Consider the following 57,671-nt stretch of genomic DNA (forward strand, 5'->3'; position numbering starts at 1 on the left):
GGACAGTCGAGGAATCCTTCCAGACCGGCAAAGGCCTCACCGGGCTCGACCAGCACCAGGTCCGACGCTGGACCTCCTGGCACCGCTGGACGGCCATGGCGATGCTCGCCCACGCCTTCCTCGCCGTTGTCGCTTCCACCGAACGAAACCCCGAGTCCACGACCGCCGGGTGGATCTCGCTGACCTGCAACGAAATCCACCACCTGTTCACCACACTCATCAGCCGACCCGCTCTCGATGCCGCGCACCGGATCCGCTGCTCAAGCTGGCGCAGACGCCACCAATACCGCGCCCAGCAAAGCCACTACCAGCGACAAACAACCCACGAACCATGACCATCACGAACTACGACTGGAGTACTAGGCACAAAGGAACGAGGATCCGGTGGTCAACCTGTGCCGCGGTGTCGAGAAGGTGCACGACTTCCGAAGTCTGCGAACTCAATCGCGTGTTAGCACCGTACGTGCCGGCAGGTGATTCACCTTCCGTTGGCGGCGCCCGCCGACGCGGCAACCGATGAGTTTCGGCTTCACCCTGCAAGGCCGCTGTCCAACGCCCGTCCAGCTCGATGCTTCGCGACGCTCCGGCGATGCGGCAATGCCCGATCCCTGCTGACCATTGGTTCCTTTTCGCGTGCGTCCGGTCTGCTGCGGCATGATGTTTCCGGTTCTGCCGATTTGGCACCAGGCAATGCGGCCGGTCGTCTTCCGGCAATCAACCGGCAATTGGTAGCGTTGACCTGCGACGATGCGAACACCGCAACCGAGGGGAGGCTGACGATGGCAGAACGACGTCAAGGCCTGATCGCCGCGCGCAAAGCAGCAGGCCACACCCAAGAAACCCTCGCCGAAGCCATCGAGGTCTACCCAAAGTCAGTCCGCAACTGGGAACGCGGCGAGGCCACACCAACCCTGCACAACCAACTGCGCCTGGCGCCCGCCCTCAACCTCACCTTCCAAGAACTCCGCCGACTGGTCGACACCACCCCAGCGTCCACGTCTAGCCATGGTCGGCATGACGCAACCACGAAAAACGCTGCCGCAGAGAGTGTCCTCCACGCGCAAATACCACGCCTACGGCGTGTTCTTGATACCCGAGATATCCCGCCAGATGGCCGCACTCGAACACTCGATGATCTTCAGTCGATCGTACAGTCCATCGTGGAGCGGCGCTTACAATCCGACTACACAAATCTTTCCCTGCAGCTTCCGGAATTACTCCCTGAACTACATCGCGCGATCTTGTCAGCGCCGACAAACTCCAAACACCAGTATGCCCGCCTGCTCGCTTTTACGTATCGGGCAGCCGATGCGATCGCCGACAAATTCGGATACTACGATCTATCAGCTCGATATATTGACTCACTCAGAGAAGTCTCAATTCTGTCTGAAGACGATCTTCTCGTTGGAGCGAGTTCGTATGTACGCGGCGAGATCTTCTTCGCGTCCGAAGACCTCGAAGCCGGTAGACGCATGCTTGAGCGTGCCGCGAACGACGTCCATGTCGGACAGTCCGAAACGGCTGCCGCAACCTACGGGACTCTGCACATGCGTGCAGCCGTCATGGCCGCACGCGCGGGAAACGCACGCCAAGCACGTGACCACATCGAGGAAGCTCAGCAGGTGGCGCGCCTGACAAATGAAGGCATTCATCTTGGAACCGCGTTCGGTGTGGCCTCTGTTCGCATCCATGACCTGTCTCTCGACGTCGAGATCGGCGACGCTGGCAACGCCCTGCGCCTTGCCAGCGGCTGGTCTCCCCCGCTCACCATGCCAGCGGAGCGTCGCTCACACTTCTATATCGAACTGGGACGCGCCTTCTGCCTCGCCGACCAGCCCGAACGGGTACTTAGTACTCCAGCCGGACTTCGTGATGTCGCTGGTGGGCTGCCCGTAGACAGGTGCGGCCACCAGTTGATCATGGTCGGTTGTGTGGACTAACCCTGATCGGCTGGTGGCCGCGGGTCCCAGCGTAAACCCTGACCGGTGGGCGGTGATGTTCGAGGAGATGATCAGCCGGATCGCCGGCCGGTTCACCCGCGTCGAACCCCGCCGACGTGCACGAACACTGCTGCTCGGGTTGCTGTCGGACCTGCCGGACAAGAACTGCTGGACCATCTCCGAACACGCCGGCGACGACACCCCCGACGAGGTACGGACAGCAACCACGCGTCCTCACAGCCCTCTGAGCTGCAGCTTTCCGCCACACTGAAGATCAACCGGCTCCGTCGAGACCGCGGTGGGGCCGCGTCATGAACAGCTTTCGCCGGGACCTCTCCCTTTGGATTCAGTGCGGCTGTACCGCCTTGGTCGCCCTTGGGGCGGCCTACGCCTCCTACGTCCATGGACGTCAGTTCGCGCTCCGGTTCGGCGCCGACACGATGACCGCCTCTATTTGGCCGCTCATCGTCGACGGCCTCCTCACCACCGCGACCGTCGAACTCTGGAAACCAAGCCGCGATGGCTCCAGCCGGTGGCCAGCCTGGTCGGCGTTCATCTTCGGCATCTCGCTATCCCTCTGCGCGAACATCGCCTCGGCACCCGTGACCAGTGCGTTCGGAGTCGCAGTCGCCGCCTGCCCACCCCTTGCCCTGCTACTCGCCGTCGAGCTTCTCAACCGCGCCCTCAAACGCCACCGCGTCGAACCCACCGACCAAACGCCTGCTTCGGCGAACCTTGACGCCGCGTCGCAAGTGCCGAACGAAGCCGACAAAGCTGCCCCGGTTGATCTCCCTGCTGCGGCGCCGGACAGGTCGCACCAACAATCGAAGCCGACCGCCGAGGCGCTGATGTGGAGCCACTATCTTTCTGAACACGCTCAGGGGCGGACACCGTCCGGGGCCGAACTGGACCGCATCGCCGGAACCCACAACTACGGTCGCCGGATTCTCAGAAAATGGCGCAAAGAAGGAATCCTCCTTCAGACGCCGCTGTCCGAACGTGAACCCGACCGGCCGGACGAAACGCCGAGACTGCACACGACAACGCACAGAACAACCGACCTGGTGCTTACCCATCCGATGAAAACCGCTTGCTCGGAAAGTACCGCCGACCTGGCACAAGTCGGCACGTTCAGGTGACGATCCGGTCAAGCCTGTAACCCCAGTGCGATCGGTCTCGATCACTCAGCGAAGCACGACGAAACGTCGCCGGACGGCGATGCGACCTGGGAGGTTTCTTGGCAGGGCTGATCGCGGTTCTGGTGATCGCGTTCCTGGGCGTGCTGGCGCTCATCATCGTGCTGACCTGGAAGGCTCTCCAGCCCTCGGCCACCAGAACAGTGCGCACCCCGCCCGCGCCTCGTCGACCGGCTCCCCTTGCGCCGGTCCCGAATCATCGCCCGACCCCCAGCCACGTCGTACAGCCGTCACCTATCCGCTCGCAGCCTTATTCCGCGCCGCAACCGGCTGTCACACCGCCTCACGGGAACCGGTCGATCTCTGCCCCGCCACCCCCGCAACGACGACAGGCGGCAGGCGGTCACGGTTGGGTTCCGCGTGGTCAGGACATCACGGTCGCGGGCCTGACCGTGCAGGGCGGAATGCTTTACGTAGGCGTCGGAATGCCGGACGCGGCCGGTATCGGCGTCGAACCCGCCTTGATCGATCCGACTTTGCCGGTCGACACACGTGATCTGGACTGGCAGGGCCAGTCGATGGACTACTGGCCCTGTTACAGCGACATCTCGCCGAAGGCTCGCGGCGCCTATCTGTCGTGGCTGGCCGGTGGCCGCGCGAATCCGAACGCCTACATCGGCTATGTGTTCCTGTACTTCTATGGGCTGGAACGCCGGCTGCTCACGAAGATCCCCGAACTCGACAACAGCGGCACCGAACGCGCGATCCTGGTCGCCGAGGTCCGACGGCTGCTGCAAATCTACAGCGGTAACCGATCCTTCAAAGGATATGCCGAAGGTCTGCTCGAAGCAGCCACCCTTCTCGATCCGGCGGTGCGCTATGACCGCGCGGCGCCGCCGGTCACCGAATGGAGCCATGAACTGCCGATCGATCTGAAGATCGGGTTGGCGCAACTGGCGGTCGAAGGGCGTGCGGTTCCCGCGGATTGGGCACTTTCGTGGTACGCGCACCATCCCGACACTTACCTGCGCACACCCGCCGTTCGATGCCCGAACGAGTTCCTCGAGCTTTTCACGAAGCGGTATCGCGCGAAGTTCGGTGACGGCTTGGTCGTGAAACCGAACAAGCCGCGCCTCTCGGTGAGCTACTACGCCGCCAGCATCGGCTTCCACGGACATGTCGACCTGGAGAACACAGCGCTCCCGGACATCAGCCGACTGACCGGCCCGATCGCCAAACTCCGCGACATCGTCGAAGCCGTGACCAGCGATCTGGAGGCATACAGCCGCTATCTCGGCCGCCATCCGGATGGCGCGGGCTCACCGGCGGCAATCGCCCTGCTCCCTGACGGAGTCACGCACAGGCCCAGTCCTGAGACCGATGCGCTGTGGTCATGGGCGGCGCAGTGCATCGGCGGTGACAGCCGCGGAGTCATCTCGGCACAGGAGCTGATCTCCCGGTGGCCGACGAAGACCGGAAAACTGACCAAAGCCGATTCCGTCGCCATCGCCCAGCTGCTCGAACACCGTGGTCTCGGCATCGAACCCGACGTCCGGTTCGGCGGAAGCACACCGACTCCGACCTCGTCCATTGTTCTCTTCCGCCGCGCGGAGCGACCGGTCAGCGCGCCTGGCGTCGAGTACGCGGCCGCACTCGCGATCATCAACCTCGGCATGCTCGTCGCCACAGCGGATGGGACAGTCAGCGAGCCCGAGCGTCGCGCTCTGCGCGAGCTGGCGATCGACGAACTCGATCTCAGCGAAGACGAACAACTCCGGCTCGACGCACACGCGGCACTGGTCCTGACGAAGCCACCTACGCCTGCTGTCTTGCGCCGCCGGCTGGAATCCCTGTCGACCTCCCGGAGGGCCACGGTGGGGCGGTTGCTGACCACCATCGCGGCCGCCGACGGGCAGGTCACCCCGGACGAGATCCGCACGCTCGAGCGCCTCTTCACCACCCTTGGTCTCGATCCAGGCGACGTGTACGGGTCGCTTCATGCGGCTGCGACCGACGACTTGACCCGCGCTGAAATCCCTGGCAAGAAAAAGGCGGGCTTACGGATTCCGCCGTCTCCGGCGAGCCGTCAGGACTCGGCGACACTGACACTGGATCCGAAACGATTGGCACGTACCAGGGCCGAGTCGGTGCTGGTGGCAGCCGAGTTGGCCGAGATCTTCGCCGACGACGAGCCCGTCTCGCCTCCGTCCCCTCCCCGTAGCGACGAGGCCGTCGTCGACGGCCTCGATGACGCGCACACGCGGTTGTTCCACCTCCTCGTCGCGCGCGACACGTGGAGCCGCGCCGACCTCGACGAGCTCGCCGCCGAGGTCGGCCTCATGCCCGACGGTGCGCTGGAAGCCCTCAACGAAGCAGCGTATGACCGCACCGGCGAGCCCTTGTGTGAAGGCTCGGATCCCCTCGACATCAACCAGGACATTGTGAAGGACATGCTCGGATGACGACGCCCGCCCAGAAGGCCGTTCGCCTGCGCCCCCGTGATCGGGACGCGATCATCTCGTCGCTGCGGTCCGGGGTCGTGCCTCGCGCCGGGTTCCAGCACATCCAAGTGGGGCGCGCGGCCGAGGTCTCGGCGATGAGCCAGGAGATCACGAGGATCGCAGACGGGGGCTCCGCTGTCCGGTTCGTGATCGGCGAATACGGTGCCGGCAAGACGTTCTTTCTCAACCTGGTCCGCTCCATCGCGGCCGAACGAAAGCTCGTCACGACCTCCGCCGATCTCACTCCCGATAGGCGCCTGCACGCCAGCGGCGGTCAGGCCCGCTCGCTGTACGCCGAGTTGATGCGCAACATCGCCACCCGCTCGACTCCGGACGGCAACGCCCTTCCCAGCATCGTGGAAAGGTTCGTGACTTCGGCGATCCAGGAAGCCACTAGCGCCGGCATATCGCCTGCCACCTGCATCGCCGACCGTCTCGAAAAGCTGTCCGAAAGCGTCGGAGGCTACGACTTCGCACAAGTGATCGGCGCCTACTGGAAAGGCCACGACACTGGCAACGAACAGCTGAAGGCCGACGCTATCCGCTGGTTACGCGGCGAATTCACCACGCGGACGGACGCGCGCGCCGCGCTCGGAGTGCGCAGCATCATCGACGACTCCAACTTCTACGACCAGCTGAAGCTCGTCGCCAGGTTCGTCCGGCTGGCCGGTTTCTCCGGGCTGCTTGTCTGCCTCGACGAGATGGTCAACCTCTACAAGCTCGCGCATACAGGCGCCCGTAAGTCGAACTACGAGCAGGTCCTGCGCATCGTCAACGACTGCCTCCAAGGCAACGTCGAAGCTCTCGGCTTCTGCTTCGGCGGCACACCGGAGATGCTGATGGACACCCGGCGAGGGCTCTACAGCTACGAAGCTCTCCGCAGCCGCCTCGCGGAGAACAACTTCGCCGTCGGCGGCCTGGTCGACTACTCCGGTCCGGTCCTTCGGCTGGCGAACCTGACCCCGGAAGACATGCACGTCCTGCTGGAACGCCTGCGCCACGTCTACGCCGCCGGGGATCCGGCCGCGTACCTCGTCCCGGACGAGGCGCTGGGAGCGTTCATGCAACACTGCGCCGGAAGGATCGGCGACGCCTATTTCCGGACTCCCCGCAACACCATCAAGGAGTTCGTGAACCTCCTGGCCGTGCTCGACCAGAACCCCGGCGCCGACTGGCGGCAGCTCCTCGGGAACGTCTCGATCGACACCGAGGCCAACCCAGACCTGGAGCCGCTCCCCAACGAGCTCAGCGCGCAGAATGTGGACGGTACGGATGAACTCACCAGTCTCCGCATCTGAGGCGGCCAACTTCGGCCTGCTACATCGGAAGGTGCAACGCTGGGTCTGGCAGCAGGGGTGGGACGAGCTTCGCGATATCCAGGACGCCGCCATCCCCACGATCCTGGCCGGTGACACCGACGTCCTGATCGGAGCCGCGACCGCGGCGGGCAAGACCGAGGCCGCGTTTCTCCCCATCTGCTCGAAACTCGCCGAGCATGACGGCCCGGGCATTCAGGCGCTGTACGTCGGTCCGCTCAAAGCCCTGATCAACGACCAGTTCCGGCGCACGGAAGAGCTGTGCGAAGTGCTGGAGATCCCGACCCATCGCTGGCATGGAGACGTCGCCGGGACACGCAAGAAAGCATTGCTGGATGCTCCATCCGGGATCCTGCTCATCACCCCGGAATCCCTCGAAGCGATGTTCGTTCTTCGCGGCACACAAGTCCCACGGCTCTTCGCGACGTTGCAGTACGTCGTCGTAGACGAGCTGCACTCGTTCCTTGGTAGCGAGCGCGGAGCGCAGTTGCTCTCCCAACTCCACCGCCTCGAACTCGCCGTCAAGCGACGAATCCCGCGGATCGGACTCTCGGCGACCTTGGGAGACATGTCGCTGGCCGCCGACCAGCTTCGCCCCGATCACGGAGACCAGGTCAAGATCCTCGAATCGGCGCTGAGCGGCCAGGAACTTCGCCTTCAGCTGCGCAGCTATATCGACGAGCGACCGGGCACCGAGAAGACCGATGACGATGACACCGCGGTCCACGGGATCGCGGACCACTTGTTCGCCAACCTGCGCGGCAAGACCAATCTGGTGTTCGCCAACGCGCGCTCACGCGTCGAACTCTACGCGGCCGAGCTCGCCGACCGCAGTGTCCGCGCCCGTGTGTCCAACGAGTTCCACGCCCATCACGGAAACCTTTCCAAGGAGCTCCGCGAAGACGTCGAGTCGATGCTCAAGGACCCGACGAGGCCGACCACTGCCGTCTGTACGACGACGCTGGAGATGGGGATCGACATCGGTGCCATCGCCCAAGTCGCGCAGATCGGCCCGCCTCCGTCGGTTGCCTCCTTGCGGCAACGGCTCGGGCGCTCCGGCCGTCGTGACGAACCCGCGATCCTGCGGGCGTACTGCGCCACCGTCGCAATCGACGCCGGGACCCTTCTCCTCGACCGTCTCCAGTTGCCGTTAATGCAGACGATCGCCTCAATCGATCTGCTGCTCGACCGCTGGTGCGAGCCACCGGAGGCGTCCCGGCTTCATCTGTCGACCTTGATTCAGCAACTGCTGTCCTTGATCGCCCAGCACGGCGGTGCTCGACCGGCCGAGGCATACGCAGTGCTCTGTGGCCGCGGCAGCCCATTCTCGGCGGTCACCACGGCGCAGTTCGCTGAACTGCTCCGCGCCTTGGGCGCCAAGGACGTGCTCGCCCAGGCCGGCGATGGCACCCTGTTGCTCGGCGGGCTCGGCGAAGCGGCCGTCAATCATTACACGTTCTACGCCGCTTTCCAGACTCCCGAGGAGTACCGACTCGTCCACAGTGGCCGGCAGCTCGGCACCATGCCGATCGACTTCCCCCTCTACGAAGGCCTGCGGCTCGTCTTCGCTGGCCAACGCTGGCGGGTCAGTGCCGTCCATGAGGACGACAAGGTCGTCCAGTTGGTTCCGGCCGCCGGAGGCAAGCCGCCACACCTCGGCGACGCCGGTGGTTCGGTGCACCGTGCGGTACGCGGCAGGATGCGAGATCTCCTGGAAGGCGACCGAATTCCCACATACCTGGACCGCCAGTCCGGAGATCTACTGGAGCAAGCTCGCCGGTTCTACGCCACTCTCGGGCATGATCGAGCCTCCATCATCACTGATGGCCCGGACACGCTCCTACTCCCCTGGGCAGGCGACCGCGAGCTGCACACGCTCGCGGCGATCCTCAACGCGACCAGGATGGAAGCGGCTGTCGACAGTGCCGCACTGCGGCTCGTCGGCGTACCACGCGCGGCGGCCTTATCCGCGCTGGACAAGATAGCCGCGGGGCGGACGCCGGACCCGGAACAATTGGCTCGCAAGGTCAAGGGCAAGGCGACCGAAAAGTTCGATGGCTGGTTGAGTGAAGAGCTCCTCTGCGATCAATTCGCGTCCGCGTCGCTGGACTACGCGGGCGCCGTTGCAGCTGCCCGGCGCTTGACACAAGCCGCGACGTCGGCGGATGCGATCTGAGGGCGCCGGCGACTGTGCTGGCCTGAGCATCGAGGCGGGACCCGTAGTAGCTGCAGACGTTGCCCAGGGTGCATTTTGCGAAATATCGGCGATCGCCAGATTTGAGTTCTTCTACTACCCCGCGCGAGCGGGGTTGGCCCGTCGCCAGCGGGTACACCGGCTACGGCTTCGAGTCGTCCTCGCGCAGCGGGGTTGGTCCGAGCGTGACTGCGCCGAGTACCGGAATGTTCAGATCGTCCCCGCGCAGGCGGGGTTGCCCCCTTCGGCGCCCAGGTCTTGAACCCGCTGGTTCAGTCGTCCCCGTGCGAGCGGGGTTGGTCACGACCACGTGTTCGCGGTCGTGTTCACCCGGCCGTTGTCCCCGCGCGAGTGGGGGCTGGTCCCAAGTGCTCCCCGCGGACCGCTGGCCGTATTGCGTTCTCCCCGCGCGAGCGAGGCTGGTCCGTCAGTCCGGACGGACGTTCCCCGCCATGGTGTTGAAGCGACGTTAGCAGGCGCCGCGACCGCGCAGATGCATGCCACCCTGACGGCGATATCACCCGTTGCCCGGGCAGACCTTCCCGCCCTTCGAGCCACTTCCATCACTCCCGGCTCTCCTGGGAGTGCAGTTGGCTATTACCGACTGCGGCGACGCAGATACCCCGGGGTGTTGACCCGCCGTCGCTGGAACTTGGCAATCGTCTCGAACACCACTCTCACTAAACTCGAAGACCACCATCCTGATGGTGCCGACACCGAACGTGTCGTCGTGCAAGCGCTCGTGCGCACCGCGCAGCAGCGCAGGGTCCTTTTGCTGGCAAAAAGCAAACTCATCTGACGGCAGCCCGCCGCTTCCTGCTTAGTGATCTACACCACGAGTATCACGAAATGCGGCTGAAGTAGTAGGCCCTGCAGCGCGTACGCACATCTCGGACTGTGGTCGCCGACGGAGAGCCGGCAGGCGGACATCCGCGGTGGTGGCCACCGGACAGCGGCCACCACCGCGGATGTCACGGCCTGACCGTCATACGGCCCGGCCGCCCACCGAAATGGACGACGGTCGCGGCCGGGGCGGGGTGGTCGTCGAACGTCCGGGACGCCGTCCCTGACGTGGCGGCCAAGACGGTTTCCGCCCATCCCCGCACGGGCGGCACACCGGTTTGAAACGGCGAATTCGCTGCATGATGCACTCCTTGATCTTCTCTTTCCTGTTTCCCGAGAAGGCGACAAGACGAATCCTTCTCGAGGCCCGGTCATCTTCACAGGCTCTCCGAAAGCGGTTTTCGGCACGGTCGTGGGCCGAGCGTGGGTCGAGCGTGGGTCGGCACAGTGGCCAAGGAACGCGGAACGGTGAGAGGATCCAGCGACCGGCCAAGCGCGACTCGCCGCCGAAATAACCCCGTCGATTGTCAAGAGGAATTGATGGAAATCAACCTTTTGGGCCCTCTCGTTGTCCGTGTGGACGGCAAGGAAGTCGATATCACCTCGGCGCGAGCGAAGGCCCTGCTCGCCGTGCTCGTCGTCACCCCGAACCAGAAAATGCATCATGGCGCGATCGTCACCAGGCTGTGGCCTCATGAACGGGCTCCCTACGACCGTGTCCGGGACGTGACGAGAGACTTCGGCAAGCCCTTGAGAGGGCTGTTGCAAGCTTCGAATCCCAACCGGCACTGCTCGATCACGCTCACCGATTGGACGGTCGACTACCTTCGCTTCACGACCGGGGTCACCGAAGCAAAGCGTTTCGAAGGCCTCGCGCGCATGAAGGTGTTGCAGAAATCTCTTGACGAGTGGCGGGGCGCACCGCTCGCGGATTCCGACCTCGAGAAGTTCGGCCTGAGCGAAGAACGACAGACCATGGACGACCGGCGGCTGAGTGCGACCTTGGATCTTCTCGACACGATGCGCGCCTGCGGGGAAATCCGAAGTTTCCGAATTTCCGTTTACGATGCTCTCTCACGGTGGCCTCACGATGTACGGCTGTTGACCCTCGTCTCCGATGTCTTCGCGGAGGACTCTTCCGGGGCGTACGCAGGTGCTTTTCTCGCCGATCACATCCGCGAGCACGGCGACCCGGAAGGCAAGCTCGCCGGAATCCGGGCTCGGTTCACCCCGGGCATGATCGGCGGTCCGCCGCAGGTCAAGGCGCGCGGGCAGCTTCCCCGGCATCGTCAGCGGCTTTTCGGACGCGGGCGCGAGCGTCAGTTCTTGTCGGAAACGCTCGTGGACGCCGAAGCCGAAGGCAGCCGGATCGTGATGGTGTCGGGTATGGCCGGCGTGGGCAAGAGCAGCCTCGTGTGCAGGTGGGCGGCGGAGAACGAAGACAAGTTCCCGGGAGGCGTACTGTACGTCGACCTCAACGGTTTCGGCGCCGTTCAGCCGGAGGCGCCTGCGCAGGTCTTGGCAAGGATGCTGAAGGACCTCGACGTCGAGCCAGCGGTGACCACGATCGACGGCTTGATCACGGCTTTCCGCTCCGAGACCGCGGGCCGGTCGATCCTGGTCGTACTGGACAACGCCCGGGACTCCGCGCAAGCCAGACCCTTGCTTCCGGGCACCGGATGTCCCGTGGTCATCACGAGCCGGTCCCGGTTGGAGAGCCTGATCACCAGGGAGGGCGCACATCCGCTCACCATTCATCCGCTGGACCGGCCCGAAGCGGTCGCGATGCTGGCGGATTCCCTCGGTGAAACCAGGATGCGTCAAGCGGGCCATCTCGTCGACGAGATCGCCGGGCTCGTCGGCGGGCTTCCGCTGGCGCTGGCGGTGGTCGCCGCGAGGGTGGCGGCGCGCCCGGCCGAGGCCGTCCGCTCGATCCGGAACGACCTGACGGAAACCAAGACCCGGCTCGACGCACTGTCCTATCCGGGCGACACGGGCCTCGACGTGCGAGTCGCGTTGTCGTACTCCCACAAGGGTCTGAGCGACCGGGTGGTAACCATGTGGGTCCTGCTCGCCCTACATCCGGGGCCGACGATCAGTCTGGCGGCGGCCGTGGACATGGCAGGCCGTTCCTGCTCGCGCGAAGTCGAAGCACTCGTTGCGGCGCACCTGGTGGAAGAGCCGGTCCACGAGCGGTACGCGATGCACGACCTCATCCGCGACTACGGCGCCGAACTGGCATCTCAGCTGCCTCAGGGGCGTGCGGAGGAAGCCGTCACGGCCTCGTTCGAGTTCCTCCTCCAGCACGTCTGGGCCCGTGACCGGGCACTCGTTCCGGGACGCGAACTGCCGATTCGAGTACCGGTCTCCGGTGCCGTGGAAGTCCCGCAAACGGCGGAGGAGGCGATGTCCTGGCTCGACGATGAGTATCCGACGATCACCGCCGCGCTTCGCAAGGCCGCCACGATGGGAGCGCCCCGGTACACCTGGCTCCTGGCGATGGCGCTGCTGACCTATCAGTGGCGCCGGAGCAGATTCGCCGACGCCGAGCGTTATCTGCACGCGGCGGCTGACGCGGCCGCGCAGGTCGCGAGCCTGCCTGATCAGGCGATGGTCTACCGCATGCTCGCGGGCTCGCGCTGGAACATGAAGAAGTACGGATTGGCCGAGAGCGCGCAACGGCGCGCGGCCGGTCTGAGCGAGCGAGCCGGTGACCTCCGGGGTGTCGCTTACGGCCACGTCGGCATGGCCGCCTTGTACCTGGACCAGGGCGGAAGCCGGCGGGCCGGCGACGAGTACGGCCGAGCTCGCGTGCTGTTCCAGCAGCAGGGCGACGACCTCGGTGAGGCGGACGCGCTCAGCGGCCTGGCACAAGTCGCCCTCGCCGAGGGTGATCACGATCGGGCGATCAAGACCTGTAGCGCCGCCTGCGACCGCTACGAATCGTCCGGCGATGTGAACGGTCAGGCGGCCGTGCTGGCGATCCTCGGCGAGGTCCACGAGAGCCGGGGCGATCGGTCCCTGGCGGCCGCGACCTATGACCTCGCGATTTCGCATTACCGGGCCATGACCCGCCACAGCCACGAAGCCCGGACGCTCGAACGCCTCGCAGGCGTCCTTCAGCTCGACGGCCGCGCTGAAGAAAGCGACCAGGCGCTGACCCGTGCCAGGTCCTTGTATCGCCATATCGACGACAAGACGGGACTCGCGAGGGTCGAAGAGTCGCTGGCCAATCCTTGGGGCGTGTTTCGATGTCTGGCCAACCAAAAGGCCAGTACCGGGTCAGGCTCACGTCCCGGCGTGGGCGGCGTCTCCGCCCCTGGCAACAGCCGCTCCAGTTCCTTGACGATCTCGTCCGTGCCTTGCGGCCGATCGCCGGGTTCCCACGCGATCATGCTCAGTCCCACCGAGCGGAGTACCGGGTGGAGGGCTTCGAGCGCCGGGCCGAGCCCGTCCGGAAACGACGGCCCCGCCACCGGCTTCTCCCCTGTCCTGCATTCATAAGGAAGATTCATGACCGCCAGCCTGAACAGCAGACACCCCAACGAAAACACATCCGAGGCGACGGACGCCACTCCCTCCAGCGCGACCTCGGGAGCGGCGTATCCGGTCGTCCCCGCCGGGCCTGTCTCCTCCCCCAGACGCACCGCGCTGCCGAGATCGATGAGCCAGATCCCGCCGTCGGGGTCGATCAGGGTGTTCTCCGCCTTGATGTCCCGGTGGATCAGACCCCGCGCATGCAGTCCCCCGACGGTTTCGCAGAGCTGGGCGACGATCGCGGCCGTCCTCACCGACGAGACCGCCCCTTCGCGCTCGATGACGGTCACGAGATCACGACCGCCGGTGTCCGGCATGACGAAGTACCGGCGCTTGAGGTACTCACCGCCTTGCAGCGCCCGGACCAGGCCGGGTACGTCGGCCAGACCCTCCGCGATGGCGATCTCGTCGAGGAACTCATCGCCGTACACCTGGTAGGCACCGGTGCTTTCCCAAAATCGGGGCTGCTGGATCTTGAGCGCGAAAAGCTCTCCGGTTCCGAAGTCCCGGACCCGGTAGACCTCGCCCGAGTTTCCCCCGCCGAGCGATTCCAGAACCACATACCGGTCATCGACCACCGCACCCGGATGAAACATCCCGGGATGTTCTCACGGAAGAGGAAGAAATGACGCAATGGCATCCCCCTGCCGGGGTGTCGGGCGATTCCGGCCTGATCAAGGTGTCGGTCGGGATGCTCGGCCCCGCCCGGTACCGCTGCCCGGCACGGGACGCGCTGAACGCACGTCCACGCTATCGAGCCGACACTCCGGTGCTCCGCAAGCCGGAGAAACTGGAATCCTTCGCGAACGGGCCGTTCATGGACGCCCTGGATCTCATCGAACACCAGGGGCTCGGCACCGAAGACGCGCTCAGGAAGGTCACCCAGCGTCCGATGCACGATTCGGTGCGGCGCTGGACCGAGCACGCCGTCACCGGATACCGGAAGGCCTTTCCGCCCGATGGCGAGGAGGGACTGCTCCCTTCGCGAGGAAGGTGGGTGTATCAAAGCGTTCTCTCCCAGCCCGATCCGCGCGGCGCCCGGCAATACCGGATCACCGTCTGGGGCCGGTGCTACCGGACGCCGGACGGAAGGCTCCGCGAGGTCCGCTTGCCGTCGAACCGCCTGGACGGCCGGGTGAGGACGGACGCCGAGATCGCGGTCGCGGCGCTGGTCCTGGCCTCCGGCGGCCCGGAAGGACCGCCGGAGCACATCAGGATCCGGCAGTTCGGGATGCTGGAAGGCCGGTCGGCCACCTTGTTCGACGGTTCACGGCGCGCCGCGCTCGACCTCTACGCCGTCGCCGGCCGGGCAGCACTCACCCAACTCGTCGACGCGGGCGAACCGATCGTGTATCGACCGGGCTCGTCGTGCGCCGACTGCCCCTTCTCGGCGATCTGCCCGGAACTGCCCCGAACACCTGGTCTGCTGGGCGTCCGGAACCGGAAGCGGCCGCGGCGAAGCTGGTCCGCCACCTCGGCGCGCAACCACGCCGTCTGTCCTGCCAAGGATTATGGTCGCAGACAACGCCTTCCGGTGGCTCAAGACGTCGAACGCGGACCGGCGGCGGAGCGCGGGCGTGCGGTCCACCGGTACCTGGAGCGCCGCCACGACGAGGCAGTCGAACCCTGCGACACCCGGATTCCCGAGGACTGGGTACCGCCGGGGTTCGACCTGACTCCGGAAGACCAGGCGCTCGGCCTCCTTCTCCTGCGCCATCACTCGGTGGTGTGCCCGGTACATCTCACGCATGACCGGAGCGATCTTCGAGTCGAACCTGACCTCGTCTACGAGGACCCAGATGCCGACACGGTCGTCCTGGCCAAGCCGGATCTGCTCTACCACGACGGACACACGTGGGTCTGGCGTGAGGTGAAGACCTCGGCATCCGGGCGCCGGGGGACGCGTCCTTGGCTGGAGCGCTATCCGCAGCTGGCCCTCGCGACCCTTCTCGCCGCACATGACGAGTACGGGCTGGGGATCGGCCGGGTCGAACTCGAGATCCTCCGGCCCGCGGGCGCGGACCTGTACACGCTCGACCCGCTGACTCCCGCGATCCGTCGCCAGGCCGAAACGGTGATAAGCGAATCGTTCGGCCGCTGGCAGGACGACGACCACTTCCTTCCGACGCCGGGACGGCACTGCGGCGACTGCGAGACGGCTCGCTGGTGCCCGGCACGCGAAACGACCGGAGGCGCGGAATGACGGACACGGCGAAGTTGCTCGCCCACCTGGCGCGGGGCGTGCACGCACTGTCCTGTCACGACGGTTCGGGATCGATGGTTCCGCCTTATCCCGGTGAGACCCAGTACGCGCTCGACTCGATCGTCCTCGAATGCCTGTTCGCCGGGCGGACACCGCCGGCGGGCGTGCCCGAACTGATCCAGTGGTGCACGGACCTGACCTCGCGAAGATGGCCGTTCTCGTTCGGGGAGCGACACTCCGCCCCTCCCCTGGTGTCCCCTGTCCACCGGACCCGGACCCGTGCCTGTGCGGAGCTGGCGGGGTTGGCAGCGGTCGCCGCCGAACTCATGACGGAGCTGACGTCCGACGCCTCGGCCGCGGAAGCGGCCGCACGGCGCCGGTTCGTCCGGTCCCACGCAGTCGTGGGACCGGACACCCATCGCAGGCTCCTGATGGACGATCCTGACGCCGCGACGGCGTACAGGTTCGTGAAAGACCTGTACCGGCCACCACCTGCCGAATGGGTCTTTCGCGGAAAGATCGCGGTCTGCGAGTGTGGTCTGCTCGCGCTGCCGGACACCCCGGACGAACGTTTCACGGCGTGGTGCGAGCGCGAGACCTGCCACCCTGGCAAACCGGTCAAGCACCGTCTTCCTGTCACCCGGACGCTCGTGCTCGACCCGTCGCTCAGGCTCTTCGTGTCGCTCCCCGCGAAGGCGGAGGAACGGTTTCATCGTGACCTTGCGACGACGGCGCTTCCCGGAACCGGAATCCCGGTGGTCCGGTTCTACGACCGGGTCGTGCCTTCCGCGCTCGCCCACGACGCCGTTTCGGACCGGGTGGACATCGCGGTCGTCCCCGATGACTCCGCGATGGCGCTGCCGGAACGACGCGAGGCTTTTCGCGCCGCTCTCCCGCCGGAAGCGCGCATCGTCATCAGCACCGAAAGCGAGTTACTCACCAATGTGGCCGCGGGCCGAAAGGAATTCTGATGCGTGAACCCGAGGCGGTACTGGAAACGGTCCTCGCACGGCTCGAAGAGAAAAAGCTGCGACCGGATCAGGCGGCTCTGTTGTGTGACGTGGAGGTGGGCTTGCGGCTGCACGAACTGGTCAACCCCGACGAACCGGTGGGCGGAGCATGGACGTTGTTCTGCGGGATCCCCTACGTACGGGGGCGGGGGCTCGTCACCGGCGGGAACGCGGCCACCATGCTCCGGTCCGCGCGCTTCACACTGTGGACGCTGCGCAGGCGATCGGGCTGGCACGACGCGCTGACCGCCTATCAGGAGTTCGACCGGAAAGTCCGGGCCTTCGACGTCCCCGACCCGTCCGCCCGGATCGTCCGGTTACCGACGGAGGGAATCGCCGACGATCGATTCACCTTCTACGATAAGTTGCTCAGCACGGCGCCACCGTTCACGACCCGACCGATTTCCCTTGCAGGACAAGGGTTACACCGATTTCAGGCCGGACGGACGATGCTGCGAGTCGAACTTCCCGACACACAAGGAATCCCCGAGCCGGCGAGACACGACATCCAGCTCCCGCCCGCCGGCGACGGAAGAGCGATCCCGGTCGTCTGGCGGAACCTGATCGCCACCGCCGAAGCCATGGACCGCATCGAGTTCCACGACTGGGCGGGTCGCCTGCGGTCGGTCCGGCTCCGGAAACGGGGAAAGGCGGGCTTCCATCCTTCGGGACGGTTCACCGTCGCGGGAATCGAGCACTTGCTCGGCATTGTGGGAGCGGGAAAGAGCACCTTGCGCGACGTACTCACAGTGCATCTTGCCCGCCGCGGCCGCCGGGTCACCGTCGTGGTCGGAGACATCGCCGAAACCCTGGAACTGGTCAGGCTCTACAACCTGTACACCGGCGGTCTGGCCGCCCCGATCCTGGGAGCGTCGGGCAAGGAACGGCACACCCGGCGGATGCACCGGCGGCTCGCCGGACGCGGCATGCCGAACCTGCTCGCCCATGACGGCTCCGCGTTCGACCACCTCAGCAGTTCATGCGCGGTGAACCCGCTCTGCGGTGACCACCGCGACGTACTCGATTTCAACCAGGCACCGTGCACCCGATTCCAGCGCCCGACGGTCCGGCCCTGGGCCAAGCACGAATGGTCTTCGGTACCGCTGGTCTGTCCGTTCTGGGCGGCCTGCCCCCGGCACCGCGGCGCGCACGAGCTCGTCGACGCCACCATTTGGGTATCGACACCGGCGGGTCTGGTGGACGCCTCGATCCCGCGGCCGCAGAACTCCGAACGAATCCGCTACCTCGAGGCCGCTTGCCGCCGCAGCGACCTGATCATCGTCGACGAGGCGGACCGGGTGCAGATGCAGCTCGACAGAATGTTCGCCCCCGCGGTCACGCTGATCGGCGGTTCGGGGCGAAGCTCGCTGCTCGACGACCTGAACACCCACAAGATCCGCGAACTGTCCGAAGGAGCCCGAACCCAGTTGTCCGATCGCGACGTCGAAGACTGGACGGCGGCGGTCAACACGATCACGGCGGCGACCGACCGCCTGTACGCGATGCTGGTCGCTCGGCGGGCGCTCCGGGATTGGGTGCACACCGGCTACTTCAGCGCGTGGACACTCCAGCTCCGGCTGATCGAGGAGCGCTACCCCCACGACGATCCGTCCACGAAGGAGGCACGTCAGGAACTGATGGACGAACTGGAGGTCTTTCGCTACAACCCGTTCGGGGATCGCGCCAGGAAGGCCGTCCCGGAGCTGACCGTGCTAGTCAACGAGTTACTCACCACCGGACGCCAGTCCGCGACCCGGCTCAAGCTTCGCTCACAACTGGTGAAGTTGTTCGACCTCGTACCGAAGCTGGCCGACCTGCAGCAGTCCTACGACGCGGAACAGAAGCAACCGAAGCGCGCGAAACGCGGGCACAAGCCGGCCCCACATCCCGACGACTGGCTGGACGAGAAGTGCCACCAATTCGAATTCACCCTGCTCCTGTCGGCGCTGGAGCCGAAGCTCGCGGCGATGAACGCGATGTGGCCGCGGGTGGAATCGGTCCTGAAGCTCGCCTTCAACGACATGTACCAACGCCCGGCCGACTACGGTCCATTCGTCCCGGAAGCGCCGATGGGCAACGTGCTGGGCTTCCAGTTCATCATCGACGGGCCGCCGCGGCACGGTGTGCAAAGTGGTGAGCTCCGGTATTTCCGATGCAGCGGGATCGGCCGGGAACTGCTCCGCGCGCTCCCTGGCATCCCTGAGGTGGACGGCCGCCAGAGGACCAATGTCCTCCTGATGTCGGGGAGCAGCTGGGCAGGCAGCTCCAGCCGTTATCACGTGCCGGTTCCGGTCGGCGCCATCCTGCTCCCTCACCCGGCTCACGCCCGCGCCGTCGTCGACGGAACGGAGATGCGCTTCGAATTCCTCCGCGGCGGCGACGCGGGTCCCCTGAAGCTGTCCGGTGCTGGCTTGGACGAGCGGCCGGACATCCTCCGCCGTATGGCGGTCCGGCTCGGTGAGCAGGACCACGACGGCAGCATCCTGGAGCGTGAACTCCGCGTCCTGCCGGATCCACGGCGACGCGTCCTGCTTCTGGTGGGCAGCTACGAAGAAGCCGCGCTGGTGGCCGACACCCTCCACACCCTGCGCCCTCGGTGGACCGGAGCCGTGCTGCGGCTGGTGTCCGACGACGACGCCGACATCGGACCGGAACTCGCGGACACCGAACGGCACGCGCCCGTCCTGCGCCGCGGCGACGTCGGCTCCCTCCGCCACACCACTGCCGAGATCCTCGTGGCGCCCCTACTGGCGGTCGAACGCGGTCACAACATCCTCAACTTCGACAGCGTGGCCGCCCTGGGCACGGTCTACTTCCTGGCCAGGCCGAACCCCCGGCCCGACGACCTGGGGCTCGCGGTGCACACGGTCAACGACTGGCTTGTCCGGTACGCCGACAGCCCGGAGTTCGCCCAGCGAATGCGCGCCGCCGCCGACATCGAGGAGGGTGCCCTCGCAATCCGCAAGGAGGCACGGCGACACTGGTACCGAGCTCTCGTCAGATCACTGGGCTGGAGCAACCTCGGCAAGGACCGGGACACCGTGACCTGGGATCTGCTGGTCCTCATCTGGCAGGTGATCGGCCGCCTGGTGCGCGGCGGAGTGCACGCCCGAGTCGTCTTCGTCGACGCCGCGTTCGCACCGGAAACCGCTGCGGGAAAGCCGGCGGCCGAGACCCGCGAGACCAGTTTGCTGCACAACATCCATGCCGTCCTGACGCCGTATCTGCACCCGGGATCGACCGAATCGGCTCACGACCGCTACATCGTCAACGCGCTTTATCGACCTCTCTGGGCGGCGCTGGACCGTTGCCTCGACAATAAGGACCTGAAATGCACTCCGTGATCACCCCCTGCGCATACGAACCCGACCCCGGCACCGGTCCGTGGATCGAGGAATTCCAGGTGATGACGTTCGCCGATCAATGGCGCACCGAGCTGACGGACCTGTTCGCGCTCGGCTGGCGAAGCCGTGACCCGTTCGCCGGGCTGCCGGTCCGGAAACTCGACAATCTGCTGCGCGCGGTGGCCCCGGGCATTCTCGCGACCGGCCGCGGTGCCTCCGCCGACCCGTCCGTGCCATGGCTCTATGCCAGAGAACAGCTCCCGGACGACGTCGTCATGCCCGCCTTCTTGAGCTGGGTGACCATGCTCCGGCCGGAGAACGAGCACCGGGCGGCGACCCGCCGCGTGTTCGACGCGATCCGGACCACGAAGCCGGAATGGCGGAAGTGCCCGGTCGAGTTGTCCGGAACCGACGTTTCACCGGGCGGGACCGCCTTGCCACATCAGCGGCTTTACGCGCTTCTGCCGGAGCTGCTGGCTCTTCGCCTGGCCGCCCGCCCCTTCCGCTCGGAGGGGGCGGGCGTCGACCAGTGGTTCCGCGTGGTGCGGCGCGAACAGGGAGCCGAACTGGTCACCTGGCCGCCTCTGCCGTATCGGAAGAACGGCCTGGATCACCACTACTCGGCGCTGCTGCAGATCACCGTGCACAACGTCCCGTTCACCCCGTCGTTCCGGGTCCACGTGTCCTCGGGAATCCGGCGATGGTCGACCCGCACGCCGATCTGGACCCCGCGCGGCCGCGGCGTCACGGTTCTGTTCGATCTCCCCTTTCCCTGGCAGGAAGACTCCGAAGCCCGCCGGACCCGGCTGATCGGCAACGTCATGAAGTTCTCACCGCAGGATGGCCGGTACACGTGGCGAGGACAAAGCTCAGTGGAGATCATCGGCGAGTTGGACATCGTCCAGCGCTATCCGAAGCCCGAGGAGATCATCGCCTCACCCCGAGACTGGTTGCGGGGGCAAGGCAAGGTCGCAGCAGGGGTCGTGCACAGCACCGCCATGGGCAGGCACCAGATCGGCACCGGCCTGATGCCCGGCGAGCGCGCACATCTCGATGCCTGGGTCGCGGACGGGCTACGACCGTGGTTCCGGCGGACGTCTCCACTCGAACGCGTGTCCAGGATCAGCAAACCGGTGCTGCTTCCCAAAGTCCCGAAGACGGACACCGCCCGCCGGGCCCAAGTCGATTCACAGGCGGTGTGCGCCCGGCGCGCCGCGCTGCGGGCCGCGCTGGCCGGAAAACCCCTGACCATCGAAATCGTCACTCTCTACCCGGAGACCCAGGAGCACCTCGTCCATCAGCTGGCCGTCCTGCTCGGAGTCGCCGCTGAGGATTCCGGGAACGGGAGCGTACGGCACTGGTCGGTGGACGGCCTCGAAATCGAGCTCTCCCTGTCCGACGCCGGATCACTCGGCGACGCGCTCACCGCGCCACCGGAGGTGAAGAGCAAGGACGCACGAGCGTCGGAGACGCTCCGTGCTCGCCGGGCGGCGGTCGCGGCGCGATTCCCCCGCCGGACGGGCCGAGCGGGACTGGCGCTGGTCGAGATTCCCGGTGCCGATCGGTTCACCGAACCGGACTCGGACCCCAAATTCGCTTTGCGTCTCGGATTCGCCGACACCGGTCGCGTCTCCCAGTTCGTCCAGGTCTCCGATGACCACACCGCCGACCCTGCCATCCGGGCCGAGTCCGCTTGCCTTGACGGTCTCCGGCAACTCGGCGCGTCCTCGGTGCCGGAGCACCGTGCGGGCGCCGAGATCCCGGCGGACCTCCAGTACGTCGCCCTCTGGGCAGTCCGCAAGCAGGCCACCGCCCTGACGAAACGCGCCTCCCGGCATCTCGTCGCGGTCAGGATCCGGCCGGCCGCCCCAGAGCATCCGGTCGAAGGCTGGGACGACGACGCACGGGCTTGGATTCCGTACAGCGACCTTCTCGTCTCCCTCGCTGCAGGTAATGACCTGGACACCGACGGTCCGCGAAAGGATGGTCGTGACACGTTCTCGACGGCCGAAGACGAGCGTGCCGACATCGAGCGCCGTATCCGAGCGATCCTGTTCCAAGCCCGGGACCGGCCCACGCTCCTGTTCGTGAACGCGGGCAACCTGCGGGACTCGTGGCGTTGGCTGGGGAATCGCACTCTGGTCAAGGACAAGCTGGGCTTCACCGGCGAACCGGATCAACGTCTCGGCGCGTTCGGCGAACACCTCCGGATCGTCCTCCTCCGCGACCGCAACAGCCGGGAAGAAGTACCCCAGTGGTACGCCCCCGGCAAGGACTCCGAGACGCCGGGATTCAGCCTCGGCCTGTGGGCGTCCCAGGACGCCCCGCCCGGCAACCGCGTATTCGCCAGTACCGCCGACGTGCCCAAGAATTTCCCCAAGGTTCCCCGAGGGCTTCGCAAAATCGGCCGTGAACCGAACGGATCGTCCTCGCCGACGGTGCCCGCCTGGAATCCGCAGTACTTGGAACTCACGTTGCTGGGTTGTCGTGCCGAGGACGACCCCGCAGTCTGGGCAGCGCTCAGCCACCAACTGAGGTTCCACGACGATTACGTTCCGTTAGCGAGGCCGCTGCCGATGCACCTGGCCAAGCTCGCCGACGAATACCTGAACCCGCTGCCCGCCGAGCGGGTTTCGCCCGAAGAAACCGGACCGTGATCGTTCTGGGCGAGCACGAGTCCTCCAGCCCCAACGAGCTCACTCCGCGCCTGGATCCGCGCGGAGTGAGCCGCGCGGCATCATTCGTCCAGGTCAGGACCGGAACGAGGTACCTGCCAGGCCGACTCACGTGAGACTCGTGACGATGAAGGTCCGGCCACCCTGCCTACCATGGATCACGCCGCAGGAACGGCACACGACGTGGTGGATCGCGAGTCACGGCAGAACGGCGACCCCCTCCCCTCAGTCTTGACGTAGCCACCCCGACGGCAGTCCGCCCGGGGAGGCGTACTCAGATGGCAGGACGACTCGCCGTCGTCATGCCATCTCCACCGTGTCCCCGGTCAAAGTGCCGATCAGCCTTCAGGCGCCGCGTTCACGAGAAAGAAGCGTTGCCCGCCTTCGGCTTGGTCGCGTTCACACCGCCGGTTTCGGGGCCATGGCCAGCATTTGAGCCGCCGGCGAACCGGACGGCAAGTAGCTCCTGCGGTCTTTGACTTGCACGAAGTCGGCGCCGCTCAGAGCGGTGTGCCACAGCCGCCGTCCATCGACACGCGGAATACGGCCCCCAACCCAGCCCGCGGTTTCGATCTTGCTGCGCCCCGTCCGGGCGGCCATCTCCAGCGCCGGCTCCAGATCGCTGTCATGAGACGCGAGGACGACCACGTCGTGGGTACCGGCCAGCGCCAGGCTCACGACGGTGATCCCGACCAGCACATCGATACCTTTTTCCCGCGCCGGCGTACCCGGCCAGTCCGGCGGGTACTTCAAGCTCCGATAGGTAACTTCCACCCTCGAGTCCCTCGTCCAGTGCGATCGCTGCCGCTGCGCGATGCCGTAAGTGAAGAACTCGTGCTTGTTGCTCGGCATACCGCGGAAGACCCGGACCACCCCGTAATTCACCAGGTGACTCGGCCTTCCGGCGTGCCGTCCGCAAGGCCACCACCCGCTCCGCGAACGACAACGGGTGGATAAGGCAGTCGTGAACCGGAACGCCGCCGGGTGCGAAGAAGTCGTGGGCCGTGAGGTGGACGTTCTGGTAGTCCATGACGACACAGATGCTCTGACCGGACATGGCGAGCTCCTGAAAAAAAGGCCCCACCAGTCCCGGAGGACTACCTTATATCTACTTGTATATGACCTTCGACGTTATTACCCGCGATCTCAGCATCGTTCAACAGCGATGTCGCGACAGGCGCGCAGTCCGGACTCCCGAGCGCGCCGCGCCAGGGTGCTGAACGGCCGCGATTCGAGCGCCCCACGGTGTCCGGAAGCCTTTTAATCAGGCACTTCTACGAAACTTGATATTCACCACTGGATCGTGCGTGTCGGGCGACTGCCGACGAAGCGGTTGGAATCACTTACCGAGCGCCCTGGAGCTTGATCTCTCTACTCGACGGGCCTGCAGAGTTTTGCGATGTGAAGAGATCGCAGACAGGCCGAGAACAGCGACTGGGACCGCTAGCAGCGCCATCCAGCCTGTGTTGGCTGTCCGGCGCTGGTCGCAGTCGCGGTAGACTCCGGCTAAAGTGGCCGGTGGTTGGCTTGGGCCTACAACGTAGTCTGTCTGGAGTCCGTTACCATACTCGTCGAGCAGGAACCCTCGCCTGAATGGCCATCCTGCGGCGACGACAGATCCACATTGGACTTGCACGACCGGAGACTGGCTGTCGGCGTCATAGACGATCACGGGTCGTTGAACGAACAGCCATATCATGCACCCCACCAGCAGGACCGCACTGGCGCCCGCGACAACCTTGGCTCTCACACCGTCAAGCTACAGCAGATCCGCAATACGGGCGAACCGCTTCGCGCCACTATTGGGCTCCTGAATGTTGCGCTTCACAGGCCCGATCGAGCGGGTGGACGGGGGGCGAAGAGCGGCCGGAATCGATCACGCCGACAGCGGCCGCCGCGGAATGATTTCGACGGGAGCTGATCCATCCCTGCGGCCACGCACGGCGGGAGGCAATACCTACCGGTTGTCCAGGTCGGCATAAAAAGCGTTCAGCGCAGCAGCTCCCCGCGTTGGGTCCTGCATCATCCACCAGTGTCCGAGGCCGTCCAACACGGCTTCCGTGGCACCGAATCGCTCAGCCGCACGGTGCGCGAACTCGGGTCCTCCGACGAACTGGTCCTCTGTCGCATTTATGACGAGTCCTGGGCGGCGTTCTTCCGTGGAGAGTCCAGTACCCCAATCGATGGCCGAGAGGTCCACCGCGGAGCGGTACAAAGCCAGAATGCACTTTCCCATCTCGGGACCGGCCTTCGCCGTTGCCTTCGCGGCTTCGGTGGTCATCCCGAGCGCGACCAGGTTCGCGACCTGCTCGTCGAACGGAGCGCCGAACATCTGCTGGATCGCGGCTTCCCCCGCACCGGGTGTCTGCCAGACCTGCGCAAGGTCGTGCCAAACATAGGCGGGGTCGCTGGCGCCGGCCACGTCGTTGCACCAGGAGCGGATGAGGTCGGGCCGGGTGGCGGCGACCCGCTGCACATGGTTGCCGCCCCAGTCGTGCCCGACCAGATCGATCGATCCGTCGATCAGCTCGAGTTCGGCGATGAGCCACCGGAGATACTCGTCCGAGGTCGCGCCGAAGTCGTCGGGAACCGCGGCACCGAATCCGGGCGGTGAAAGCGTGATGACGTCGGTCCTGGCGAGTTCACCACGCAGCGGTCCCCAGATCGCCGCGGTTTCGGGCACTCCGTGAACGAAGACGACAGGCATCCGCAACTCCGATGAACGTGGGGACAAGGGGGAGTGGGTTCGCATCGACGAGGCTGGACGCCCGCGCATCCAGCAAGGCTCGAACAGGCGAACGACGTCATACTAGCGACCTTCAGCGTGAAGGACGCCTGGCGCTACCGAGCCCATCCGTGACAGCCACCGGCCAGGCCCATTGTTGTGGCCTCCCACACGTCTCCGCTGCTGTTTCCCGGGACGGCACCACTACGGCCGATGACGGCCAATGCACTGTGCCGGGATCCCTGTGCTCGCAGCTCGCAACAGCGCATGCCTCTCCCTCGCCGCCCGACTACCTGCCTCGGTACTAGGTCACCTCACCGGTATCGAGATCGGCACCGCCGTCAAGTGGAATCAACGCGCGGGCCACGACTGGACCTCATACCTCCAAGCACGCCTACCAGATGCCTGCCCCTCAGGCAATCCTCCGAACCTGACGATCAAGCCCGGACACCGCAAACGACGAGGCCCCGAAGATCCACGAGTCGGGTCGAGGATCATGAACATGGTCGGGAACCATGCTTTGGCCAGGCCAAGGTAGCTGGTCGGGGCCCCGTCGGCCCAGCGCTCGTTGCCGTGGCGGCCCCTCGCGTCCGCGTAGGTCCATGGCCCGGTAGTTGCCGTCGACGACGTCGAATCCGGTGGCGAAGACCAGCACGTCGAGTTCGTGCTCGACCCCGTCGGCGGTGCGCACCCCGGCCGGGTGATCCGATCGCTCGGGTTCTGTTTGTCACAGTGACACCCGGCTCACTGCCAATCCGTTTCAACGCTGTCGGCTCATCCGAGTAGCGCGACTCGCTCGACTGATCCAGCTCGGAAGGAGCCGCGTTTCGCCGGGGGCACGGACGTGAGTTCCGTGTACTTCCAGCTGCCGACCAGAACCGCACGCGACCGGGAGAAGTCGCCGTCGGCCGCGTCAGGCATCTTTGAGCGGCATCATCGACCTTCTCGGCGGTCACCGTGACGGTCTTGTCCTGGTTTAAGCGTAATGGTCACGTTCGACCGCCGGGACCGGATGAATACCGGCAGCGTCCCGATGGCCATCCGCGAGGGCACCGCTACTTGAAGCACATCCCAGGCACCCAGTTCACCATCTGCGGCTTCACCGGCGACTCGCGTCACTTCGATCCCGGATATGCGCCGGAGGTGTTCCCGAAGCCAGCGATCGCCAGCACCTGGAACGCCTCGGAGAACACCGCCGACACGGTCTGGAGGATCCTTTTCTGGAACTCGCCAGGTCCCAGCGCCGGACAGCTAGACCGCGTTCGAATGGCCGCACAAGTCAGGCACATACTACGGAAAGCAGGCTGTCTGTCCACCGGTACCGACGTCGCGCCCGAAACAGATTCCGAGAGTGCGCGCGTTGTCGAGTAGATGTTCAGCCGCGCACCGAGCGAACAATGAAGTCCTTGACCGTCACCACCTGGCGTGGCGGCACACAGAAAACCTGCCCCGTTCCCGCGAGACCGGTCGCAACACACGCGTCGTCGCCTTCACCCTGATTATTGATCAAGGTGGCCCCAGTCGTGCCCGCCGAGTTGTCCAGTGTCCGCCAGTTCTCGTCGTTGAACCTCAGGACGGGGCCGGAACCGGAGGTTCCGAGCTGCAAACACGCCCAGCCCGCAGGGCATTCCTGTACCGCTGACGCCGGTTCGGCGGTCAACGCACTGCCCACTGTCGTAACCGCCACCAAGGCGGCAAGTGAAAAGAACTTCATGGAAACACTTCTCCCGACTAGACCGGTCAGCGCCTGCCCGACCTGAACAATTTTCATCTGAATCAGAGCAGACATATCCCCTCTGAGCAGCTATCGTACGCATTGAGGGATTCATTCTTGCTTCATCCTGGGTTGCCGCACACAGCGCAGTGGCAGCGTGGCAGGCCACGGGCACCTGCCGAACAACCTGCGCAACGTCGAACATGCGGCGACGAATATCACTACCACCTGACATGGCCTGACCGACCTAGGCAGGACTGCGGGAGTGCGCCCTCATCGTCATCCCGCACTTCCACGCGTTCACCACGAGCGCCAGTGCGGGAAGCCCCGGAGTGACGACGGTACTCCAGGCTGCGATAGCGGGAGCACTACGCGATCCGGGCAGAAGATTCCGCACCACGTAGCAAGCGAAGAACGGCGTGAACGCATTCCGGCGAGCCGGCGGCGGGACTGAGCACCGCGCTGGCGACGATGTTTCCAAGAAAACATTGCCAGGGCACCCGGCCAGGAAGCCGGCTGCGCCGACGATGGCCGCCGCAGCTGGCAGCGAAATCAGCCCCCGCCGGCCGTGCCCAGCTTTTCCCGCTCGGTCAGCCGGAGACAGAAAGTGCGACAGCGACGCACCCGAAGACGACCGGCATCACCCTGCCTTCGTGATCAGGACAACCGACACCACAGCGGTAAACCAGAGAATCGAAACCGCACCCCATACTGCGAACGGAAATGCTCATGGCCGGACGAGTGCTTCGGTGACGACCTTGGTGGTTTTCGTCGGGCTGACGGACGGACTGGTCAGGCTTGCGGCGCCGAGCCGCACGACCACGGTGTCGGAGCCGGGGTCGACCTGGACGATCTGGCCGCCGAGACCGAGCGCCCAGTACATATTCTCCGGGGCGGATGGGACGAGTTGGGTACGGGGAGCCTGCTCGCTTTCCTCGCGGGTCATGGACTGCGACGGAGTGGCGACAGAGCCGTGCCGGTTGAGCCACCAGAGGTACCCGTACGCGGCGCTGATGTCTTGTGACGGCCTCTTCGTGGCGGCGGCCACCCACCGTTCGGGCACGGGCCGACTGTCTTTCCAGTGCCCGTTGCGCAGGAATAGGTAGCCGAACCTGGCCAGGTCCTGGCAGGTGGACTGCAGGCCCATGAACGTGTTGGTGTTGCCAGCCTGGTCCGCAGTCATCTTCGAGTGCTTCATGCCCAATGGTTCGAGAAGCTTTGTCCGAGCGTAATCGATCGGCTTTTCCCCGGTGGCCTTACGCAGCACTGCGTCGAGAACCTGGATGGCGGTGTTGTTGTAGGCCCAGACCTGGCCTGGACCTACGTCCTGGGTTTGCGAGATCGCGAAAGCGGTGCGGTCTTGCGCACCGAAGACCCTCCCGGCATCGTCGAGTGTGCTCGCCCAATGCCTGCCGGAGTCGTTGCTCAGCAGGTCCTTGATCGTAACCCCGTCGGACGGCGTTCCCACCCAGGCAGGAATGTATTTCGACACCTTGTCGCCGATGTCGAGCTTGTGCTCGGTATCGGCGATCCCGACGAGGGTGCTCGACACCGATTTGGTCACCGACCAGACTTCCTGGCTCGACTGAGAGCCCGTGCCGTTCCAGTACCATTCGGCGACCAGCCGCCCGTGCCGTACGACCGCGAGGCAGTTCGACTTGTCGGCTTTCAACTCCTCAGCGAGCTGGGCGAGTTTCGTCGGATCGAACCCGGCCGCAACGGGATCCCCGCGTTCCCATTCGACTCCGGGATACGAACGTTCTCCCGTCGGCCTGGCGAGGACGGCGCCACTCGACGTGACAGCCGCGCCGGCCGTCACCATCACGACAGCCAGTGCGGATACAACCCTGCGGCCAACAGAAGACGGCATCATCGTCCCTTCGACTCGGGAAACCTCGACGCAGAAACGGAGGATGCGGTGTCCTGGCTCCCCTGTCAATCCAGTCAGCGAAAACGACCTGCCAATGAATCTTTTTGTCATGCTCGTGAGCGTGTGCCGATGCCGAATCCGGCGACAGATGAGGCTGATCGACAAGATCCCGGCCCCGGACCGACGAGTTGTGACAACCTCGCAGCGCGATGCCGCCGAGCAGCAGTCCCTCCCACCTGCGGTTCTGACGCCCTTGGGAGCCGTCGCGGCTGCTCTGATCCTGTCATCGCGATTGGAAATGCGGCCGGGCGAGATCGCACGGTTCAGAGCTGTTCGATGCGTGCGGGCACGCTCTTGCGCCATGGGCTACCGAAGAACTCGCCCCGGCGCGCGCCGGAGGTAAGCGTGTTGGGCGGAACGCCGACGGTGCAGAAGCCCGGGCAGCTGACCCTCATGCCGTTGGGCAGCGAGATGTGGCCCCACTGCAGATGTCCGTGACCTCGACGCTGGTCTGCGCCGAACCGGCACATGGCGTCTGCTGGGCAGATGGTGACGCTGGCGGTGACACCGTCCGAGCGGTCTCCACCTTGCTGCAGGCCAATATCGACGCGGGCACCGTCCGCGCCGACCTCGCACCCGAGACAGTCCTACGCGGCCTGGGCGGCCTGCCGTACCTCGACCCGAAAGGCGAATGGCGACGCGACGTCGCGAACCTCCTCGATCTTCTCTGGCACGGAATGGGCGCCAAGCAGCCCTGAGTCCGGCCCTAGTACGGCTGGCTCGCGCCTGGGAGCCGAAGCTCGACGACTGCGGGTTCCCCTTCGCCGCGGCGAAGGGGAACCAGAACATTGACCCACCGCCTCTTACGACCGTCGGCCGGGGCGGAGCAGAGGATCTTGTGCCGCACGACAGAGGGCTCTCACCTCGAATTGTTCTCCGGTTGACAACTCTTGCCCTCCCCGTTGACACGACCACATCCAGTGGTCGACCCTTCACTCGGCGGGGCATGCCGGGTCGGCGATGATGAAATGTCCTGCCGGGCTTAAGCCATATCTATTCCAACCGAAATCGGACTTCACCACCAGTGATTAGGGCATCGTGTCGAAATTCATTCCTCGGGTGACGGAATTCATAGGCACTTCCATTGACACCGTTCACAATGTGGAGTCCATGCGGCAGGCGGGTCTGATCGAGCCGCTCCAGCCGGTGTGGGGATTGAAGAAGCTGGCCGCCATCCGGAAGGTCGGTGTGCTCGCCGGCCCGGTGCAGGTTCTCGCACGCCGAGCCCCTGGAACGGCCGCCATCATCGACGAGTCGGGCACGCTCTCCTACGGAGAACTCGACGCGCGCACCACCGCGCTGGCGCGCGCTTGGCAGGAAATCGGGCTCGGGCCGAACTCCGTGATCGCGATACTGGCCCGAGACCATCGAGGTCTGGTCGAGGTCATGATCGCCGCCGCCAAGCTCGGCGCGAAGCTGCTGCTGATGAACACCGGGTTCGCCGGGCCACAGCTCGCGGACGTCGCCCGCCGCGAGGGCGTGTCCGCGATGGTCTATGACCAGGAGTTCACAGATCTGTTGTCCGAGCTGCCGGGCAAGCTGCCCAGGTTCCTCTGCTGGGTCGATGAAGAACCCCACGACGTTCGCTCGATCGAGCACTTGATCGCCGGCTCCGGACGCGAACCGCTGCCCGCCCCGCCGTCGGTCGGCTCGATCGTTCTGCTGACATCCGGCACCACAGGTACCCCGAAAGGTGCACCTCGGAACGAGGCAAGTCCACTGGCAGCCGCACAATTCGTCGAACGCGTTCCCCTGCGGGCACGAGAGATCACCATGTTGACCTCACCGGTGTTCCACGCCACCGGATTCTCACAGCTCGTCATGGCCATGGCACTGGGCTCGACCGTCGTGTTGCGCCGCCGGTTCGACCCGGAAAAGACGCTGGCGCTCCTGGAGGAGCACCAGGTGACCGCACTGGTTACCGTGCCCACCATGCTCCAGCGGATCATGGACCTGGAGCCAGAGACCTTGAACAAGTACGACACCGGCGCCCTGCGGATCATCCTGTCGTCCGGATCCGCCTTGCCGACGGACCTCGGCAACCGGGCCGTCGCGCGATTCGGTGAAGTGATCTACAACCTGTACGGGTCCACCGAGGTCGCCGTGACCAGCATCGCCACACCCACGGACTGGCAGGCGGCGCCGGGAACAGTGGGCCGCCCGCCGCACGGCTGCACGATCCGGCTCTATGACCAGCACGGTACGCGCATCACCGAACCGGATGTGCGCGGCCGGATTTTCAGCGGTTCGACCCTTTCCTTCGACGGTTATACCGGCGGCGGAACCAAACAAGGTATCGACGGGCTCCTGGCCACAGGCGATATCGGCCACTTCGACGCCGAAGGCCGGCTGTTCGTGGACGGTCGTGACGACGACATGGTGGTCTCCGGTGGCGAGAACGTGTTTCCCGGCGAAATCGAAAACCTGCTCGCAGGACGTGCCGATGTGCTGGAGTGTGCGGTCCTAGGGGTTCCCGACGAGCAATTCGGCCAGCGACTCAAGGCATTCGTCGTCCCCGTGCCCGGCGAGACTCTGGACATCGACACGGTCAAGGAGTACGTGAAGGCACATCTCGCCCGGTACAAAGTGCCACGCGACGTGGTGTTCCTGGACCGGATACCTCGCAACCCCACCGGCAAAGTGAGGCGGGACGCTCTTCTGGCCCCGGGCAAGACACCTGACGGTAGCGAGTAGGCCGCATCATTGGCAGCGGCAGGTGAGCCGAGGACGGGGTCGCACAGGATTATTGATCGCGCATATCGATCTGTCCGGAGGCTTGTCGTCCGAAGATCGAGCGCCCGCCCGCAGACAGAACCACGTCGCCATCGGAGCTTGAGTCACGTCGACGATGGACAGTACATACTCGACAAGCAGGACACCCAGGGGTGCAGTTCGATGAAAGAGTCCAAGGTCCCGGCTGAAATCGCCGATCTTTCGTTCTTCCAACGGTTTCCTGCCGAGGAAATCAGCAGAGTCCTGCGACACGGGCGCAAGGTGACCCTTCCTCAAGGGTGGCCATTGGTAGCAGAGGGAACCCCTGGCGACGCTGCCTACATCCTGCTCGAAGGACAACTCGGTGTCTGGCGGGGACGAGAGCTCACCACAACGCTCGGACCCGGCAGTCTCATCGGGGAGATTTCGCTGCAACAGGGCACTCTCCGCGCGGCCACAGTGTCCGCGGCGACGCCGGTTACCGTGCTTCGGCTCAGCTCCCGAACCTTCACCCGCTTGGTCGCGAACTCGCCCGCGTTCGCGCGAGCGGTGGATGAAGTCATCGACAACCGGACTACGCCGCGCACCTCCGGGGTGACAGTCGAGGAACGACGGGGAGGCGGAAGTCCACGGTACCTGTTGATTTGTCTCCTGTGCTGGCTCTTTGTCTGCTTCGCGTTGCGACGGCGGCGTGTTCAGGAGCCCTTGGTACGCCAGATTCCCCTGGTGGGGTCTGTCCTTCGGATGGTCTTCGGCTCCGCTCCGCGAAGCACCAAAGGCTGAACAGCGTGCCTGCCCCAGCGGCAGATATCGCATATCAGCACCGAGGCAGCTGTACGGCTGCTTGCTTCTCATTCAGCGAACTGGGGCACCCCCTCAGTTCTTTCACGAGTGGGACGCCGGCTACATCGACCAGTACACCAAAGCGGCCACGTTGACTCTCGCCCATTCCGGACAGGGACGCGTCGAGCTGGCGCGGGCCGATACTGAACTCGGCACTCCCTGTGCCCCAACGTCTTCGGCGTGGACACGCACCGCGTCGGCACGACTGGTCGTCACGGCACGACGCCTGGGGCCTGTCCACATCGATCTGCACAATGTGACCCGAAGCCGGCCCGCCAGAAAGCACCAGCCCCGGTCTTCCGCGCCCACGTCCCCAGCATTCCGCCTGAGCGAAGGCTGCATCCTTTTAGGTGAAGCTTCCCGGCGGTAGAGGCTTCCCAGATGCGCGTAACGCGCAGTCGTGTAGGGGCCCGAGCACGCACCGGCCAAAGCGACGAGTGCCGAGTTTGATGCTCGAAAGCCCCGGTGACAGTGGCGACATGGCACCTGAACTGGCTTTATGCATACCCGAAGCGGAGGCTTGCCACTAAAGACTGTCGCGGATGACGAACAACGGCGAGACCGCAACTCCCCCGAAGTTGATCTTGAACAGGTCAAATCCACCATTTGCGGCCTTCACGTGGGTTCGTGAAGGCTTTGCGGTATGAACGAACGCGACGCCACCGGCGGTATGTGGGTGCCCGTGGCTGGGGAGGGTGACGTTCCGGAAGCCATCCGGCGGGAAGGGGCCTGGGCGCCCCGCCCATTGCCGTCCCACGTGGTACTGGCAACGAGGACACATCGGGGACTGGCTCGAGCTGAGCAGGCACTAGGACGTCTCGACGAGGCGGCAGAGCGCTTGCCGGATCGGTCATACCTCGTCGACTACACGATGCTGCGCGAAGCGCAGAGTTCCGCGGCGCTGGAGGATGCCTGCGTTTCCCTCACCGACGTCCTGCTGGCCAAGCTGCCGGGCGCGAAGCCCGCGCCTGACCCCGCGGTCGAGGCGATCACCCGGTACCTGGAGGCGAGCCGCCGCGCCTTCGGCACCGTCCGCGACGGCGCCGACATCGATTTGCCGTTACTGGGAGAGATCAGCCGACAGCTCGGCCCGGTGCCGCCTCCCGAAGGATCCGGATTCTGGCGTGAACGGACGAGCTGGATCAGCGGTCGTGACGGCACGCCCGTCGTCGCCCACACGCCGCCCGGCCCGCATTTGCAGGCGACGGCACAACAGTGGCAGGAGTGGGTGCGCGCGGACCACGACTTGCCCTTGGTCGCCAAGGTCGCGATCGGCCACCCTCAACTGGAACTTATCCATCCGTTCGCTGGGGGCAATGGTTACGTCGCGCGGCTCTACGTCAGCTTGGAACTGGTCCGCGCAGGCGTCTTACGAGACCAGATCCTGCCGCTGTCCCGTTGGCTCGACCGTTATCGCGACGAGTACTACCAGAAACTGCGCGCCATCGTCGACACCGGCAGTTTCGAAGAGTTCATGGTGTTCTTCGCCGAGGGCGTGGACGAGCTGTGCACCGAGCAGATCAACCTCATCAAACGCATGGAGAAGCTACGGACGGAACATCTCAAAGCGGTGCCGGGAGCTGGCAACGCCCGGCGAGTGGCCAGTGAACTGATCGGAATGCCCGTGACCAACCACCAACTGATCGCGCAACGATTCGACATCTCGATCAAGGGCGCGACCGACGTCGCGAAGAAACTCCAGCGCGCCGGACTGCTCACGGTGAAGGACAACGCCAAGTACAAGAAAACCTACATCGCCCACGATGTTCTGGAGCTGCTGAGCAGTCTCGACCCCGTTCCGCCCGCCAGCGACGACGCGGTTTTCGGGTGACCGCGCATTGACGTCGCCCCGACTCGCCCACCAAGGATGCCCCGATGCCATATACCCTTAACCAGCACAAACAGCCCGGTCGCCACCGCGCCCGAGCGCATCCCCGCGGCAAAGCGGGCTCACGTCTGGCCGGCCTGACCGTGTCGGCACTCACGGTGGCCGTGTTCGCCGTCCATGTTGCTCGACGACATCGGGGGCCCTCACCGGTAGCGATCCGTCGTCCGGTGTAGCCAGCAGCGACCGCACGTGGTCAGCGCCACCGGCGTCGACGTCCACCAGAAGCGCGAGAGCACTGCTGAAAGCCTCTCTACCGGCACGGATCCTGTTGCTCATCCAATACGCGCGGCCCAGCATGATCAGCAGATCAGCGTGAACGCCCTCCTCAATCGCGTCGTCCGCCGCGGCGAGCGCGACGGCACGCACGAGCGGCGGAACGGCAGCTGTAGCACGGTCCGCGTCGAGGAGGACCGAAGCCAAAGCACGCAGTGCCCTCAGCGCTCCGTGGTTGTCGTGAACACGATCGCAGGTGGCGATGAGGTCGGAAAGGACGTCCATGGCCCGATGTAGGCGACCCCAACGACGGTAGAAGTCACCTAACGTCGCCAAGGTCTTACAGGCGACGTCGTGATCCTGCTGAACGCGGGCGAGGCTGAGCACCCGGACCCATCGGGCATCGGCCATCAACCAGTCACCTGACCGGTCCGCGCACTCCGCCGCCATCGTCAGCAACCCGATCAAGGCGGCCGGGTCGCGGATCTCGATCGCCGCGCGCTCACTTGCCTCGGCGAACTCTCTCATCCACGCTGGATCGGCCATCCTCCCGGCCACAGTCCACCAGGCGCGCGCCAGGTGAACCGCGTCTTCCGCCATTCCATGCTCGAGCTGCCAGCGGATCACACCAACGACCGGCCAGCGCACTGACCGCAACCGACCCTCGTGAATGTCATCGTGCCGATCAGGCGGAACGGCCGCGACATGGCGCGCCCCTGCCTCTTGGACCAAGATTTGGAGGTACCGCCCGATCCTTGCCGCAAGCGACCTCGCCTCCGCGGATGGAACATCGACCGAGGGCCGCCGAAGGGCGACCATGGTCACCGTGTCGCCTTCCGTCAACGCGCCCGGCACTGCTGCCAGGCTGTGCTCGGCCATCCGCTCAAGCCGTGCTTCCAGCGCCGCACCGTGCGTTTCGCTTGCCGCGGCGAGCACACCGAGAGGCAGCCGATCCACCCCGCACACGACGAAAGCGCACAACAGAAGGTCGTCGTCAGGATTTCTACCCGACGACGACCGGACGCCATCGCTCACCAGCCAGCAACCTTCCCCAGCGAGCCCTCACCCGCCGACACGCCGTTGCTTGCCTAGTGCACCCTCCCCTGTCACCAGCCCACGGTCCTCAGCAACCGCCCTCGAACGACTAGCTAACCACTTCCACGGCGGCAAGTGCGACCGCTCACGAGGTGAGCTTCGGTAATCTGGCTCACTCGATCGAGCGACCCTCACCGAGGCTACGGGCAGTTCTTCCACAAGTTGATCTTGATTGTCAACCAGCGCGGTGACGAATCAGTACCTGCTGACACCATCGAGAGCGACCATATCCAACATCCGGCTACGGCTTACCCGAACGCCAGCCCAGCGGTTCCTGTGGAAACCGCCGTGGACATTGCCGCTTTGGGAGAGGTCCATCGTCACGGTGGCCTGTTCGTCGCCTCCGCGGCTGCCACCAACCGTGCGGAGGCGACGGACAGCGAATGAGCGGATACCTTCCCCGACTTCGACTCCGACGTGCTTCGATCCCGGTGCCGCGCCGTGGCTACCCGAACCGGTTCCGACCCCTGAGTACGTCACAGGATGATCGCGGACTCCGGCATCCGCGCGATCCAGTGTCCCCCGCCGCATCGCGCGGATGGCGATGAATGTGCAGCAGCCGTGCATGCCGATGGTCGGGGCACGCCAGATCGCACTGCCTTCCGCGCAGGTCACGCCTTGAGAGCTGCGTCGGCCTGTGAAGTAGTTGACCACCGCCACGGTCACTGTGACGCCGGACAGAGCATCCTCGGCCATACCACCGATCTCCGCTCCGGAGCGGATCGGGCCGAGTCCGGTGCCGACCTTGGCCCCAGGCGCGGTGACGTCGTAGCGGAAAGCGAACGGCACCGAGACACCTGACGTCCCCAAGAATGCCGACAAGCACCGGGCACGCTTGGATCCGGAGCCTGGGCAACGCCGGAGTCGCTCAAATCCCCGGCAATTGGTCGAAGATGCCTAACGTCGCTGACTCCGCCACCCGAGCAGTCGCCGTCCGGACACAGCGGAACACAACTGTTCGGGGACTGCCCGCGGCGGGGGTTGCGACGCTCCCGATCGCGATGGAGTGCGTCACCGGCGGCCCAGGGGTATCCGCTCTTCAATCGCCACGTAGGACGACTGACGATCTCGATTCTTTATGCCATTACATTCTACGTCAGTCCTGTTTCAGATCGGCTTCTGCACCCTCCCGCGTCCCGCATACTGAATATTTCACACCGGGTTCACTCAACTCACGGTTGCCTGAACACAAGGCAGTGCCGCTGCGCTATAGCGGCAAACAAGGGCAGGCAGTGTCGCCGCTCAGCACGTCGCATCTCTGCCTGTCACAAAGAATTAACCTTAGGATCGGCGTAGCACGCGTCCGCACGATAAGTTTGGCGGAGCAGTCGCGGATCTCATTGCCCAGAGGGAGGTTTGTCGTGCAGCGGATAGCCCGGTTCGCGTTGGTCGCCTTGGCCGTACTGCTGATGTCGCAGTTTTTCGTCTGCACGGCGACCCCCACTTTCGTGCACGAACCTCCGGCCACCGGAATCGAGATCGCCAAGGCAGGTGTCGCGGAGACGAGGCAGTTCGAGCAGGAGTCCGCGTCGTGCATCCCTCCGGATCACACCTATCCCAACGGTCTGCCGCCCGTGCGCGACCGTCACCGCACCACGGCGGATCTCACGCCCCAGCCGGTCGTGCATCCCATGTCCGCCTGCGCCCACCGCGACTTGCCTGTCGACGCCCCTATCTCCTGGCGTGACGCTTGCCACCGCGGGACTCCCGCGGCCCACTCCCCCGCGATGCTCCAGGTGTTCCTCTGCTGAACCGGCCCGAGAGCAGCTCAAGACTCCGTTGACCGCACCACCGCGTCCATCGACGCGCTGGCGTGCCGTCTCGTAGTGCCATCCGGATTCAGTTCTCGTACCCACGCCGACGCGCCGTTGAATGGCGCGCCAGGAGGAATTCCTGACATGCGATCGCTGATCGAGCACGCCCGTTCCTTCCGCAGGCGATCCGCGGAAAACGCCGAGCACTTCGCGCGGCTGGCAGAAGGCCAATCCCCGGAGGTCCTGTTCATCACCTGCTCCGACTCCAGAGTGGTCCCCGCTCTGATCACCGGTGCCCGCCCAGGCGAACTCTTCGAACTACGCACCGCCGGCAATATCGTGCCCCCGTACGCCTTCGGCATCCCCACTGGCGAAGCGGCCACCATCGAGTACGCCGTGGAGGTCCTGGGCGTCACCGACATCGTCGTGTGCGGTCACTCGCATTGCGGCGCCGTCGGGGCCCTGGTTCGCCGAGACGACCTGACCGCCGTGCCCGCCGTCCGCGACTGGCTGACCCACGCCACGCCGCGTCCGGAAGGGACGGTCGATGACCCGACCGTCACGGACGCGGTGCAGAACCATGTGCTCACCCAGTTGCTGCGGCTCCGCTCTTACCCGTGCATCGAGAAACGCCTGACAGCGGGCCTGCTGAGCCTGCATGGCTGGTTCTACGAAGTGCACACGGGATCCGTGCTCGCCCACGCCGCGAACTCCGATACCTTCGAGGCACTGTGAAGACCACTGTGGACCAACGCAGAAAGTTCCCTCATCTGCGACAGGACTTCGCTGCCTCACTCGTGGTGTTCCTGGTCGCCCTCCCCTTGTGCGTCGGTGTCGCCATCGCGTCCGGTGTCCCGGCGGAACTCGGCCTGATCACCGGAATCGTCGGCGGCATCGTCACCGGGTTCATGCGCGGCAGCAGTCTCCAGGTGTCCGGGCCCGCCGCGGGCCTGACCGTGCTGGTCTTCGAAGCCGTCCGCGAATTCGGGTTACCCATGCTCGGCGTCATCGTGCTGGCCGCCGGGTTGCTCCAGATCATCATGGGCGCGCTCAAACTGGGGCGCTGGTTCCGGGCCATTTCGGTGTCCGTGGTCGAGGGCATGCTCGCGGGCATCGGACTCGTGCTCATCGCCGGTCAGCTCTACACCACCGCGGGCCTGACCGCACCGGCGTCGGGTCTGGACAAGCTGACCGGACTCCCCAGGGCGATGGCCGAAGCCTTCGGGAGCACGACCGCCCTCGCCTCCGTCGCGCTCGGCGCGGGCACCATCGCGGTGATGGTGTTGTGGAAGCGGCTGCCGGCACGAGTGCGGGCGGTGCCGGGTCCGCTCGCCGCGGTCGCGCTGGCCGCACTCGTCACGCTGGCGTTCGATCTTCCGGCCGCGACGGTCGAGGTACAGGGGCTCCTCGGCGCGATCCAGCTGCCCGGCCTCGCGGCCTTCGGCGAACTGACGAACCTGAGCCTGATCGGGACCATCCTCGCGTTCACGTTGATCGCGTCGGCGGAGAGCCTGTTCAGCGCGGCGGCTGTCGACCGGCTCCATGACGGGCCACGAACCGAATACGACAAGGAGCTGATGGCCCAAGGCACCGGCAACACCGTGTGCGGACTGCTCGGCGCCCTGCCGATGACCGCGGTCATCGTGCGCAGCTCTGCCAACGTCCAGGCCGGCGCGAAGACCAAAGCCTCCCGGGTTCTCCACGGCGTGTGGCTCCTGTTGTTCGCCGCGCTGCTGCCGGCCACCCTGGCGCTCATCCCGTTGCCCGCCCTCGCGGGCATCCTCGTCCACGCGGGCTGGAAACTGATTCCGCGCCGGCAAATCGCGTCGCTCTGGCGCGAACACCGCGGGGAGGCGTTGATTCTCATGATCACCGCCGCGGCGATCGTCACGGTGAACATGTTCGAGGGCGTCCTGATCGGCCTCGCGCTGTCGGTTGCCAAAACCGCGTGGGAGGCCTCGCACATCAAGCTCGAGGTCACCGACAAGGGAACCGGTCCCATCCAAGCTGACTTGTCAGGCAATGCGACGTTCCTGCGCCTCCCCAAAATCCTCGACGACCTCGAGGCCCTCCCTCGTGACCGTCCGATCCGGCTTGACCTCACCGGCCTCCACCACCTCGACCACGCCTGCCACACAGCGCTGGACAACTGGGCATCCAGGCACAGCGCCGGAACCGAACCCGTGAAGGTGACTCAACCGCAGACCCTGACCACCGCGCCCTGCTGACACCCACACCCACCCACGATCGAGCGGGCCACGACGACAGGTCGTGACCCGCTCGACGTCCGCCTAGGCTGACGACCTTTCGCCGGACTTGCTCGCGGCCGGCTGTGCCCCCGCGGGTTCGGCGGCGGTGGCGGCCGGCGCCGTCGCACCGAGCAACGCGCAGAGGGCAGCGCCGGACGACATGAGAAGTGAGCGCAGTCGCATTGTTCCAACTCGTTTCTGCGGCAGGTCATGCCGCTGCAAGGGGACGAACGCGCTTACCTTGGGACACTTTGAATAGAAACGGCGGGAGGATGCGCCTCCACCGTCGTGAGGCGACCGTCGCCGGGGCCGGGGGTAGCCACGCGCCGGCCGCCGGGCCCGGAGTTCGCCCGGACCCGGCGGCCGCATGCTCGGCGTCCGATGTCAGCGACCGCCTGGCGTGGACGCTTCGTTGTTGCCCGGGATGCCGACGTGACCGCCGAGCGCGCCCTTGCCGTAGGTCCGGTCGACCGCGGTGGCGTCGCCATGGATGTCGAGACGGACCGTTTGGGCGAACGGCTTATCGACCGGGAAGTTGAGGTTGGTCGGGTACAGACGACCTTCAGCTGGCCGTTCTCGAAGATCCCCCGAGTCGGAGCTGAGCGGATCGACGCGGTCACCGGCCGGGAGACGCGGTGATCGAGGAGTTCCGGCTGACTCCGATGGCGCCGGCGCTAGGGAAGGTCGTGTGTGGCAGGTCGCTTCAGGACACGACTCGCCACTCGAACCACCGCGGCACCGGCCTGCTCGTCATCGCAGCCGAGCGCGAGGCCCCTTCACCGTTGTCCAGCAGATCCCGTGCGACCGACTCCCACCCGGCACTCAGCGGATCAGTGCCGTGTGGAGGTTTCGGCAGGGGCTACGGTCGACATCGACATCCGCGCCGACAAGCTGTGAGCTCGTGCAGGCGCGGTGAACACGCTCCGCGGCGGCGCGGGACTGTGGTCATCTGACCGGTCGAGTGCGTCGAGGCCGTCATGCCATCGCGCCCAATGCGGCACGCACAGCCCCAGCCAGAATTGCCTCTCGCCGCAGCCCCGGCGGCGGCACGAGCTTCTCCGGTTACGAATCGCCATGGCCGAATACCCTCCTCCCCCTATCCGCTCATGACACTACCGGGCAACGGTCGTCGGGCGGGAAGCGACCGAGCACAGCAGGTGCATCAGTGACGGCCGAGCACACAACAGCCGTTTCGTGTTGACGCAAGCACTGGACCGGCCAGCGATCCGGCTCGACGATTCGGCCACAGGGGCGAAGATCCGGCGCTCCGGCACCTCACGCTACGTGCTCTTCGGACGAATGTGGACCCGTCTGGGCATGACCGCTGACGGCACCCGTGCCGGTGATCGGAAGATCCGGACATGTCTCCCTGAGATATGGGATGCTGACATCGGTCCGGCGCGTCCCTCCCCCTTGCGCGCCGGACCCCACACCTAATCGGCTCCCGGGATCGGCGTAACGCGAACTATTTTCCTTATAGCGCGGGAAGACTGTTCGAGCAGGGCGCTCACTCGAGGCGAGTCGTCGCCTCGAGTGAGTGAGTGAAAGTCCTTTGTGAATCCGGATTGCTCACCGTCGTCCTTTTTGCACCGTCATGGGTTTCCGACCTTCGGGTCACTGGAGCGACTCTCACCGCTCCATCAGCGTCCGTCCACAATGTCCTCAGGGTGTGATGGAGACGAAGGAGCACGAACGACAATCCGTGGAAGTACAGGCATGAGGCGGGATCGAACTGACCGTCACCGAACGTTTGGTCGGCCTTGATCGGCGCTCGCTGAGGCGGATAAGACGGCGGGAGCCTTGGCCAGCGGGAATCTTAGGCTGTCTCGTCGGTGACGGTCGACTTGGCTCTGGCCGGTGTCCTTGGTTTCGCGGATGACATTGTCGCCGCAGTCGTTTCCGGCCCGGCGGCGCCTCCACGACCGGAAGCAATCACACGCCTCACATCGTGTCAACGCTGGTGGCAGACACCGTCAGACCGCGGTCCCGGCGCTCCGGAGCGCGGATCCAGATGCAGGGTGAGATAAGCGAGGTCCGGTCCGACATGGTCGGCTTGCGCGCCGGACCGCCGCATCGCGCGGATCATCGCGGTATTCGTTTCCTGGGCGATCGCGACGATCGCCGCACTGTCTTCGGTTCGCGCGAGAGTGATCAGCCGGTCGAGCAAGGCGGTACCGATCCGCCGTCCTTGCCACTGATCCTCGACGAGGATGCCGGCCTCCGCGCATCGGCCGCTTATCCGCACCGTCGCGACCGCTACCACCCCACCATCCTGGGTTTCGGCGAGGAACGTGCGAGTCGCCTTGTGTCGGAGCAAGCGCTCGACGGCCGGCGGCTGGTCGCTGCCGTATCGCCGGACACGGCTTTCGGAACTGCATCGCTCGTGCATGTCCTCGATCGCCGCCGCGTCGGCAAACACAGCGGGACGAATCACCACATCCATGCCGTCCGACGGCTTCGGCTCGTCCGCGGCAGCCGGTGCACCGGCGAGATGGCGTTGCAGATCGAGGACGGCTTTGGCCCTCGCGACCTCCACCGGAGTGAACGGCAGCAACGGACGCGTGATCACCACCAGGCCACCTTCAGGAGCGGCCAGCCGCATCGACGTACCGTCGCCGATCCGTGGCTCCCGAGGCCTTTTTGCCGGCTGCCAGGAAATGTCGCACTCGCCCAGCATCGCCTCAACAGCTGTGCTGAGTCGGCTCGCGGACCGGCCGCTTGGGCCACGATCGTCAGGATCCGAGTGGGCAGGTCGACGAACTCGTGCACATCCGCCGGAACCACCCGCACGTCCCGGCTGCCGCCCAGTTCGGCCACCGCCGCGATGTCCGCCGCGGTCGCGCCCACGGGAGCACGCAGAAGGAATTCGTCGACCGCCCCGTCGGGCACGGCCAGAACCTGCATGGACACGATGTCGTACCGGTGCGCCGCCAACGCCGCCGTCACTCCCGCCAGGCTCCCGGGCACATCACGGATGGTGGCACGGAGCCGCCAGGCCACGCCCGGTTGCGCCGCGTCATCCTCCGCCTTCCGGCGCGGCCGGTGCAGCCACCAACGCCGCAGGGCGGAGGTCGCGATCAGGAGCAGACCCAACCCGAACAACACGACCGGTCCGACGCTGTTGAGTGACATCGTGCTGACGAACAGATGGGCGACACCCGCGGCGATGAACAGGGCCGCGAGCTCGATCAGCTCACGACCCATCGAAATCTTCGCACTCTTGGCGGTCTCCGACCGCAGCTCGGATTCGCTCATGCCGACAAGCGTCCATCGCCTCCTTTACCGCCGACGTCGTCTCCTGTCACGATTCAGTTAACGCGGGCAGGAAACCCCAGAGACGGACCCGGACCTCGCGGCCGACAGCGTGCACCGCGAACCCTGTTGCCGTTTCCGGCGGGAAGACCAGATCCGTGAGGCAGACCCGGCCCGATTGGGGCGAACACCTCGACCGACGACCGGTCGACGAAGACCTCCAGATGCGACGCCCCACAGCGCAGAGGGACCGGCACGCCGTCGACGGAAGGGAAGGCCGCGTGGAACCCGGTCAGGCCCGAGCGGGTTCGGTCCAGGCGCAGACGCCCGAGCGGACGTCGTAGCGGAGCTTGGTCGCATATTCATTTCCGGCGAGCAGGTCGAGGCCGACCTCCGTCGCGCCGGACGGCTCGAGTACGGCGGTCAGCCGGTAACTCTGCGTGCCTGTGGCGGCGTCGCCGCCGACATAGCTGTTCACCAAGCGGCTGCCCTCGAAGCCAGTGACCGGCTGCTGCTCGGGCAGGGTGCCGGTGGTAGACCCGGGGCCGAGCGCCGTGCCCGTGGTGCCCCAGGCGCCGTAGCTCGGCGCCTCGAAGTCGGAGTAGGGACCGGCGGGCGCCGCGGCTTGGGACACGTTCCGGACCTCCTTGATGGTCAGGTTCGAGAACCGTGCGGCGCCCCCTCGGTGTAGAGCGAGATCCCGGTTTCGCCCGGCTGGAAGAACACCAGGTTCGAATTGACGGTCTTTCCGTCACCGGTGAACACTTCGACGCTGCCTCGGTCGACGAGGATCTTCAGATGCACGGACTTGGCGCCGGGCTCCAAAGTGACTGTCTGTGCCGGTAGGCGCCGAAGCTGTAGTTCGGCTAGTCCGAGCCGGAGCGGAACGTCCCTGCACCGGCCCTGTTGTCATAGTTCTTGTTGACATACGTGCAGAAAGAACTCGCGTTCCGGTTTCACCAACTCCGGGTCCGGCCGTCGAAGTTCTGCAGCGCCAAGTCAGGCGATCCTATTTCGAAGAACGCCATCACACCCTGGCCGAGCTCAAGAACGACTCACCCTTCACCAACGGGCACCGATCCAGGCCCAGTGGGTGTCGACGCCGGTGTTCCGCACCAGCGTGAGACGATAGTTTCCGCCTGCCAGCCCCGAACAGTTCCACGACTGCGGCGGGTCCTCCAACCGGAACTCGGTCTTGCAGAATTGATCGCCCCACTTGTTCAACAGCACCCAGGTCGCCCGCCCCCGGCCATCGGAATCCGCGTCGACACTGATCGTTCCGCCCCCGAAATCGGGAATGGGCAATGTGCAGGTGATCGTCGGGCAGTCCCTCTTGTCGGAGCCCTGAAGCCCCATCCCAGTAGCACTGGCGGGGGCGGTGGCGCCCTGGGCCAGCATCAGCCCGGCAACCGCGGCCGCACCGCCGAACAGACTCAAAAGACGCTTCATCAGCGAGCTCCTCCCAACCGATCCGGTTCAGCACACGATCCTATGTGCACCACGCTTCAACCGAGCTTCTGTTCGGCTACGGCGATGCGCGGGGCGGACGAGAGCCCTGCCGACCGGAGCGAAGAGTGCTGGAGAGTTCGACGAGCGCAGGCCGATGTCCAGAACGATTCACGACCGTCAACCTGGCCCCCGGATTCCCAGCCACAGCGTCGGCGCTGGCCCGGTCCGACGATGCGGACCCGACGAGCACATCACCAAGCCACGAAATTCCGAGGCATCGACGGCTTCTCTGACATCTCCGCCGCAGCGCGCGTCGTACAGTCGCCTCTGCTTCGCATACCCCAAGCAGTCGCCGTCCGTCCCTGGACGTGTCATTGCGCGTATCGCGCACCGTATTAGCCATAGGGATGTGTCTCTGTTGATGGCGCCGCCCCGTGGGACGGGGCATGATCGCCGCGAGCCGGAGCTCCCCGGAACAGGGCGCGGACAGCCAGTGACTGGATCACGCCCGGTTCCGGAGTCACCGATCCGGGATCACGAGTGCGGACAGTTCCCGAGGAAAGCTGAGGTCTTGGGGTCCTTCGGAATCGGGCAGAGGAACTGCTCGTACCGGGTGTCGTTGTCCACGAAACGCTTCAGCCAGGAGATGCTGTACTTGGCAGTGGTGACGTTCGGCAGCGCAGGGGCGACGTGGCCTCCACCCGCGATCTCGACATAGCCCTTGTTCAGCCCTGGGGCGAGGCTGTCGTAGAACGCCTTCGCGTGGATCGGGGTCGGCGCGATGATGTCGCCTTGGCCGGCGATGATGAGGGTCGGCGTGCGAATACCCGCGTATCCGCCTCCGATGTTCCATGGGACGATGGGAATGGCCGCCTTGAGGGCGGGATTGCGGACTGCCGCCTCCAGTGTTCCGCCACCGCCCATCGAAATGCCCATCACCGCCAACCGGGAAGTGTCGATCCTGTCCTTGGCCCGGCTCTGCTCCACCATGAACTTCAGCGCGGCCAGCAATTGATCCGCGCGGGAGGAGGGAAAGTCGAACACCGAGTTGGTTTCGATGGTCAGGACCACGAACCCCTGCGAGGCCAGCCGGGGCCCGAACCAGCGTAGGAACAGTTCCGACTCGGTGAAGCCGGGCGCGACGGCGACCGCGCCGAAGGTGCCCTGGCTTGTGTCGTTCGGGAAGTGGAGCGTGCCGCCACCGAACCCGTTTCCACGGGCCACCGGCACCTCTGTCACCGTGAACGGCCCTCGTTCCGCCTCGATACTCGCCTTCGTGGGATCCGGGCCCCGCTGATAGGACTCATCCGGGCCGGCTACGGCATCGGTGGGCGCCACACCCGAACCGAGTATCGCGAACGCGACCGCGGCGGCCACCGCGGTCGCTATCTTGTTCCGAATTCGCATGTTCGTACTACTCCTCAGCCGAATAGCTGTGATGGTGGTAGTGGGCGATGGTCTGCCACATCGATCCGCGGCCACTAAAGCGAACTTCGCGCGTAACGAAGCCTGTTCTGTCCGCGGCCTTGATGGATTTGAATACCTTCCGACCCATGCGGCCTGTCCGCCGGGGCGGAATAGTTTGAAGTACTACGTCGTACTTCGCGTACGCTATCGTTCTCAAAGGGTGGCGACAAGAGAAGCCGACACGCTCACACGCAAACCATCACGCCAAGAACAGTTCGGAATACCGGAAGTGTCATCCACGACATAAAATCGCGATCAAAAGGGGTGCGCATATCGGCCTGGACGGGCACCGTTCCTCTCCGGAGTGTGATGAGAAGGTGATGTCATGAGTGGACGTCCGCCCTCTGACCGGCATCGAAGCTCTGGCCAGGGTCCGGCAGCGGCTGCAGAGCAGGCACGGACTCACACCCGAGGAGGTCGCGGCGCCACAGAAGGCCCGCATTCTGTTCGGGTTCTTGGAGCTCGCCGCCGAGAAGGAATACCGGCGGTCACAGAGGTCCTCGACCGAGTCCCGACACGCGGGACCGAAACGCACGCAGCCACCCTTGGTTGGCCCGCTCCTCGCCGTCCTGATCATTACACGATCACTGGCTCGATAGCGTCAGCTGGACACAGCTTACGAAGATGCTCCAACAGGCGCTGCCCGCCGAGACCTAGCAGGATATGGTCGGCGCGGTTTTACCCTGCTGCAGGCCGATATCGACGCGGGCACCGTTGGCGCGGACCTGGAACCAGAGACCGTCCTGTGGCGGGTCTGCTCGATCTGCCGTGGCCCGGAATGGGCACCAAATAGCCCTAAGCCCACGCTTGGCTTCGATCCTCCGGGTCCTGCATCGATCCAGGCCACAGATCGGCCATGCGCTTAGACGCGCGACGACCGCGCTGAAGCACTATGTGCCGTCCGAGACTCCCAGACCTGGCGTCGACATTCATCGATCCGGAAGTCATCGAAGAGGGCGGCCGATACGAGATCACCGGCACCTGATGGGCGAAGGAGGCCTTCTGCTACGCGTTCCTGATCCGCGACGGCCTCATCCAGGACGTCCTCGGCCGGTACCGCTGATCACTCCACGCTCTTGAGGACACCGACCGAGCTCAAGAAGGCGGTCAGCTGGACATCGATCAGGCCGCTGGAGCCGGGGCCGCGCAAGCTGCCGTCAGCATGCGGATGCAGCCCCAGCAACGTGATCCTCACAGCACTGTCCAATCCTGGAAGGGAGCTGATACGACCTCGTAACCCCTCCTCCGCCGCGTCAAGGATCTCCGTGCTCCAGCCCTGGGCCGCGGCGGCTCCGACGTCAATGGTTTCGGCTCCTTCCTCACCTGTCAGGAAGCCGTCCTCCGCCAGCATCTGAAGCGTCAAATCGAGCTCAGACCCGCCGTCGGCCAGCTGCAGCTGGCGCGTCAGCGGGTCATAGGCGACGGTCAAGCAGTGTTCACCTCGTCGGAAGCATGCCTCCTCGATGCCCCCTTCCCATTCCGAGCGTCCCAGATCCGCCCAACCGCAGGCGACGAGTCTCGCGGCGGCGGCTTCGAGAACCGTGCCCGTGTAGCCGACGTCGTCGCCACCACCATAAAGCTGCTGGTGGTCCTTGTTTCCCTCCGCCCGAACCTGGTCCGCGGCGATGCCGGACGTGACGACAGAGCGAAGCAAGGCCTCCAGCTCCAGGCACGGCTCCACATCACAGCCGCCCCGATGACACCAGTCCTCACCCGGGCAGGAAAGCATCAACCGGTGCACAGCATCGAAGCCGTCCCGGGTAGCAGCGGTTCGGGAGACACACATGAGGTAACTGTGCAGCGGGCCAGGGTCGCCGTAAGTTCCTTCGTGAGCATGGAAGGCACCACCATGGACGTAGACGATCAGGCCGCTTCGCTTGCCCTCCGCCCAGCCTGCGAGGGCCGCGCGCGCCGCTGCCGAGGTCATCGCGTCGTGGCCCGAACCCCAAGTATCAAGCCGCCACAACGGGCTGAAGCGCCAGTCCCCAGCGGCGGCCAACGCGTCGATCGCGGTCAGGAGGCCGGCCTGTGTCGCCTCCTCCACCGCATGGTTTCCCACCGTCGGCGAGGTCGCAAGCAATTCACTGGCGACGCCGACGTCCTCCGCGGCCGGTAAGCCTTGTAAAGCGTCCTGAGACCACCAACGTGCCGCCGGGGGTACGAGCGCCTCATTGGACTGCGCGTCGATCCTGATCACATTTCGCGGGTCGTCGTTACGGGCGGTACCGAGCACGGTGTGCAGCACCATCTCCAACTCGCCGAGACCACCTGCCGCCATCACCAGTTCCGGCCGATCCTCGTAGCCGGCAAGCACCTCGACAGAGACCGGACCAAGCTCGGGGAAGCCGGTCACGGCCTTGGGTTGCCGGGCGAACTGGTCAGCTTCGCGATCGGGCTGGGATTCCGACGGCAGTGGATTGCCATCGCGATCGATCCTCGGTATCCAGGCCGGCCGCCGCTCCTGTCGTCGGCGGATCCGCTCCACCTGCTCGAGCAGTTCGCCTTTGGTGGGGTACGAGCGCAAGAATCCCTCAGCCGCCGGCCGCACCAACGCGTCCAGTTCATCCTTGCTCAGGCGTTCGGGATTCTCGGGGATCTCGATGAAGACTTCCGCGCGAACCAGCTGGGCGAAGCCAGCCTGTACCGCGGCCCGGAAGCGCGCCGTGAAATCACCCCTGGTCGTCTCGAAGGCGATCTGCGTCGCCTCCAGATCAGCCTTCTCGCCGACCAGGCCATCCATCATCGCCAGCAGGATGTCATTCTGTGCCACATCGAGCGCCATGGTCACGACCTTAACCTTCACGGAGGCACGTGCCCGCATCCGAGGCGACCGCCTCGGCACTGGTGCGACAGGCGTGCCCCGACTGAGTGATCTGTCGTCTGGCGACCGCCCATAAGCCGGATTTCGTTCACCCGTGGAGTTTCGACAGTTTGAATCGTTCCTGAGCGATCGCCCAAGAACCACATTTCGAACGGCGGCGGCCCGGGTGCACCCGACCAGCAGTCACTCGACCAGCAACAGGTGGCGCACCTGGACCGCGGCCACGGCGTCGAGCCGGTGTACTGGGCATCGAGGGAAGTGTGGTTGTTCCGGCGGGTTGGCGTTCCGGAAACAGGCGGAGCTTCATGCGGCAGCACCGTCACTGCCAGGCTACGACTTCCCCGCAGCCTGGCATGTCGTGCCTCGGTCCTGGCGCGGAGGACCGAAGAGTGTTCCGAGATCACCGTCGCGCGAACAGCCGCACCGCTCGCGGCTGGCGTAGGGCGAACTCCACGTCGCATCCCTCTACGGCCGTCCCGAGCCACCGTTCCATCACCGCCGACTGCTCGGTGTGGCGTTCGCGGAACTCGCGCACGAACCGTTCTGTCCGACCACGAGCAGGGCGCGGCACTGTACGACGCGATCGTGGGGCCGCTGGGACTGCCGGGACCACCCTGGACGTCGCGCACTTCGTCGATGACCCGAATGTGACGGCACTGGTGGTGACGATCCGGCTGCACGAGACCGCTCGGGACTGTCACCGCGCCGGCGCCGATCCCCCTGCACGATCTCGTTCCGTCGGCGCTATCCCCGACTCCGTCACTTCCTGCGGTAAGCATCAGAGTTGTGCTCAGATCCGAGCAGACCCGGTCGGCGACCACGGCCTGGTTCCCAGCCTTCGGTCGGCAGTGTTCACCCAGGCTCTCTCGTGAACACTGCCGACCGATGAGTCGCGACCGCCGACCGATCCAGGAGCCTGAAATCCTCGACTACTTCTCGAGGCAGCCGGTGTAGTACCACCCTACATTGCTGACGAACATCTTCGCGTTGTAGCAGCCGGCCTTCACTATCTCAGGCGTTCCCCATTGGGCCACCTGGACCGGCTGAACAACCTGCGTGTGCAACCCACTCCATTGAGTCTGGCCGGGTTTGACCACCCAAAACTGGATAATTCGCCGCTCTCCCACATTCTTTTCGTACCGGACGCTGAGGTAGCTCTGCTGCCCTCGACTGCCAGGGAGCTTGATGCAGAGCCAGTTTCCCTCGATGTACAAGCACTTCTCGGTCAGGTCCGCAGAGACCGAAACCCCGCCTCCGGGAGCTGACCAAGCCGGCGGTGCGCCGACCCCGAAGAACACGGCCAGCGCACAGATGAATATAACGACCTGCTTTTTCATACATTCCCTTCAGTCAGCGAATACACGAACGACGCTTGACGCGCCGAAATCTGGATCCCACGCCTGACGAATACGATGCTTCTCGGTGTCAACACACATGGCCCTTCAGGCAAGATGACGGGTCGCCAGCTCGGCATGTATGCCGTCGACCCGCTGCTGCAAGCCCCCGTTACCCCGGGAATCCATTCCAGCTCAGCACGGTGAACAGAGCGAGTAGCACGCCCTGCTCACCGCTTCGCGCTCGGACTACCTCACTCCGCTACGGCCTGCATGGAGTGGATCGATCGCTCGAAACACCGGTATCGGAGTTGTAGAAGATGGACCCGTGCTGGAAGTTGCTGCACCGGCCGCCTGGTACGTCCATTTCGCTGGACGTGGGATAGCCGAGGTAGGAACCCTCCCAGCCGAGGTCTTTCCACCGCCCCTTGATACCGCCGTAGATCAGGTGCGGCCCGGTGGTGACGGTCCAGTAGATGGAGCCACCACCTGCGAAGTGATTGAATCGACCGATCTTGTCGGGGGTTGCCGTTTCGTCCGTGGTAGGTGCCCCGAACGCCCGGTGGTGCAGCCCGTCCTCCGTGATGTACTTGCCGTATATATGGCCTTCCATATGCTTCACGCCGATCGTCGCGGTCCAGGTCAGGCGCCCGTTCCGATAGTCGCGGTATCGGATCGTGCCCTCGGTCTTCTCATCCGCCACAGGGTCGCCGATCCGAACGCGCACGTCGTTGTCGTTCAGCCAGCGGCGCTGGATGGCCGAAGTGCTCGGATTTCCGCCATGGACCCGCCAAAGCCGGTCGATCCCGTAGTTGGCCGGCGCGTCGAACACATGCGTACCGCTGCCGTTGGCGGCCCACAACCGGCCGTTGTGGTGACGGAGGAATCTTCCAGGTGCGCCCTTGGCCTCCAAGGTCACACCACCAGGCTCAGTGCGACTACACCAAGTCGCGTCGGTGCGGAACCGCTCCGTACCATCGCTGGGCACGATGAGTATCTTGAAGTCGAGCTGTCGCAGGTAACTACCCGGCTTAGTGACCGACTCGAAGGAATGACATCCGAAGTCCGCCAAACCTGGAACGACCTTCCAGGTCGCGTCGGCACCTTCGCCCGGCTGCGGCGCGGGGTTCCCGAAGGCGATCAAAGCCTGGCCCCCCTGCGGGCCACGCACGTACGCCCCCCTGACGCCCTCTGTGTCGGCCTGCAGCGCCTGGTGCAGGACCGAGTCCTCGTACTGTCCGATACGCAGGAACCGGTCGACCACCTGGTGGTCCCCGGCCAACGCGTTGCCCGCCGCCCACGCGAGCATGGGGTGAACGCCGCTGTTCTCGGCTCTGACCTTGAGCTCCTGCAGACGCTTGCGGTCGGCCTCGGTCTTCCTCTGGAGTGCAATCTCGAGGTCACGTTTGTTGGCGGCATAGATACCGGTGTCGATATACGTCTTCCAGTCCGCGGGATTGCTGCTGCGCAGAGCGCGCTCGGCCGCGACGGCGACTTCCGACCCGGCGACCGCTCGGTTCCAGATCTCCCGGACGAAGTTGTCATTCGAAAGTACGAGCAGGCCTTCCGTCGCGACTATCCCGAGCACGGCGGCCGCGTTGGCCTTCGCGTTCCGAGCCGCCAATCGCGCCTTCTCGGCTTCAGTGGCTTCCTTGTCCGCGTCGATCGCGTCCTGCTGGTCCTGTGCGTGAGCCGTCCCGATACCGGTGAGCAAGAACTCCTTCTGCGCTGCCTCGTCGGCGCCGAACGCCGTCAGCGCGGCAGCCTTCACCTTGGGACCGGTCGCCCGCTGCCACAGGGCGAAAACAAAGTCTTTGTAGCTCTGGACGAGGACCTCAGGTTCGGCGACGACCCCGATCGTTGCCGCCGCACGCTGCTTCAGCTCACGGGCCTGACGCGCCACCTCGGCGTCCTGGATCTCTTTGGTGTCGTCACGCCTCTTCGCCTCGTGGATCCCGGTCTTGATCCACTGCGTGCACTCGAGTTCCGTCCCCGCGAACGCCAGCTCGGCCGACGCGCGCACCTCCGCACCAGCCGCCTTGCGCCAGAGCGCGATGACGAAGTTACGATCATTGAGGATGAGCAGGTCGTCCCCGGCGACGATCCCCAGCACCGCCGCCGCTCGGACCTTGTCCTCCAACGTCGACTCCGGCGCCGCCGCGGCCGCGGCAGTCGCCTGTGGCGGGGATTCCGCCACCGTGGCCGCCGTAGCCGGGACAGCAGTCAGGCTCGCCAGCACGGCGCCCGCGGCGAGGGCCGCCAGCGCGTTCGTAAATACGTCAGATCTCTTTCTCATCATTCCCTCGTTCGTTGAAACCTCGGATGAGTCATTCTCACTACGCGCGCACGGGCGGCAGAAATTCTTCGATCCAAGGCCCGAAAATATCGACACACGCCCGTCGTAATTCCAGGGAAAACCTGTCGATCTCCGCATCCACGTCGCCCGCACTCAAGGATGCCCCGTACACGCTCTTTCCAGCACCGTCTTCCACGAGGCGCCAAGCCGAATCGAGATGAACAATTCTGACCCGCCAGCGATCCTCCAAGGACAGTGAATCGAACTCGAAATCCTTCCGCCTCGATCCAGGCACCTTTTTCCACACCCACAACGCGACCGCGAGCTCCACCACCGGGAAGGACGCTTCCCGCCAGAACTCTCGATCATCGTCGATAATGGTCAAATCAGCCTCGACGTCGACGAAGACGTGCGCCTCGCTGCACCCCTTCAGCTCCGGTGCCCCTAGCCCGGCGTACTCGAACCTCACTGGACCACTCCTCACTACGCCGGCGGAATAGAGTGCACAGGATACGCGGTGATTACGTTACCGTCCTTGCCGACCACCATTTTGATGATCGAGCGTCCATTTTCTCCGATCTCTCTCCCCATGTCCGCAAACGCCAGGAAGCGATCGTCCTTTTGCTTCCGGAATACTATTCCCGACTTATTGAGCCCCTCCACGACAAGAGCTCTTGCTTCGTCAACGGTGCCGACATTGAACTTGACGAAGTTGCGCGTATCGTTGATCAGATGCTTGTCCTTGATAAAGATCTTCTGCGGCTCTTTGGCAGCGGCCTCGGCGATTTCCGCCGCCCGCTCGACCAGTTCTTCACAGGCGCTGCTGTTGTGAGCCAGCAGTGATGTGCCGCCCGAGAAGACATAGAAGGTGTGGACCTCGTCCACCGTGAGGTTGTAGACCTCGAGCACTTCGGTCCACGCGCGGGTGGAAGAAACTCGGTGCACCCCGCCGGTCGCGTCGCGCAGTGTCTCACCGGGGGTCAGGTCACCGGCGTTGATCCATTGACCGCGCCCCGGGGCCCAGAACGGATGCCGATCCGTCGCGACGACCCGGTCCGTCGACCCGTCGATCCCGATCTCCACGAGGTCTTTCACCCCGCGGCCGACGATCACGTCGGTGACCGTATGCGGCTCCGTGCGCACACTCTTGGTGTCGGTCGCGACAACGGAGTCCCCGATGACGACCGATCTGATGGGCTTCCGAGAGCCGTCGGCCAACAGCACCTGGGTTTCCGGTGCGAAACTGTTGGGCTTCCCGGTCAGGCAAGCCTTCACCGCGTTGAGGGTCACCTGGGCCGCACCGACAGCCTTCACGCCGGCGGACGAGGCGGTGAGAAATCTGTCCAGCGAAATTCCCACCCGGACCATGGCAGCGCCGAGCTGGGGAAGTTTCACGATAAGCGCCGCCAGAGAGGCCGCGTTGATGAAGGTCCACAGGCAGGCCGCGATGTCGCCTTCGCCGAAGCACTTCTTGGCGTCGTTGACCCCGATTATCTCCAGAAGGACGTCAGCACCGTTCTCCTTCAAGAACTGGAGAATCGTCTTGTTCGCATCGCCTCGCGCCTGCTCGTACTGAGCGAGACAGTCGGCGTTGCCTTCGCACAGATCGTCGAGCGTCTCTGCTTCTTCCGATGTGAGCCCCGGAAGACCGGCCTCGACGTTGCCCGCCTTCTCCGCCCGCTGTGCGTTCTCGCGCTGCCGCTGGGCTTCTTCCGCCCGGTCCGCCGCCTTCCCCGCTTCGATGGCGCTCGCCAGTGCGTTCCGCGCCGCTTCCGCCGCGTTGTCGGCGTGGGTCTGAGCACTTTGGGCCGCTTTCTCGGCGGTTTCCGCGTCGGCCTCGGCCCGGCCTGCCGCGTCCCGAGCGGCGGCCGCGTCGGTCTCGGCCCGGCTTGCCGCGGCGCGGGCCGCGGTGGCGTCCCGTTCGGCCGCAACGGCGTTGCGACCGGCGATCGCGGCGTCGTTGTTCGCCGCGTTCGCGGCGGCACGCGCCTTTCGCGCGTCTTCGCGCGCCTGAGCGTCCGCGTCGTTGGCCCTGGCGGCGGCTGTCCGGGCCGCGGCCCCGTCCGCCGCCGCGTCCGCTGCGGCTTGCTGTGCCTCCGCAGCCGACTTCGCGGCCGCGGCCGAGGATCTCGCGGCCGCGGCGGCGGCGTCGAACGCGGGCTTGACTTCACCCGCCGCGCGATCGGCCGCTTCCTGCGCCAGCCTCGCCGCGGTGAGCGCTTCCGTCGCCCGCTGCTGTGCCACCGCGGCTTGTTCGGCGCCGACGGCCTTCGCCTGATTGGCCACGAGAATGACGAAGTCGGCGTCGAGGTCCGCCCCGCTGAAGGGGGCGGCGACGGTGATCGCCGTATTCGCCGGATCGGTGATCGCCTTCGAGGAAGACCGGGCCGCTGTCGCAGCCTGGACCGCCAGGCCCGCTTGGGTCGCGGCGGAAACCGATTCCGCCGCCGCGGCATCCGCTTCCGCCTTGGTGCGCTGCGCCGACCACAGGGCGTTCATGGCCTCGGAGGCGGCCTGCTGAGCGAGCGCTTGCGCCGCACGGGCGGCCTCGGCCGCCTTCGTCTCGTTGAACGTCGCGTCGGACGCGGCCGCGTTGGCCTGCATCACGGCCAGGTGGGTGGCCGCGGCCTCCGCTTCCGCCTTGTTCGCGGCCGCGTTCGCCCTGGCGGCGGCCGCCGCCGCTTGCTGGGCGGCCGCGCGGGCACGTGCGGCGTGCCTGGTGGCCTCCGTCGCGGCCGCCCGTGCCCCGGCGGCGGCGCCGGTCGCCACGTTCGCCGAGTTACGAGCCGCACCCGCGGCTCCCCTGGCCGTGTTCGCGTCGAGACGAGCCTGGTTCGCGGCGTTCTGGGCCGTGTCCGCGTGAGGCCCGCCACGCGCCGCCGCGGCGGTGGCATCGAGCGCGGCCGCACGGGCGTCGGCGGCTCGCTGATCCCGTTCAGCCGCGTAGGCCTTGTCCCTTGATTCCGCGGCCAGGCTTTCTTCGGTCTTCGCGTTGGTTTCCGCGGTCGCGGCGAGGCCGTCGGCCGCCACGGCTCCGCGGCGTGCTTCCGCGGCGATCCCGGCCTGGCGATCCGCCTCACGGCGGGCGCCCTTGGCGACAGCGGCCTGCTGCTCCGCTCTGCCGCGAGCGCTCGCGGCCGCCGCCCGCTCCCGTTCGGCGACGGCGCGGGCGGCCGCGGCGTTGGCGGCCTCGCGTTCGGCGGTGATCCGCGCGTTGCGAGTCCGTTCCGCCGCCTGCCATGCCCGTGCCTCCGCGGCTTCGGCAGCGTGACGAGCCGTCTTGGTCCGGAGCGCGGCGTCCTTCGCGGCTTCTGCCTGGACCCGGGCGGCTTCCGCGATCTGCGCGGCCGTCCGGGCGTGCTCCTCGGCGTGCAGACGCCACTTCTTCGCTTCTTCCGCGTGGCGCTCGGTCTTCTCCTGCGCGTCCCGTGCTTGATCGGTGAACGCCGTGGCGTCGATGGCGTGCTGGGCCGTCTCCGAAGCGGAGACGGCGGCGCGGGCGGCGTCGGCCATGGCGGACGCCATCTGCGCCCACTGAACCCCGTAGGTGAGCCCGGTATCGACCAGGACGGCCGCCTGGACCTGCGCGGACGCGGAGGCCGCCTGCGCGTCGGTCGCGGCTCGACGCGCATAACCGAGCTGCCGTGCCACTTCGGCCTTGACCTCGTCGAACGCGTTCGGCGGATGCTGCCCGCCCGCCGCGTTGGCGGCAAGGATCTGCGCGGCCCGACGGGCCTGAGTACCGGCCGAGATCAACGCGTTAGAGGACTCCTCCAGTGCGCGGACCCCGTTACCGTGCGCCTCGAGGAGAAGCCGTCGCGCCTGCGCCGCCCGTGCCGCCTTTCGCGCCAGCTCCGACAGCTCTTCCGCGGCCTTTTCCCTGGCTTCCTGATCCCTCAGGAACTGCTCGCGTACCTCGGCGTCGGCCTTCGCCGCGACCAGATAGCCGGTCTTGAAGAATTCGGTCACCTCGGCGTCGCCCGCGTCCAGCGCGGTCTGGGCGGCTCGTTTGACCTCGGGACCCGCCACCGCGAGCAGGGCTTGCAGCTTCGCGCGGTTCGCCGCGGCCGCGTCCTGCGCGCTCTGCGTGGCCTGGTCGTCCCGTTGGCGGGCGACGTCCCCGCCGTACGCCAGGAACAATTTGCGGTCGGAATCGGAGCCGGCGAGGACCCGCTCGACCTCGGCGTTGAAGTAGGGGCCGCCGGTACCGCGCAGGGCCTGGACCGCCGCCAGGTCCTTCCGGGCTTCCGTCGCCTTGCGGTCGGCCGCGCGGGCCTTGGCCGCCGGAAGGCCCCTGTCGAGGAACTCCATGATCGCCGCGGTGCCCCCGGCGCTCAGAGCGGCGGTCGCGGCATCGCGGACTTCCTGGTCCTCGGCGAGTTCCGCGTTGTCGACCACGATCTGACGGAGGCGGGGATCGCCCCAATCGGGAACGCCTGCACCGCCGTCCCACTCCCGATAGGGATCCGCGGGCATCGGCCGTGACTCGGTGTTCACCGGCGGCGGTTCGGCCGTCTGCCCGGCGGGTGGCGCACCCACCGCAACACTGGGTTGGACGAGACCTGCGAAAACGGCGAGTACCAAGAACGTGATCAAGAATCTTCGCGCGCGCGCCAAAACGGCCCCCTCAAGGTGGATTCGGGATCAAGCAGAGTGGAGATTTCAGGGTGGTTCAGGCTTGGGTGCGAACCCGCTGTTCACCGTCGCGCGCCTGTTGCAACAAGTCGTTCCAGTACCGCGCCTGCTGCGCGGCCGCGGTCCGCTCGGAGTCCCACGACGTCTGGCCCGCTGCGGCAGGCGAGACGATCGCGGCCCAGTTCGGCCCGGACGCGGCGACCCCCGCCGCGTAGACCGCCGCCCAGTTGGCGGCCTGCTGCTCGGCGTGTCGCTGCGCGTCGCCCCAATAGGAACGGGCCGGCGTCGTCTGCTCACCCACGGCCTGCCAAGCGCGGACGGCGGCGGCCTTGGCCTGCTCGGCCATCTCGTCCGATGCCTCGCGCGCGGCCTTCTCCGCGGCCGCCGCTTCCTCGACGAGCCGGTTGAGCGCCGCGCGCCACCGCATGTCGTTGTCCGCGCCGAGCTGCCGGTGCGTCTCGAGGTCGAGTCGCGCACCGAACGCCCATCCCGCCGCGAAGAAGTCGACGAGATCACCATCGCTCGCACCGACCCGTGTCGCGTACGCGGCGCTGACCCGCACCTGCGCCCCCGGGTCGTTCACAGCCAGATTGCG

Annotated in this window: 40 protein-coding genes and 4 pseudogenes (1 of these 44 running past the window's edge); 21 read left to right on the forward strand and 23 right to left on the reverse strand. The window is 65.8% G+C overall.

The features are described 5' to 3' along the window. The 9 genes and pseudogenes from ACLARN_RS26895 to ACLARN_RS26935 form a co-directional block, all read left to right on the forward strand. A pseudogene (locus ACLARN_RS26895) lies at positions 1-335 on the forward strand (hypothetical protein); the annotation flags it as partial. 138 nt (positions 336-473) lie between these two features. After that, positions 474-1,940 carry a helix-turn-helix transcriptional regulator gene (locus ACLARN_RS26900; protein ID WP_409494240.1) on the forward strand — a complete coding sequence of 489 codons (1,467 nt, stop codon included), beginning with the start codon at positions 474-476 and terminating at the stop codon, positions 1,938-1,940. A gap of 70 nt (positions 1,941-2,010) precedes the next feature. Then, positions 2,011-2,157: pseudogene (locus tag ACLARN_RS26905) on the forward strand (IS701 family transposase); the annotation flags it as partial. 94 nt (positions 2,158-2,251) lie between these two features. Further along, the gene (locus ACLARN_RS26910; protein ID WP_409494241.1) at positions 2,252-3,079 is read left to right on the forward strand and encodes a DUF2637 domain-containing protein; all 828 of its coding nucleotides are present in this window, start codon (positions 2,252-2,254) and stop codon (positions 3,077-3,079) included. 200 nt (positions 3,080-3,279) lie between these two features. Further along, positions 3,280-5,538 carry a TerB N-terminal domain-containing protein gene (locus ACLARN_RS26915; protein ID WP_409494363.1) on the forward strand — a complete coding sequence of 753 codons (2,259 nt, stop codon included), beginning with the start codon at positions 3,280-3,282 and terminating at the stop codon, positions 5,536-5,538. Beyond that, on the forward strand, positions 5,535-6,875 hold the full coding sequence (locus tag ACLARN_RS26920) for an ATP-binding protein (RefSeq protein ID WP_409494242.1): 1,341 nt from the start codon (positions 5,535-5,537) through the stop codon (positions 6,873-6,875). Before ACLARN_RS26915 ends, ACLARN_RS26920 begins: the two co-directional genes overlap by 4 nt. Next, positions 6,850-9,069, forward strand: a complete 2,220-nt coding sequence (locus tag ACLARN_RS26925) for a DEAD/DEAH box helicase (RefSeq protein WP_409494243.1) — start codon at positions 6,850-6,852, stop codon at positions 9,067-9,069. Before ACLARN_RS26920 ends, ACLARN_RS26925 begins: the two co-directional genes overlap by 26 nt. A gap of 649 nt (positions 9,070-9,718) precedes the next feature. Continuing rightward, positions 9,719-9,886 carry a hypothetical protein gene (locus ACLARN_RS26930; RefSeq protein WP_409494244.1) on the forward strand — a complete coding sequence of 56 codons (168 nt, stop codon included), beginning with the start codon at positions 9,719-9,721 and terminating at the stop codon, positions 9,884-9,886. Between the two features lie 620 nt (positions 9,887-10,506). Then, positions 10,507-13,434: an AfsR/SARP family transcriptional regulator gene (locus ACLARN_RS26935; RefSeq protein ID WP_409494245.1), complete on the forward strand. Its 2,928-nt coding sequence runs from the start codon at positions 10,507-10,509 to the stop codon at positions 13,432-13,434. Positions 13,435-13,472: 38 nt separating this feature from the next. On the opposite strand, the pseudogene ACLARN_RS26940 reads toward ACLARN_RS26935, so the two are convergent. After that, positions 13,473-14,063 (reverse strand): annotated as a pseudogene (locus ACLARN_RS26940) (serine/threonine protein kinase); the annotation flags it as partial. Between the two features lie 29 nt (positions 14,064-14,092). On the opposite strand from ACLARN_RS26940, the gene ACLARN_RS26945 reads away from it, so the two are divergent. From ACLARN_RS26945 to ACLARN_RS26960, 4 genes are read left to right on the forward strand one after another with little or no spacing between them, the layout of a single operon-like run. Next, complete coding sequence (locus ACLARN_RS26945) at positions 14,093-15,670, forward strand: PD-(D/E)XK nuclease family protein (RefSeq protein ID WP_409494246.1); 1,578 nt, start codon at positions 14,093-14,095, stop codon at positions 15,668-15,670. After that, positions 15,667-16,641: a hypothetical protein gene (locus tag ACLARN_RS26950; protein ID WP_409494247.1), complete on the forward strand. Its 975-nt coding sequence runs from the start codon at positions 15,667-15,669 to the stop codon at positions 16,639-16,641. Before ACLARN_RS26945 ends, ACLARN_RS26950 begins: the two co-directional genes overlap by 4 nt. Next, a complete protein-coding gene (locus ACLARN_RS26955) occupies positions 16,641-20,024 on the forward strand; it encodes a hypothetical protein (RefSeq protein WP_409494248.1) in 3,384 nt (1,127 codons plus the stop codon). The genes ACLARN_RS26950 and ACLARN_RS26955 overlap by 1 nt, the downstream gene beginning before the upstream one ends. Next, a complete protein-coding gene (locus ACLARN_RS26960; protein WP_409494249.1) occupies positions 20,012-22,681 on the forward strand; it encodes a pPIWI_RE module domain-containing protein in 2,670 nt (889 codons plus the stop codon). Before ACLARN_RS26955 ends, ACLARN_RS26960 begins: the two co-directional genes overlap by 13 nt. Before the next feature lie 417 nt (positions 22,682-23,098). On the opposite strand, the gene ACLARN_RS26965 is transcribed toward ACLARN_RS26960, so the two are convergent. The 6 genes from ACLARN_RS26965 to ACLARN_RS26990 form a co-directional block, all read right to left on the reverse strand. After that, positions 23,099-23,584 carry a hypothetical protein gene (locus tag ACLARN_RS26965; protein ID WP_409494250.1) on the reverse strand — a complete coding sequence of 162 codons (486 nt, stop codon included), beginning with the start codon at positions 23,582-23,584 and terminating at the stop codon, positions 23,099-23,101. Positions 23,585-24,656: 1,072 nt separating this feature from the next. Beyond that, positions 24,657-25,406, reverse strand: coding sequence for an alpha/beta fold hydrolase (locus ACLARN_RS26970; protein WP_409494251.1), 750 nt, complete (start codon positions 25,404-25,406; stop codon positions 24,657-24,659). Positions 25,407-25,836: 430 nt separating this feature from the next. Beyond that, positions 25,837-26,115, reverse strand: coding sequence for a hypothetical protein (locus ACLARN_RS26975; RefSeq protein ID WP_409494252.1), 279 nt, complete (start codon positions 26,113-26,115; stop codon positions 25,837-25,839). 242 nt (positions 26,116-26,357) lie between these two features. Then, positions 26,358-26,675: an effector-associated constant component EACC1 gene (locus tag ACLARN_RS26980; protein ID WP_409494364.1), complete on the reverse strand. Its 318-nt coding sequence runs from the start codon at positions 26,673-26,675 to the stop codon at positions 26,358-26,360. A gap of 124 nt (positions 26,676-26,799) precedes the next feature. Next, complete coding sequence (locus ACLARN_RS26985) at positions 26,800-27,195, reverse strand: hypothetical protein (protein WP_409494253.1); 396 nt, start codon at positions 27,193-27,195, stop codon at positions 26,800-26,802. A gap of 670 nt (positions 27,196-27,865) precedes the next feature. Beyond that, positions 27,866-28,810: a serine hydrolase domain-containing protein gene (locus ACLARN_RS26990; protein ID WP_409494254.1), complete on the reverse strand. Its 945-nt coding sequence runs from the start codon at positions 28,808-28,810 to the stop codon at positions 27,866-27,868. 767 nt (positions 28,811-29,577) lie between these two features. On the opposite strand from ACLARN_RS26990, the pseudogene ACLARN_RS26995 reads away from it, so the two are divergent. The 4 genes and pseudogenes from ACLARN_RS26995 to ACLARN_RS27010 form a co-directional block, all read left to right on the forward strand. Continuing rightward, positions 29,578-29,766, forward strand: a pseudogene (locus tag ACLARN_RS26995) (TetR/AcrR family transcriptional regulator); the annotation flags it as partial. Between the two features lie 412 nt (positions 29,767-30,178). After that, positions 30,179-31,762, forward strand: a complete 1,584-nt coding sequence (locus ACLARN_RS27000) for an acyl-CoA synthetase (protein WP_409494255.1) — start codon at positions 30,179-30,181, stop codon at positions 31,760-31,762. A 201-nt stretch (positions 31,763-31,963) separates the two neighbouring features. Then, on the forward strand, positions 31,964-32,563 hold the full coding sequence (locus ACLARN_RS27005) for a cyclic nucleotide-binding domain-containing protein (RefSeq protein ID WP_409494365.1): 600 nt from the start codon (positions 31,964-31,966) through the stop codon (positions 32,561-32,563). A 703-nt stretch (positions 32,564-33,266) separates the two neighbouring features. Continuing rightward, positions 33,267-34,454, forward strand: coding sequence for a Fic family protein (locus ACLARN_RS27010; RefSeq protein WP_409494256.1), 1,188 nt, complete (start codon positions 33,267-33,269; stop codon positions 34,452-34,454). Between the two features lie 150 nt (positions 34,455-34,604). Here the strand turns inward: ACLARN_RS27010 and ACLARN_RS27015 are convergent, their stop codons facing one another. After that, entirely contained in the window at positions 34,605-35,759 is a 1,155-nt protein-coding gene (locus ACLARN_RS27015; protein ID WP_409494257.1) for a hypothetical protein, read from the reverse strand. 255 nt (positions 35,760-36,014) lie between these two features. Further along, positions 36,015-36,608 (reverse strand): hypothetical protein, encoded by a 594-nt coding sequence (locus ACLARN_RS27020; RefSeq protein WP_409494258.1) that lies wholly within the window; start codon positions 36,606-36,608, stop codon positions 36,015-36,017. Positions 36,609-37,180: 572 nt separating this feature from the next. Between ACLARN_RS27020 and ACLARN_RS27025 the strand changes: the two genes are divergently transcribed. The 4 genes from ACLARN_RS27025 to ACLARN_RS27040 all read left to right on the forward strand — a co-directional run bounded on the left by ACLARN_RS27025 (position 37,181) and on the right by ACLARN_RS27040 (position 40,461). Then, positions 37,181-37,570, forward strand: a complete 390-nt coding sequence (locus tag ACLARN_RS27025; protein WP_409494259.1) for a hypothetical protein — start codon at positions 37,181-37,183, stop codon at positions 37,568-37,570. A gap of 147 nt (positions 37,571-37,717) precedes the next feature. Then, positions 37,718-38,308: a carbonic anhydrase gene (locus ACLARN_RS27030; protein WP_409494260.1), complete on the forward strand. Its 591-nt coding sequence runs from the start codon at positions 37,718-37,720 to the stop codon at positions 38,306-38,308. An 8-nt stretch (positions 38,309-38,316) separates the two neighbouring features. Continuing rightward, entirely contained in the window at positions 38,317-39,801 is a 1,485-nt protein-coding gene (locus ACLARN_RS27035) for a SulP family inorganic anion transporter (RefSeq protein ID WP_409494261.1), read from the forward strand. 453 nt (positions 39,802-40,254) lie between these two features. Further along, entirely contained in the window at positions 40,255-40,461 is a 207-nt protein-coding gene (locus ACLARN_RS27040) for a hypothetical protein (protein ID WP_409494262.1), read from the forward strand. A 1,312-nt stretch (positions 40,462-41,773) separates the two neighbouring features. Here the strand turns inward: ACLARN_RS27040 and ACLARN_RS27045 are convergent. The 14 genes from ACLARN_RS27045 to ACLARN_RS27110 all read right to left on the reverse strand — a co-directional run. Further along, positions 41,774-42,394, reverse strand: a complete 621-nt coding sequence (locus tag ACLARN_RS27045; protein ID WP_409494263.1) for an N-acetyltransferase family protein — start codon at positions 42,392-42,394, stop codon at positions 41,774-41,776. Further along, entirely contained in the window at positions 42,388-43,077 is a 690-nt protein-coding gene (locus ACLARN_RS27050) for a hypothetical protein (RefSeq protein ID WP_409494264.1), read from the reverse strand. The genes ACLARN_RS27045 and ACLARN_RS27050 overlap by 7 nt, the downstream gene beginning before the upstream one ends. A 53-nt stretch (positions 43,078-43,130) precedes the next feature. Further along, positions 43,131-43,436, reverse strand: coding sequence for a GH32 C-terminal domain-containing protein (locus ACLARN_RS27055; protein ID WP_409494366.1), 306 nt, complete (start codon positions 43,434-43,436; stop codon positions 43,131-43,133). Continuing rightward, positions 43,367-43,708 (reverse strand): hypothetical protein, encoded by a 342-nt coding sequence (locus ACLARN_RS27060; RefSeq protein ID WP_409494265.1) that lies wholly within the window; start codon positions 43,706-43,708, stop codon positions 43,367-43,369. Before ACLARN_RS27060 ends, ACLARN_RS27055 begins: the two co-directional genes overlap by 70 nt. A gap of 20 nt (positions 43,709-43,728) precedes the next feature. Next, entirely contained in the window at positions 43,729-43,899 is a 171-nt protein-coding gene (locus ACLARN_RS27065; protein WP_409494266.1) for a GH32 C-terminal domain-containing protein, read from the reverse strand. A 237-nt stretch (positions 43,900-44,136) separates the two neighbouring features. Next, a complete protein-coding gene (locus ACLARN_RS27070) occupies positions 44,137-44,523 on the reverse strand; it encodes a hypothetical protein (RefSeq protein WP_409494267.1) in 387 nt (128 codons plus the stop codon). 534 nt (positions 44,524-45,057) lie between these two features. Further along, a complete protein-coding gene (locus ACLARN_RS27075) occupies positions 45,058-45,930 on the reverse strand; it encodes an alpha/beta hydrolase family protein (protein ID WP_409494268.1) in 873 nt (290 codons plus the stop codon). 1,123 nt (positions 45,931-47,053) lie between these two features. Continuing rightward, positions 47,054-48,778, reverse strand: a complete 1,725-nt coding sequence (locus ACLARN_RS27080) for a hypothetical protein (protein WP_409494269.1) — start codon at positions 48,776-48,778, stop codon at positions 47,054-47,056. 433 nt (positions 48,779-49,211) lie between these two features. Next, complete coding sequence (locus tag ACLARN_RS27085) at positions 49,212-49,346, reverse strand: hypothetical protein (protein WP_409494270.1); 135 nt, start codon at positions 49,344-49,346, stop codon at positions 49,212-49,214. Positions 49,347-49,740: 394 nt separating this feature from the next. Next, the gene (locus ACLARN_RS27090; protein ID WP_409494271.1) at positions 49,741-50,148 is read right to left on the reverse strand and encodes a hypothetical protein; all 408 of its coding nucleotides are present in this window, start codon (positions 50,146-50,148) and stop codon (positions 49,741-49,743) included. A gap of 259 nt (positions 50,149-50,407) precedes the next feature. Then, a complete protein-coding gene (locus ACLARN_RS27095) occupies positions 50,408-52,441 on the reverse strand; it encodes an AbfB domain-containing protein (RefSeq protein WP_409494272.1) in 2,034 nt (677 codons plus the stop codon). Between the two features lie 40 nt (positions 52,442-52,481). After that, complete coding sequence (locus ACLARN_RS27100; RefSeq protein ID WP_409494273.1) at positions 52,482-52,910, reverse strand: hypothetical protein; 429 nt, start codon at positions 52,908-52,910, stop codon at positions 52,482-52,484. Positions 52,911-52,924: 14 nt separating this feature from the next. Beyond that, the gene (locus ACLARN_RS27105) at positions 52,925-56,980 is read right to left on the reverse strand and encodes a polymorphic toxin-type HINT domain-containing protein (RefSeq protein ID WP_409494274.1); all 4,056 of its coding nucleotides are present in this window, start codon (positions 56,978-56,980) and stop codon (positions 52,925-52,927) included. Between the two features lie 133 nt (positions 56,981-57,113). Next, on the reverse strand, positions 57,114-57,671 hold the 3' portion of the coding sequence (locus tag ACLARN_RS27110) for a hypothetical protein (RefSeq protein ID WP_409494275.1). 483 nt of this gene lie beyond the right edge of the window; the window shows 558 of its 1,041 coding nt (coding positions 484-1,041); the start codon falls outside the window, past its right edge; it ends in the stop codon at positions 57,114-57,116.

It is taken from the genome of Amycolatopsis sp. cmx-11-12, from assembly GCF_046269425.1.
Classification (GTDB): domain Bacteria; phylum Actinomycetota; class Actinomycetes; order Mycobacteriales; family Pseudonocardiaceae; genus Amycolatopsis.

Excerpts from the sequence above, each read along its gene's own strand:
- ACLARN_RS26910 (WP_409494241.1), top strand. The coding sequence starts at position 2,252 with ATGAACAGCTTTCGCCGGGACCTCTCCCTTTGGATTCAGTGCGGCTGT.
- ACLARN_RS26920 (WP_409494242.1), top strand. The coding sequence starts at position 5,535 with ATGACGACGCCCGCCCAGAAGGCCGTTCGCCTGCGCCCCCGTGATCGG.
- ACLARN_RS26925 (WP_409494243.1), top strand. The coding sequence starts at position 6,850 with ATGAACTCACCAGTCTCCGCATCTGAGGCGGCCAACTTCGGCCTGCTA.
- ACLARN_RS26945 (WP_409494246.1), top strand. The coding sequence starts at position 14,093 with ATGACGCAATGGCATCCCCCTGCCGGGGTGTCGGGCGATTCCGGCCTG.
- ACLARN_RS26950 (WP_409494247.1), top strand. The coding sequence starts at position 15,667 with ATGACGGACACGGCGAAGTTGCTCGCCCACCTGGCGCGGGGCGTGCAC.
- ACLARN_RS26955 (WP_409494248.1), top strand. The coding sequence starts at position 16,641 with ATGCGTGAACCCGAGGCGGTACTGGAAACGGTCCTCGCACGGCTCGAA.
- ACLARN_RS26960 (WP_409494249.1), top strand. The coding sequence starts at position 20,012 with ATGCACTCCGTGATCACCCCCTGCGCATACGAACCCGACCCCGGCACC.
- ACLARN_RS26970 (WP_409494251.1), bottom strand. The coding sequence starts at position 25,406 with ATGCCTGTCGTCTTCGTTCACGGAGTGCCCGAAACCGCGGCGATCTGG.
- ACLARN_RS26985 (WP_409494253.1), bottom strand. The coding sequence starts at position 27,195 with ATGAAAATTGTTCAGGTCGGGCAGGCGCTGACCGGTCTAGTCGGGAGA.
- ACLARN_RS27000 (WP_409494255.1), top strand. The coding sequence starts at position 30,179 with ATGCGGCAGGCGGGTCTGATCGAGCCGCTCCAGCCGGTGTGGGGATTG.
- ACLARN_RS27005 (WP_409494365.1), top strand. The coding sequence starts at position 31,964 with ATGAAAGAGTCCAAGGTCCCGGCTGAAATCGCCGATCTTTCGTTCTTC.
- ACLARN_RS27010 (WP_409494256.1), top strand. The coding sequence starts at position 33,267 with ATGAACGAACGCGACGCCACCGGCGGTATGTGGGTGCCCGTGGCTGGG.
- ACLARN_RS27030 (WP_409494260.1), top strand. The coding sequence starts at position 37,718 with ATGCGATCGCTGATCGAGCACGCCCGTTCCTTCCGCAGGCGATCCGCG.
- ACLARN_RS27050 (WP_409494264.1), bottom strand. The coding sequence starts at position 43,077 with ATGAGCGAATCCGAGCTGCGGTCGGAGACCGCCAAGAGTGCGAAGATT.
- ACLARN_RS27070 (WP_409494267.1), bottom strand. The coding sequence starts at position 44,523 with ATGAAGCGTCTTTTGAGTCTGTTCGGCGGTGCGGCCGCGGTTGCCGGG.
- ACLARN_RS27075 (WP_409494268.1), bottom strand. The coding sequence starts at position 45,930 with ATGCGAATTCGGAACAAGATAGCGACCGCGGTGGCCGCCGCGGTCGCG.
- ACLARN_RS27090 (WP_409494271.1), bottom strand. The coding sequence starts at position 50,148 with ATGAAAAAGCAGGTCGTTATATTCATCTGTGCGCTGGCCGTGTTCTTC.
- ACLARN_RS27095 (WP_409494272.1), bottom strand. The coding sequence starts at position 52,441 with ATGAGAAAGAGATCTGACGTATTTACGAACGCGCTGGCGGCCCTCGCC.